Genomic DNA, 57,671 nt, shown 5'->3' with positions numbered 1-57,671 from the left:
TGTAGTCGCTCGAAGCCTCGAAGATCATCCCCTCGTCGCCGGCGGTGTCGTCGGTGGCGAGGCGGTTCCGGCCGCCGCCGCCCGGCGTCGTCAGCGTCCCGAGCGCGCTCACGACCTTCTCCCGCGGCAGCGCGGCGGGCGGCGGGGCCGCGCGGTTGTAGAGCCGCCCGAGCACGACGGGGGCGTCGCCGTCTTTGCCGGAGAACCCCACGAGGACCTCCCAGCCGGAGCGGGGGAGGAAGAGGGCGCCGGAGGTGGCCGGCTGGCTCACGCGCGTCCACGCCGAGCTCGTGCCGTCGTCGGGCCCCCGCCGGTCCCACCTGTGCTTCACGCGGACGCGGCCGTGCTCTTCCGTGTGGATCTCGGCGCCGCGCGGCCCGGCGACGACCGCCGTCTGCACGCCGCCGAGCCGCGGCGCGCGGGAGCGCTCGGGGCGATAGGGGATCTCGGCGGGGATGGCCGTGAACCTGGCGGCATAGGGCCGCTCCTCGGCCTCGCGCTCGCGCCCCTCGTGGATCACCTCGACGAGCAGCCAGCGCCCGTCGAGCTCCTCCCGCTCGCCACCCTTCAACGTGAGCACCGCGCCCGCGAAGAGGCCGCGGGCGTTCGTCTCGCCGTGGAGGACCCGCCGCCGGGCGCGCGCCTCTTCCAGCCGCTGCGCCGCGACGCGCTGCCCCGCCGCCGGGTCGAGGTAGCCTCCGGGGTAGTCGTACACCCGCCGCGCGCCCGCGCCCGCCGACACGCCCTGATCGAGCATCGGCTTCTCGAAGTCGTAATCGCGCAACGCGACCTCCTCGAGCGCGACCCGCTCGACGAGCCGCGCGCGGTACACCGACTCGCCCGCTTCCATCCCCGCCTCTTCCCGGACGGGCAGCGGATCGCCCTCGATCTCGGGGTGCGCGGCGATACGATCGGTCAGGATGCAGGTGTTCCCCGCCGGATCCAGGAACCACGTGATCCCCTCCTCGGCGAGGACGCGCGTTATGAACTCGAGATCTCCCTCGAACTGCTGGATTCGCTGGGCGCGCTTCTGCGGCGCGCGGCCGACGCGGACGTCGAGCGCGATCCCGTGCTCCTCGAGCAAGGCCCGGGCGATCTCGATCGCGTCGAGGTCCACGAAGATGCGGTGATCCACGGCGTCCATGCACGCCGCCGCGCGGGGCACGAGCGTGAGCACCCACTGGCCAGGCTGGATCTTCACCGCGTCGACCACCGCGTCGATCGCGCGCTCGCGCCCGGAAGGCCCCTGCCACGTGAGGCGGGCAGCGGCGGTGACGAGCGGGAGCGGATCGGTCTCGCTCGATGGATCCGAGAGAGCGCAGGTGATCTCGAAGGAGAACGGGGCATCGAGGCGCTCCCGCCCGACGAGCCGCGTGACCCGGACCGCCTCGGCGAGGCCGTCGACCGACACGTGGAAGAGCTGCGCGAGCGCCATCTCCGCGGCTCCCTTCACGCGATCTTCGTCCCGTCGAGGTGCTTGACCAGGAGCCCGTCCACCTTCGTCGTGCCGCGCGTCGCGCGCAGCGCTCCGCCGCGGATCTCGAGCGCCCCGGCGCTCAGCGAGGCCGCCTCGATGGTGATGTCCGCCCCGCGGATGGCGAGCTCGCCGCCGGCGCGCAGCGTCGCGCTCCCCGCCGCGATCCTCCCGACCGCGGCGGAGAGCGCGGCCGCGCCGCCGGCCGACTCCACCGCGGCGCCGCCCGCCTGGATCCGCTTGGCCCCGTGCGCGGTGTCCGCGAACCTGCCGCCCGCGACGACGGTATAGGCGCCGCCCACGGACTCGACGCGCGCGCCGGCGACGCTCTCCGTCACGCCGAGCGTCGCCGCGAGCGTCGATGAGCCGCCGGTCGCCTGGACGAACGCGCCGTCGACCTGCATGTTCGCCTGGTTGCACTGGAGCGCGTACGCGGCCCCGACGACCTCCGTGTATTCCCCGCTCGCCGCGACCGTGCGATTCCCGCCCGCGCTCAGGAGCTCGGCCCCGCCGACGGAGAGCGACACCGCGCCTCTCGCGGACGTGGCGAAGGTCGTTCCCACGTTCACCGACTGCGAGCCTCCGACCGCGTGCGCCTGCGCGCCGAGGACGACGTGGGCGAGCGAGAGGCCGACGTCCTGCGTGAGATCCGCGCCGACCTCCGTCCTCGCCGCGCCGCCCACCGACACGCTCTGATCCCGCGCGGCGTGGAGGAACAGCTCCTCCCGGCCGGCGTCGTCGCTCATCCGGATCTCGTTCGTGCCGCCGCCACCGGGCGACGTCGTGGACTGGAGGGTCGTGGTCGCCGCGCGCGCGGGCAGCGCATACGGCACGACGGCTGTCGCATTGTAATGACGGCCGAGGACGAAGGGCACGTCCGGATTGCCATCCAGGTAGACGACCGGCACCTCCCATCCCACGCGCGGCAGGAGCATGGCGCCTCCGAGCGGCCATTGCAGGCACCGCACCCAGGCCGACGACCGATCGTCCGCGATCCCCGACGGATCCCAGAGGAACCGGAGCTTGACGCGGCCGAGCGCGTCCACGTGGATCTCCTCGCCGGGCGGCCCGGTGATCACCGCGCTCTCGATGCCCTCGACCCTCGGCGCCCGGGCGGGGACGGCCGGCCGGAAGGGCGTCTCGCCGGCGGGGACGAGGAGCAGCCGGTTGCGGTAAGGCGCCGCCGCGTCGCGCGGCGCGGGCCGCCGATAGGCGTGCTCCACCCGGACGACGAGGTACTCGCGGTTCATCTCGTCGTCCACGCACCCCTCGACGCGGAGCCGGCGCCCCGGCTGCATGCGCGTGCAGTCGCTCGCCGCGAGCGCGCGCACGGCGAAGCGCCGGAGCTGCTCGAGGCGCACCTCTGCCCGGCGCTGCGCCGCGGCGCTGGTGGGCATGAAGGCGGGATACTCGAAATACGAGAGCGCGCCCCCGCCCGCGGCGCCCTCGATGTAGACGTCCGGGTTCTGAACGTCGAAGTCGCGGACCAGCACCGAAGATGGGGCGACCTCCGCGGTCGACGTGAGCTCGTCGATCGAGCGCCGCCGGACCATGCCGCTCGCGTCCTGGTAGGGGACGGTCACCGGCGCTGCGATCCCGTCGTGCGCCTCCGGCGTGTCCCCGAGGACGAGGACCTCGCGGTCGCCTGCCGTGTCGAACCAGTACGAGATCCCCTCGTCCGCGAGGAGCCGCTCGATGAACGACCACGCTCGCTCGCCGTACTGCGCGCACTGCCGCCTCCGCGCGTAATCGCCCGCGAGCCGCAGGTCGAGCCGCTCGGCGGGGACGCCCGCGTCGCGCAGCACCTCGGCGACGATCTCGTGAGCGGCCTTGTCGAGGAAGACGCGGTATCCGCCCTGGAAGGTGAGCTGCCAGAGCGCCGGCGCGAGCACGAGCGTGTACCGATGAAAGGCGCGCTCGCGCCCCTCATCGCTGATCTCGGAAATGAGCAGCTCGATGCGGCGCGCCGCCCCCTCGAGCTCGTCCCGGAGCGAGAGCAGCGCCCGAGATCCGGCTGCGGCGCCGAGATCGAGCGCCTCGGCCGCGAGGACCTCGACCTCCCAGCGAGGGAGCTCGTTCATCGCCTCCGTGCCGGTGACGCGGAGGACATGGCACGATTGGACGACCTTGTTCGCAATCTCGAGCTCGATCTCGAACACGTTCCTACTCTCGGCCGTTGCGGGGCATAAGCCATCCTGGTATCATGCGCTCATCGTGCAGGCAACAGCCCTTCGCCCTGTCCCTCGTCATGTGGGCTCGTATGCCTCGCCGCACGGCTGCTCGCCTCGCTTGATCGCACGTTTTCGTCGCTCCCCGCAGGTTTTCGGCGCGAGCGCGCGCCTCGTTCAGCGCCGGGCTGGGCAACGTGGGAGTTGATTCGGCCGCCGTCGGCGCGGCGGCGGCGAGCGGGGCTGTCGCCAACGCGACGCCGTTCGCGGTCGTGGCGTGTCCGCTGGTCGAGGCCTCCGGGCGGCCTGTGGTCGCCGTGATCGTCAAGGGCACGTTCGGGGTGGAGCGCAGCAAGGTTGTGCCGGTGGAGCCTCGGCCTGTCCGGATGAGCGATGTCCCGCGCGACGAGGGGGATCCGTGGAGCAGCCTCCGGTACGCGTCGGATCTCTGCCCGCGCAAGCACGGGGCGGATGTCGTGGCCGTGGGCGAGGCGATCTCCCCGCGGCCCGTCGCGGTGATGGACCTGGCGATCCAGGTCCGCGGGGCCGCTGCGCCGCTGCGGGTCCACGGGCCGCGGGTCTACTATGCGTGGCTCGGTCAGGTCGCCATCGGTCCGGCGGCGCCGTTCGAGCGAGTCCCGCTCGTCTATGAGAAGGCCTATGGCGGGCGGACGGACGACCTGAAGCTCATCGAGCCGCGCAACCCGAGCGGCGCGGGCGTCGCGCAGCGCCCTCACGATCTCATCGATCGCCTCGCGCCGCAGATCGAGCACCCGGCTCATCCCATCGACGGGCCGCTCGCTCGCCCGGCGCCCGCGGGATACGGGCCGATCCCCGCCCACTGGTCGCCGAGGCGCGAGCGCGCGGGCACCTTCGATGAGCGCTGGAAGGCAGAGCGAATGCCGCTCATGCCGCTCGACTTCGACGTGAGGCACCACAACGTCGCGCACCCGGCGCTGATCCTGGACGAGCCGCTGCGGGCCTCGGACCCGGTCGCGGTGCTCGGGATGTCGCCCGACGGGCTCTTCCGCTTCGAGCTGCCCGCGCTCCCGGTCGTCATCCATGCTCGGTTCGACAGCGGGCGAAAGGTGAGTGTCCGCCCGGAGATCGACACGCTCGTCCTCGAGCCGGCCGAGCGTCGGTTCGAGATCGCGGGCCGGCATGCGTTCCCGATCGGCCGCGGCGTCGAGGTGCTGCGCGAGCTCCGGGTGGATCTCGACAGCGGGTGACGCGAGGCAGGACGACGATGGCTGTCGACGAGAGGGCTGTTGACGGAGAGGCGGAAGGGGGCGTGAGCCTTGCGTGCTACGCCGCGGTGCACGCGGCCCTCTCGGAGGGGTTTTCGCTGGACGCCGCGCTCCTCCGCGAGCGCGTATCCCCGGCGTCCTGGGGCGACGCGGAGCCCGCGTGGGCCGCGCGGCTCGCGGAGAGCGCCGGAGGGGATCAGGCGCTCCTCGGCCGGTACGACGCGTTGCTCGCCGAGGCGCGCGCCCGGTTTTCCCGGCGGATGCGGCCGATCGACGAGGATCTCCGGGCCTGGCTGGGTTTCCTGCGCGCCTGGTCGTCCTCCGGCGACCACCTCGCCTTTCTCGACGCGCGTGGCGTGCGCTTCAGCGACATCGCGCGCCTGCAGCTCCGCTGGGCGGAGCGCATCGCCTCGGACGCCGGTTTGCGGGAGCAGGTGCTCGCCATCGTGGGGGAGCCGCCGGGGCCCTGTCCGGACATCGCGGTGGATCCCGGCATCGCGCCGCCCGCGGCGGCGCGGCCGTCCGGGAGGCCGGCGAGCGGCCTGGGGGACAGGCCGGCGCCCCGTCCCTCGCTCTGGGCGCCCCTGCCCACGCCGGGCAGCGATTCACCTCCGCCGGCGGCAACGCTGGACGGGCCGCCGGCGCCGCGCGCCGAGGCGGCCGCTGCGGCGCCGAGAGTGCCCGCGGCGGTCGAGACGGCGCAGATGCCAGAGGGCATGAGACACTTCCGGAGCCTCCGTGAGACGGAACTCGGGCCTCCCGGGCCGTCGCGGCCGGCGCTGCCGTTCGCGTCGGCGCTGGCGGTGCCGCCGGAGGTGGCGTTCCAGCGCGCGAAGCAGCACGCGGAGGCGACGCAGGGGCCGCGCGCGGAGCCGCCTGCGCAGCCGCTCGCGGCGACGGCGCCCCTGCGCGGCGAGCCCGGCGGGCCGGCGCTCCCGTTCTCGCGCGAGCGCGCGGCGGGCACGGCCCCGGCCGCGTCCCCGGAGGTCTCGTCCGGCTTCGAGATGCCAAAGGGCATGAGGCATTTCCAGAGCCTCCGTGAGACGGAGCTCGCGTCCTCCAGCCCGCCTGGACCGGCGTTGCCCTTCGCGCCCCCGCCCGCGGCGATGGCGCCGCTCGAGAGCGGCGTGCCGTCGCTCTCGCTCGAGCGATACGCCGCGCTCTGCGTGGATCTCCGCCGGTTCCCGGAGCAGGGGAGCGAGATCCTCCGCCGTCACGGGATCACGGCCGAGCAACGGGCGAACCTCGACGCGCACTGGCGCAAGCGAATGGCCGAGGAGCCCGCCGTGCGGCTCGCGTGGGAGCGGGCCTGCGAGGCGTACGCGGGCCGGTACTCAGGGCCGCGCTGACAGCGCGTGTCTCGGGCGGCTGCCGCGCAGCGGTGCAGCCGCGATGAGCGTCGATGTTGTCCAGAGCCGCGCAGGCAGCTGCGCGCTGGCGCGCGCTATGGACGGTACGACCCCTCCTGACGCGGTCCCTCCGTGCGCCTGATGAAGGCGCTCATCAACGCGGCGCATTCGGCCGGATGGGTCTCGAGCAGAAAATGCGGACCGTCGAGGACGTGCGCCTCCATGCGCGGGAGCGCCTTCATCCAGGAGAGGGTCTCTTCGAGGCCGAAGAAGACATCGTGCCGACCCCATACCATCAGCGCCGGGGGCTGCCAGCGATCGAGATAATCGGCGATCTCCCCGAACCGCGCGAAATGGCTGCGATAGTCGAGCACCAGCGCGCGCTGCGTCTCGAGCCGGCCGGGGAGCGACATGATGCGCCAGTCCTCCTCCCACAGCCGGGCATCGATGCGCTCCGCGATGTCCCGGGGCACGCCGCCCACATATTGGTCGCGCGTCCCTTCGAGGGTCAGGTGCGCGGTCGCCTCAGCTTCCCGCTCCGGCGTGGGATCGTCCCAGTAGGCTCTGGTCGCCGACCATTGCGGCCCCATCCCGCTCTCATGGGCATTGGCGTTCTGGACGATGAGGCTGCGTATCCTGCGCGGCGCGCGCGTGGCGAGATGAAGCCCCACCGGCGCTCCAAAATCGTGGAGGTAAAGGTGGAAGGACTCGGCCCCGAGCCGCGCGAGCAATGCGTCGATGATGTCCGCGAAACGCGAGAATGAGGGCCGCTCGATCGGCTCGGAGCCTCCGAACCCCGGGAGGTCCGGAGCGATCACGAAGCAGTCCCGTGCAAGAGCGCCGATCACGTTCCGAAACGACTCCGAGGAGCTTGGAAAACCGTGGATCAGAAGGAGCGCCGACTTCTCCCGATCGCCTGCCAGGCGGACCGCCACTTCGGCACCTTCAATCTCAAACCTCACCCGTTCCGGTTCTCTCATCGCACCTGACTCCTTCGACGCCTTCAGATGCCTGACGCGCCTCGCCGGCAGATGGTGATACGCCTTCCGTGCACCCGCGCTTTGTGTAGCCGTCGCTGGACGCGACCGCCAGATCGATCATCGCCTCACACACGCTTCATCATGGCTCGCTCGCCCGATTCGCGAGACGGACCCACGTCGATGAATCCGTGGCGGACGTACAACGAGATGGCGCTGAGGTTGTGCTCCTTCACGTCGAGGCGGAGCTCACGTGCGCCCTGCTCGCGTGCCCACCGCAGGATCTCCTCGACCAGCGCGTCTCCGACGCCGCGGCCGCGCACCTCCGGCGCTACCCACATGCTGATCAGCTCGTAGGTGCCTCCGAGAGGCGCGCCTGTGGCCATGCCGACCGGCTCGCCGTCGACGTAGGCCACGAGGTTGTGGGAACCGGGCAGCTCCAGGCGCGCGCGCCAGCGCTCGTCGGATGCGTTTTCCCATTCCTCGAGCGTCGAGCCGAAAGCATGGGGAGCGTCCGCGAGCGCGCGCAGCCGGACGTCGCGCCAGGTAGCCCAATCGTCAGACGTCAAGGCCCGCAAGCTGATCACGTGAATCCCTCAACTGCTGGTGGCGAGCTGCCCAAGCCGAACGACTCGGCGACCTGCATCGGTCTGCTCAACGATTCGTCGATGGGTCAACCGAAGCCGCCGGGCCAGGTCTGTCCAGACCGTCGCATCTGTGACCTCACCCACGGAGAGTCCCACGGATTGGCGCTGCGCCTCAAGGCCCGGATGCTGCGCAGCGCCATGGGCGTCGGGCTGGGCCACCTCGTCGGCGAGCTGGGGTCGCGATCGCAGCAGGACGAGGACCGTCGCCAGGGGCCGGCGTCGCGGGAGGCGAAGGGAGGCGAGCTCGGCGCGGCCGGACCACGATGGGCTATCCTGGGCGGGATGACGGTCCAGGAGCTCCACGTCGCGGGATATCGCTCGATCCGAGAGCTGACCCTCCCCCTCGCGCAGGTCAATATCATCGTCGGACCGAACGGCGTCGGCAAGACCAACCTCTATCGCACCATGGTGCTGCTCGGCGCCGCGGCGAGCGGGAGCTTCGCGCGCACCCTGGCCGAGGAGGGGGGGATGCCGTCTGTGCTCTGGGCCGGCCAGCGCAGCAAAGGCCCGGTGCGGATGACGCTGCGGGTGCGGCTGGATCAGCTCGTCTACGAGCTTCAGTGCGGGCTGACGCCGCCGCCTGCAGGGCCGTTCCAGCTGGACCCGGACATCAAGGAAGAGAACCTCTGGCTGCTCGACAAGCGCCGCCGCCTGCCGATGCTGGAGCGGGCCGCCGGCTCGGCCTTCGCGCGCGACGTCGACGGCCACCGCGTGACCTTTCCCTTCTCGCTCTGGGGCTCGGAGTCGGTGCTGTCGCAGGTGGTGGAGCCGCACCGCTTTCCTTTGCTCTCGGTGGTGCGGCAAAAGCTGATGAACTTCCGGTTCTATCACCACTTCCGCACCGACGCCGGCGCGCCGCTCCGGGTGGAGCAGGTCGGGGTGCGGACGCCGGTGCTCAGCACCGATGGCCACGATCTCGCCGCGGCGCTGGCGACGATCCTCGATATCGGCGACAGGGGCGCCTTGCGGGATGCCGTCTCCAGCGCGTTCCCGGGCGCGTCGCTCGAGGTCTCCTCGACGCAAGGGCGGTTCCGCGTCGAGCTCGGGTTGCCCGGGATGTCGCGGCCGCTCGACGCCCGCGAGTTCTCGGACGGCACGGCGCGGTATCTCTGCCTCCTGGCGGCGCTCTTGAGCCCGAGGCCTCCGCTGCTCCTGGCCCTGAACGAGCCGGAGACGAGCCTGCATCCGGATCTGCTCGGGCCGCTCGGGGATCTGCTCGTGCACGCGGCGTCCCGGAGTCAGCTGTGGATCACGACGCACTCGCGCCCCCTGGCGGAGCGGATCCGGAAGGCGACGCCCTGCCGGGTCATCGAGCTTGGCAAGAGAGGTGGGGAGACGGTGCTGGCGGGCGGCGCGGCGGAGGAGGAATGACGCCCTGCGCCGCGGCGCAGAGCCTGCGGCGCGTCGGCGGAGCCAGCTGCTCGGCAGCCGTCCGGACAGCCCGACGCAGGTCCCGCGGTCGAGGCTTGACATTTTGAATCAGCTTGGATGTTCTTCCCTCGGGTATACTTTGACGTCCAACATTTTCTCCGGACTGCGCCGCGCCTCGCTCGAGCCGACGCGCGTCGGTCTGTAAGCCTGGGAGCATGGATCTATTCCAAGTCTCGGCGGCGTTGCTCTCGCTCACCGCGGTCTTCAGCTTCTTCAACCATCGTTTCCTCAGGCTGCCGACCACGATCGGGTTGATGCTGATCGCAATGACGACGTCCCTCGTCATGGTGGCCATCGGAGAGCTGTTTCCGGAGGTGGAGGCCGAGGCGAAGGAGCACCTCTCGGGCATCGATTTCAACAAGACGTTGATGCAGGGGATGCTCGGTTTCCTGCTGTTTGCCGCCGCGTTGCACGTCAACCTGGCGGATCTGAAGAAGCAGCGGGTCGTCATCGGCGTCCTGGCCACCGGGGGTGTGCTCATGTCCACCGTGCTGGTGGGCGGCATGACCTACGCCCTCATGACGCTGATGGGCGTGCACATCCGGCCGGTGTACTGCTTGCTCTTCGGCGCGCTCATCTCCCCCACCGATCCCATCGCGGTGCTCGGGGTCCTCAAGCACGTGGGGGCGCCGAAGGAGCTCGAGATGAAGATAGCCGGGGAGTCGCTCTTCAACGACGGCGTGGCGGTGGTGGCGTTCATCGGGCTCCTGGAGATCGCGTCGGGGACGTCGGGCCTCGATCTGCAGCGGCTCTCGCTGCTGTTCGTCCAGGAGGCGATCGGCGGCGTGCTGTACGGCCTCGCGCTCGGCTTCGTGACGCTCGCCATGCTGCGCAAGGTCGACGACTACAAGGTCGAGGTCTTGCTCTCGCTGGCGACCGCGGCGGGCGGCTACGCCCTGGCGTACGCGCTCCATGTCTCCGGCCCCATCGCCATGGTGGTGGCCGGGCTCTTCATCGGGAACGAGGCGCGCGCCGGCGCCATGAGCGAGAAGACCCGCGAGCACCTGGACGACTTCTGGGAGCTGATGGACGAGATCCTGAACGCGGTGCTGTTCGTCTTGATCGGCCTCGAGCTGTTGATCGTCGCGTTCGACGCCCAGTCGCTGCTCGCGGGGCTCCTCGCGTTTCCGGTCGTGCTGCTCGCGCGGTTCATCGCGGTCGCGCTGCCGGTGAGCCTCATGAAGAGGCGCAGGGTCTTCACCCCCGGGGCGATCCGCATCCTCACCTGGGGCGGCCTGCGCGGCGGCGTCTCGGTGGCCCTCGCGCTCTCCATCCCCGGGAGGCTCGCGGATGGCACGCTCGTTCCGGAGCGCGAGATGGTGCTGACCATCACCTATGTCGTGGTGGTCGTTTCCATCGTTGTGCAGGGCCTGACCATCGGCCCCTTGCTGCGCCGGACGATCGCCGCCGCCGCCGCCGCCGAGCCGGAGGAGGGGCCGATCGCCGTCGGCGGCGGCTAGCTCGCCGGCGGATCGCGAAGCGCGGAGCGACCCACCGCCAGCGAGTTTACAGGGGCCCACGCACATGGTGTCATGACGGCGATGGGCCGCTCCCCAGGGCGACCCCTGGAAGGAGACCCTCGTGGCCGAGCTCTTCCCGGGCCGCGGGGCGGAGCGCCGTATGCCCCGCTTCGCAGGGATCTGGACGACGACCTTCGGGACGCTGACCATCACGCAGAGCGGCAGCGCTGTCCGCGGCACGTACACGCACAAGGGCGGCCGCGTCGAGGGCGAGCTCGAGGAGGGCGTGGCGCGAGGCCGGTGGTTCGAGCCCGAGCACGGCAAGGAGGGCTGGTTCGAGCTCATCATCGATGACAGCGACAATACGTTCGGTGGCTCGTGGAAATACGTGGGCTCGGCGGGCTGGGACGGGCCATGGAACGGCGTGCGACTCGAGCTCCCCTCCGAGGCGGAGGGCGGCAATCCGGGCGGATGGAACAGCCATCCGGGAGGCCCGCTCCTCGCAGGCCCGATGGTCGGCGAGGTCTCCGAGACGGAGGCGCGCATCTGGATCCAGGCGAGGGACACCTCCCCGCTCTCGATCTCGTTGTCCTCCGACGACGGCGAGGAGATCGGCGCCGCGCTTTCGCCCGAGCGAGCCGAGTGGCTCTGCGCCGCCTTCCACGTCACGGGCCTGCGCCCTGGCCAGCGCTACAGCTACGAGATCTCGAGCGAGAACGGCCGCACCGATCGCCATGAGCTCCGCACCGCGCCCGAGGCGGGCGCGCGCAGGCTCAAGATCGCCTACGGCTCGTGCTTCTGGGACCATTCGAACGCGCGGCTCACGATCTTCGACGCCATCGCGCGCGAGGGCGCCGACGTCTTCTTGATGATCGGCGACACGTCCTACTGCGCCGATCTCGACGCCCGCTCCGAGCACACGCTGATGCTCACGCACCTGCGGAATCGTAACAGCGATGCGATCCGGAGGCTCTTGGCCGAGGTCCCTGTGCTCGGCATCTGGGACGACCACGACTTCGGCGCGAACGACGCGGACGGCCGCTACGAGGGCAAGGGCACCTCGCTGCGCGCGTTTCGGCGCTGCTGGGCGCAGGCCCGCTTCGGGCTGCCCGACGTCCCCGGGGTCTTCTCGTCCGTCCGGATGGGCCCCGCCGAGATCTTCCTCCCGGACTCGCGCTACCACAAGCGCGTCTCCGGCGCGGAGATCCTCGGTCGCGCCCAGCTCGATTGGCTGCTCACAGGCCTCGGCGAGAGCGCCGCGCCCGTGAAGATCATCGCCTCGCCCACGCAGGTGCTCCCCGAGCACCCCGTCAAGAACGGCTGGGACAGCTTCCGCACCGACGCGCCCGGCGAGCTCGAAGAGATCCTCTCTTTCATCGAATCCAACGACATCCAGGGCGTGGTCTTCGTGAGCGGCGACCTCCACATGGCGAACCTCATCCACGTGCCCGGACGCGACGTCGGCGGGCGCGCGGGGCCCGAATTCTGGGAGCTCACGTCGAGCCCCCTCGCGAACGCGCCCTGGAACGAGCCTCAGGTGGGGAGGGGCATCGATCGCTATCTCCTCAGCGAGGTGTTCGACCGCACGAACTACGGCGTCGTGGACATCGATCTCGACCGGACCGGCGAGGAGATCGCGCTTGTCCTGAAGGGCGAGCACGGCGAGACGTTGCTTCGGCAGCCGATTGCGCTCGCGGATCTGCGTGCACGCTGAGCCCGGCCTTGACAGCCGGAGCCGTTCTCCCTCCCAGGGATGGAGCGCAGGGGCGATGAGGGTGAACGACTGGAGGACATCACGCGCCCGCCGCGATCGCATCCTGGAGGCGCGGGAGCTCGGGCTTGAAGGGGTGCGGCGCGGCGGCCGTCTCCTTTAGCTCGGATCCCCTGGATTGGGTGTGGGCCTCCCGTCAGGCCCCTCTCACCGCGTGAGCGGCGGCCAGTGTGCGGGAAGTGGGCAGCTCCGCAGAGCGAGCCTCGAGCTAGAACGCCCGGAGGTCCGGAGAGGCGAGCATGGCGACGATCGTGGCGGTGGCGAGCGCGAGCGACGCGATGACCGAGAAACAGCTCGCCGCCCAGACGCGCCCGGGGAGAGCTGGGTCCCATTCGCCCCGCGCATCCGGCCGCGGGGCGGAGGCGAAGTCGCAGTTCGCCAGGCCGCCGCCCGTCTCGGGATCGACGAGCACGACCCCGCGGAACGATGGCCCCGTACGCACCGTGACGTGCGTGATGCGTCCGCGCGGGGTCTGCACCGCGAGCGTCGCTGCCGAGCCGAGGCCCGAGTACGGGCGCAGCGTGATGTCCCAGCCGTTCGTCCAGAGCACGGGCCAGTTCCTCAGCCGCACGCCCGAGTACGCTTCGCTCTTCTGGAGCACGGTGCCGACCTCGCCGCGCGCGAGGAGCCGCAAGCGCCTCCTCGCGACCACCAACGACACGACCCAGAGCGCGACGAGGAACGCAGCCATCGCTGCGGCGCCCGCGAGCGGCCCAGCGTACCACGGGAGGAGCAGGAACGGCGCGATCAGCATCGTGAAGGGAGGAAACAGGGCGATCTTGAAGAAGGACCATGCCCCGCGGGACAGCTCCGCGAAGACGTACGCGGCAGGCACGGCGCGCGGCCCCGGCCGGAGCGGCGCGACAGCGCGGGCGCGCTCGGCAAGCACCGACTCCATCGCGCGGAGGGCCTCGCCGAGACGAGCGGCTTCTCCGGCGTAGTACGCGCGCTGGCCCTGGAGGAGATCCACGGAGGCCGGCACCCCCACCGCGGCGGGCGGCGGCGTGTACGTGGCGAGCGGAATCGGAGCCACCCCGCCTTCCACGAGGCGCGCATTGAGGGCCGCGACACGCGCCACAACCTGCACGAGCGCGGCGTAGCTCTCGAGCACCTGCGCCTCGGCCGTTCGCACGAGGGCCGCATCGTCGGATCCACGATACATCGTCCAGCTTGAATACCGAGCGAGAGCGCCTGCCGCAAGAGCTCGGTTGGTACCATCGTCCCCGCCGCCGGTGCGCTTCGCGCCGTGTCCGGTGCGGAGCGTGTCGCCAAGGGGCGTCGAGGAGCGCAAGCGCCGCTACCGCGCCGCGTGCGAGGCCCTTCGACGCGAGGTGCCGCGGACCTTGGCCGGCCTGGCGCGCGCGATGGCGACGGGCGACCGGTCCGGCCGGACGCTCCGAAGCACAGGCGGCGGTCGCCGCGCAGGCAGCTGCGCGGATCCCATCGGCGGCGCTGGCCGCTCTCGTGCTTGTTCCGACGCAGGTAGAAGCCTCCGAGCGGAGCGCCGGTGTGAGCCTCGGTTGGGTCCAGGCCGGTACCGTTCCGCGCCTCGCGGTGGGGCCGCACGCGAGCATAGGGTGGCCCATCCAGCGAGACATCCTGTTCGCGGTGCACGACATGTGCACGATCCTACTCCTGACCCAGGAGGACGGGCCCGGGGTCTACAACCAGACCTCGGTTGACATCGGGTACGCGTGGGGAAAGAACTTCGATGCATGCAGCTCGAAGTGTCCGCCGCCTGGAATGGCCCCATGGGTCTATGTAGATTTCGATCCGTCGGACTTCAGGTTTGTCACCATCGTCGATGACCCCGGCACGGATAAAGGCGGAGGGTGGCAAGAGGCCAAGGCCAATCTGAATTTCAGGAGACTCGCTATCCCGCATACAGCCAAGAGCTGGAGCTGCCCTCTCACCATCCAAATGCCGCTCCGGACTTCGGAGATGGGCGAATCGATCCGAAGAGAGCATTGGGGTCGCGCGACGAAATTTCTCGTTTGCGGCCTAAAAACACCGCGACCGGTGAGGGCTCTCGCGGCGGGCCATGGGTCACGATCTCCCGAGCTCCTCAGGCCGGACTGCTGGGCTGAGGAGGCGACAACTTCCCTGACGTAGAGGGCCCTGGGTGTCATCAGGCTAGTTGTCGCTTTCCTAGATCCAGCAAGGGTAGAAGGACCTGGATAGGGCGGATACCGATGCGCCCCGTGGCGCGCTCGGCGCCGCCCGGACCACGCTCTTTCGACCCAGGACCGAGCCATCACGACGCTCGCGGCCCCACCCTTTCGGTTTGCTGCGCTACGCTTCCTCGCCCTGCGCTCCGGCTTGATTGGCCTACGCGCCGAGGGGGTCGTGGCGGAGCTCGATCTCCTCCGGATCGCGCCGGGGCGCACGGCCTGACCGCGCCGCAGGGCGCACCACGGCCTTCTCGCCGACCGGCGCATTCGCTAGACCTCTCCCCACGATGCGCCGCCAGCACACCGCCGCAGCCCTCGCCCTGTGCGCAGTCCTCCAGTCCGCCTGCTCTCCGACCCCGCCGCCGGCCGGGCCGTCCTCGACCGCGCCCCCGCCATCGGCGGCCCCGGCCGCGAGCGCGGCGCCGGCGTCCGCGCCGGGCAGCGCCGTCGCCTCGGCAGCGCCCGCGCCCGCGAGCAACGTCCAGGTGCTCGAGGAGGTCGCCGGCGTGACCGCTGCCTCGTACGAGCCCCGCGGCTTCGACAAGCTCACGGCCAGCCAGCGCGCTGTCGCCTACCACCTCGCGCAGGCGGCGCTCGCGGGCGACCCGCTCTTCACGATGCAGACCTCGCGGTACGGCTGGCCCGCGACGCAGCTCGTGATGCAGCTCCTCGCGCAGAAGAGCGAGCTCGATCCCGCGCTGCGCGGCAAGCTCGTGACCTTCCGCAAGATGCTCTTTTTGCATCACGGCATCCACGACGCGCGCACGGGGCAGAAGCTCGTCCCGCCCTTCTCGCGGCAGGAGCTGGAGGCCGCGGCCAAGGCGCTGAAGATCGCGATTCCGAACGACCTGCTCGCCGGGCTCTTCGACCCGAAGGTGGCGCCCGTCGTCACCAACAAGACACCGGGCAAGGGCAAGGACCCGCTCGTCGAGTCCGCGGCCAACCATTACGAGGGGGTGAGCAGCAAGGATCTCGAGAAGTTCAAGGAGAAGTACGAGCTCAACGGCCGTATCGTGAAGAAGGCCGGCCGGCTCGTCGAGGAGATCTACCGGGCCGGCGGCGACGGCGCGCAGCCCGGCGTGGGCGCGGCGGAGCTCGGCCGCGTGGTGAAGCACCTGGAGGACGCCCGCGCGCTCGCGCCGGCCGCGCAGCAGGGGGCGCTCCGGCACCTCATCAGGTACCTGAAGACGGGCCAGCCGGACGAGTTCACCGACCACGACATCGCCTGGCTCAAGCAGGTGTTCCCGGTCGATTACATCCTTGGCTTCATCGAGACGTACACCGACGTCCGCGCGCGCAAGGGCGGCTTCGAGGGGCTCGTCTTCATCCCCGATCCGGATCGCGATCCGCCGCTCCAGGCGGTCGCCAGGAACGCGCAGTACTTCGAGCAGAAGCTGCCCTGGGAGGCGAAGTGGAAGCGCGACGCCTTCCAGGTGCCCGCGGCCGCGGCCGTGATCGCCCTCGCGGCGACGGGCGACGGCGGTCCGTTCACGTTCGGGGGCGTGAACCTGCCGAACGCGCAGGCGCTGCGCGAGAAGTACGGATCGAAGAACTTCGTCGTCCTCTCCGCGATGGATACCCGCGTGGCGCTCACCTTCGACAAGACCGTCGACGAGTTCGCGCCGGCGGAGGTGCGCGCCGAGATCCACCGGTGCGGCAACGCCATGATGCTCGCGGCGGTCTCCTTCCACGAGGTCACCGGGCACGGCTCGGGCAAGGTGAACCCGGATCTCAAGGGGGATCCGGCGGAGCTGCTCGCCCCCTATTACGCCGCCCTGGAGGAGGGCCGCGCCTCGCGCGTCGCCGACTGGCTGACGGGCGATGCGAAGACGGTGGAGCTCGGCATGCTGCCCGACGCCGGCTGCGCGCGGGTCTTCCCCGCCTACACGGCGATGATGCAGCTCACGATGCTCAAGTCCGTGCCGCACGGCGACGTGGCCGAGGAGGATCACCTCCGCGCGGAGCTCATCGCCTTCGGCTGGGTGAAGGACAAGGGCGCCGTGGCCGCCGAGACGCGCGACGGCAAGACGTTCTTCGTGGTGAAGGACCCCGACGCCTGGCGAAGGGCCTCGGGCGAGCTGCTCGCGGAGCTGCACCGGATCAAGGCCACGGGCGACCGCGAGGCGCTGAAGGCGCTCGTGGAGAAGTACGGGACGCGGATCAACCCGGCGTGGCGCGACGAGGTGCTGGCCCGGCTGAAGGCGCTGAGCCTGCCGCGGAACATCGCGACCATCCCGCCGATGCTCAAGCCCATCCTCGACGACGACGGGAGGGTCGTGGACGCGACGGCCGAGCAGACCACCTCGCTCGACGCCTACATCGCGGCCCTGGAGAAGTCCTGGGCCGACGCCGACTGAGCGCCGGGGGCGCAGCGGGCACGCTTCATCTGCTGAATCTGGCCGGACCCGAGGCGATCGACGCGCTCACGGATCTCAGGGAAATCGCGGGGTCCTTGCTGCTCCTTTCGCCTCCTGGCGATCTCGGGCCTCTGTCCAACCTGAGGCGCATCGAAGGTCGGTTGCTGGTCGTGGGAGCGCCGGAATCCTTGCGCGGCCTGGAGTCGATCCAGTACGTCTCCGGGCTGTGGCTCTACGAGAGCGGCCTTGCCGACTTTTCGTGGCTCCCTGCTCTCGCGGAGATCGGCGCCTCCATGGTCGCTCGGCGCAACGCGAATCTGACCGCTGAAGCGTTGGAGTCTTTCGCGACGTCGCGCGTGCGCAGCGGCGCGCTGGTGTCCCTCACGGACGCCGTTCCCGAAGAGCCGCCGGACCCCGATGCCGAGGCGGTCGTGTGTGGCCAGCCGAGCGATCTGGTGATCGGGCTCTACACGAGCGTGGCCGGATGCACCCGCTTCCGAGGCTCGATCCACCTGAGCGACACGACGGCAGGCGCCTTGGAGCCGCTCTCCTCCCTCGTCCACATCGACGGCTCGCTGACCCTCTTCCGCAACCACACGGACGACTTCACCGCGCTGCGCAACCTGCGCCGCGTCGGCGCAAAGTTTCAGATGCGCCTGCTGCAGGGCCCGGGCCTCGACGGGTTCGACGCCCTCGCGGAGGTGGGTGAGCTCAGACTCCTGAGCTCGGGCGAGCTCACGAGCCTCGACTGGCTCCCAGCCCTCACCAGGGTTCGTGAATCCGCGCTGGTCATGACGGCTCCCCCCCTGTCTATGGAGGCCATCGAATCTTTTCTTTCGCGCCTGGACATCGGGGGCGAGACCGCGGTGATGACCAGCGAGTGAGCGTCCTCGTTGCGTTCAAATCCGAGGGCCTCGACCGTGTCGGCTGGCGGGGGTGCGCCTTGGCCTCACTTCGCCGCCTGCACACGTCTGACGAGCGCCGCTGCGGCGGCGAGCCCGGCAAGGCCGGCCACCCAGGGCCAAGGGGACGTCTTCGTTGCCGAAGGGAGGGTGACCTTGCCCAGGTCCGTCGCTTCGACCACCTCCTTGATGTGGGGGAACACGCGGATGAAGGCGAGCGCTCCCGTGACCGTCCCGAGCAGCCCGAACATCGCGTCGCGCCGGCCTTCGCCGACAGCGACGAGGGTCGTGCCGGTGGACGTCAACGTAGTTGTCGCATCGGCCTGCACTCACGCTGTGAGCGCCTCCTTGCCTCACAGCCCGGACGATCCCGCAGGCCGCACCGCTGCTCGAGGGCGTCGCCGCTGTTGCCCCGGCGGCCTCTCGGGGTCGTCGAGCTGCTGAGCCGCGCCTACGCCGATCACCTCGCGCATGCGTTGCAGATCGTCCGGGAGCGCCATTTCCTCGATCACCGCGTGCGGTGCTCCGGCGAGCGGAGCGGGAGAGCGAACGGATGAAGCGCTCGACCACGCCGCTGACCAGCCGCGCGTCTTCGATCGACGGCACCCGCGCGGTAAGGGCCGCGCCGCGCGGCTCACGACCTTGCCGTGCGACGACCACGAGCGGTTTGCACCCCTGCGATCGCAGCGGGCGACGGCCGGGGCCGACGCACTCGAATGGGGAGCGATGCCTTCGGGTGCCGCAGCGGTGCGCGGCGGAAGCTCCCGGCGTCCGGCTCGGCGTCGCCGTAGCTCCTGCCCCATGCGCAGCGCGTTCCGAAACCGCACCCCCGAGGGTCCACGGGTTGCGCGCTTGTGCTGGAGCGCTGGCGGCCTTCGGGGCGTCGAAGGCGAGGGCGACGCGCCGCGACTGCGCCGCCGTCACCTTGACGAGCGCACGGGCGACCTGCCCCTGCTTGCCCGTCGCCGTGACCTCGTGCTGCCCAGGGGCGACGAAGACGGGGCCGCCCGCGCTCACATCGCGACCGTCCAGCAGGAGCCGCGCGGTGCCCGGCGGGGCGCTCACGTGGAGCTCGGCCACGCGTTGCCGGACGGCCGCGAGGTCGGCGCGTCGGACCTCGTAGCGGCGGCGCTCGATGTCGTTGGTCGGCGCGGGCATCCGCGCGACGCACGTGGTGAGCTCGGCCGCGGCCTCCTCGAGCCGGTCGAGGCGCAGGGCGAAGACGCCGAGCTGACACACGGCCATCGTCGAGGGCTCGAGCTCGTTGATCCGCGCCCAGAGCTCGCGGGCGCGAGCGAGGTCGAGCCGCTTGGCGGCCTTCTCCGCCTCGTCGATGAGCTCCTGGACCTCGCGGGAACGGGGAGGAGGGTCCGCGGTTGCGGCCTGTGCGGGGAACGCGGAGGCAAGGACGAGGGCCAGGACCGAGGCTTGGTGCGGATGGAGCCGTGGAATAGAGGCACGCACGGTTCAGCTCGGGGCGAACGAGGGGGACCACAGCGCGGCGCTGGCCCATCCAGCACGGCGCTGCTTTTCATACCGCCGCGATGACGCGGTCGAGCGTGCGGAAGTGCCGCGTGTTCCGTGGCGATCATTGTGTTCGAGCGACGAAATTTCTCGTTTGCGTCCTAGAAAAGCGCCGCGGCAGGTGACGACTCTCGCGGCGGTCCATGACCGCGAGACGAGTAAGGCGCGCTGCACCGGTCCGATACGCTCGGAGCGTGCGTCCCGCCCGCCATCGCGGAGATGGGTGCCACCGATCTTTTGATCGGGAAACGCATTTGCGGTGGTGAACCGTCGCGACCCGTCGCATCATCCGGGATTTTAGGGGCACCAGACCACCGATCGCACCCGTTCGGAAGGCATCGACCCAACCCGAGCCCAACCGCCGACGCCTGAGTTTGACGAGCTCGCACCGGCCGACCCGCCGCCTCGGGCCGCCGTGGTCGCCTCGCTCGCCGGCACCCTGAGCCGTGCCGTCGCCCTCGGCGATGAGGGCGCGGCCCGTGTCGTCCACGAGGCGATCGGTCGGCTGCTCGGGCTCGGACAGCACCGGAGAAGCGAGCAAGCTCGCGCTGGTAGTCGAACCCGCCATTCGCGTCGAGTCGCCGCTGGAGCCTTGCTGGGGGGAAGCGGCCCTCACGGAGAGCGCGGGTAGAACGTCAGGGCTGGACCAGAGCCGAGCGGGGCAAAGGCGGAACGTAGGCACACTGAGCCACCGTCACGGGCGCGACACCTTGAGGCTCTCGCCGGGCTCGACGATGTCGGCGCGGGGCGGCGTCCGCCACCGGGTGGACCCGGGCGGGCATGAGAGAGGCCCAGCGAGATCCTGTCCACGACGCCGCAGAGCGATGTCCGCGTTGCTCAGCCCGCCCGTGAGCGAACGGCCGGGCGGAACTGCCGCTACAGGGGTGCCAACTCATGCACGGCCACGGTGCAACAATAGCACTAGCGCTGGCCCGTAGCATGCTGTACCGTCGCGGTCAAGGGGGGCTGCGAGGCCGATGGCCGCGATGCCTTGACAAGGCTTCAGTGGCGACAGAAACCATCGGCGAAACGGTCAGAAAGCGGTACGCTGTGCACATGAGTAGCCTTGCCAAAGTTCCGGCCGGAAGTGGACGGATGCTCCAGCCCACGCCGGTCTACGAGACATACTGGCGGTTCGCGCACGCGAGACAGGCTGTCTTCCACCGGCGCGTCCGGGCCGAACCCCCGCCGTGGACTGATGATCCGATCCTGGCGAGCCATCGCTTCACGAATGCTTATCGGGCAGCCGATCGCGTGAGTCAGTTCCTGATCCGCAACGTTCTATATGCAGGCGATCAGGCTGAAGAGGAGGTCTTTTTCCGATGCTTGCTCTTTAAGATCTTCAACCGGATCGACACCTGGGAGCACCTGGAAGCTAACCTCGGAGAGGTGAGTTGGCGGGGGTACTCGTTTGAGAAATACACGAACGTACTCGATCATCTCTTGGGACGAGGCCACAGCATTTACTCTGGCGCATATATTATGCCGTCTCCACCATTCGGAAGCCAACGAAAGCACCGCAACCATCTCCGATTGCTCGAGCGGATGATGGCGGATCGGGTACCTAGCAAAATTGCCAAATCGGATTCTCTCGAAAGTGTCTTCAGCCTGCTTCTTTCCTACCCCTCGCTGGGCCGATTCTTGGCCTTCCAGTTTGCGATTGATATTAACTACAGCGACGTCTGTTCGTTTTCGGAGATGGACTTCGTGGTCGCCGGCCCCGGGGCACGCGATGGAATCCGAAAGTGCTTCGTGGATTCTGCTGGACTGACTGACGAAGACATTGTACGAGTTGTGACGGAGCGTGCCGCTCTAGAATTTGAGCAACGAGGGCTTGCTTTTGAAGACCTTTGGGGCCGCCCTCTTCAACTCATCGATTGCCAGAATCTATTTTGCGAGGTTGACAAATATGCGCGCGTCGCCCACCCCGAATGCTCGGGCGCCTCAGGACGCACCCGCATCAAGCAGCGATTCGTCGCCGCAAGTCGCCCGCTGCAGCAATGGTACCCGCCGAAATGGCACATTGTTCTCCCGCCATCTGTGACTGGTGCTCGCGCGGCATCTCGACACCACGTGCAGTTGACGCTCATGTCCTAGCTAGTCGGTGAGTGCTTCTTTTTTTTTGAAACGGCTGTTGTTCACGAGCATTGGGTCGCTATGCTGGATCCCTGCGCCATAGCGGTCGACGGAGCTTCCTTACTGTCGCCAGCCGTCGAGGCACGTTGTTCAATAACCGTGTGCGCTCATAGGAGTGAACAGTAGTTCGACCCGGAGACCCGCGAACTTCAGGCACACGGCTCACGAAGCGCTGCCGCGAGGACCCAGTCGCCATCCAGTAAGATGCCCGTCCTTACGACGGATTGCCTGGTGAGCAGTTTGACTGCCGGACTGAGCCACACCTGTTGAGTCAGCGTGACTAGTTGTATGTCGATATCGTCGAACTCGAGGTCCATTTGCTCCTTGGGTTCGAGCGCCTTGTAAATCGCCTCCTTCAGAGAAAAGTGAGCAGTCACGTACTGTGCGGCTGAAATGTCGGTGCGCTCGCGCAGGCGTGCGCGCTCGGCCGCCGTAAGTACTTTCCGCTCGAGGGAAGCATCGCGTTCGCTGATGCACTCCACGTCGACTCCGAGGCCGCCCCTTACCTGCGCCGCCAGGGCTACAGCCACCGCGCCCTTGTGGCTCACCGAACCCGCCAAGCCTTCCGGTAGTACAGCCGCGCCCGAGGTTGTGGACAGCATCGGCGACCGCACCGTAGAGCAACGAGCGATCGCCTTCGCGAGACAGAGGCGCCCCCCGAGCCATTCGCTACGACGCGAAGACGAGGGGAGAGCGTTCGCGTACGCCTGCTCCTCTACGTCGAGCGACGCCACGACCTCATCCGGTGCCCTCCCTGGGCAGAGCGCAGCGACGAGTACCCCGAATGGGCATCCAGCGACCTCAGCCGTGGTCCAGTGCGGACGGAGAGCGCCGACGATCAAGGGTGACGGGGCACGGACCACGCACCAGATTGTGCCATCTTTCCCGGTACTTGTGCGAAAAATGAGCATCGCGCCTTGACGATGTTCGATTTTCGAACAAAGCTCTCATGCAGCTCGGGGAACCGGAAGTTCGCTGAGTCGAGGTCGCAATGAGCGTTCGTCTGCCGAACAAGGCCTATTTTGACGGTCTGCTGCCGGCGTTGCAGGAGTTGACGCGCGACTGGGCCGAGCGCGAGTGCACCTCGTTCGACGATGCCGTTCGCCGCGCGGCCGGTGAAGACACGGACGACGGCTCGATCTGGGACATGCCCGCCATCGATTCGAAACGTTGTGTTTCACTGCTCACCGAGCTTGAGGGACTTCTCGGATCGGGCTGCAGTATTCCCGTTTCAGTAATCAAAGCGGGCGGATACGCGTCCGTGGATGACCTGATCGCGAAGTTGCTCCCGAAAATCCGCGAAAGATGTACCGATGTCGCCAAACCTGGGCTGGCGAGTGCTGGTATCCCATCAGCTCCGTCCACGCCCACTTCACGGGTACTGCCATGAGCGAAGACAGGAAGCGCCTGGGCGTCAAGCTTCGGGACGCCCGCGAATACCTCGGACTGTCTCAGGACGAAGTCGCGAAATCGATTGGGGTGACGCGCTCGGCTGTTTCATTGATCGAGAGCGGGCAGAGAAGGGTCGATGCGTTTGAGCTGAAAAGACTTGCAGATCTGTACCAGCGTCCCGTCGCCGAGTTCACTGGCGACACTGATGTGATCGACGCACCTGTCCCTGAGACTGTACAGCATCTTGCACGTGCTGCTGCCAAGCTTACGGAGGCGGACCGTGCGGAATTGCTTCGATTCGCCGAGTTCCTCAGCGTGAAAGCGCCGGTCAAGAGGGAGGGCTGATAATGGCGAGACGTGAAGCGATTCTGGAGGGCACGCAGGCAGCGCAGCGGCTTCATGCCAAGCTCGGGACGCGGACTGCCTTCCAGGGTAGCGCGCTCTCTCGCATCGACATTTTCCGGGCTGCAACTGAGCTCGGTGCACTGCTCCTTTTTCGCCCTCTCAGTGGCTTGCTGGGCGCATATCTGGGTCCGCCCAACTTCCCGATGCCAGGTATCCTCGTGTCGACGCAACGCGACCTCCATGTGCAGCGTTTCACGGCTGCTCATGAACTCGGTCACCTGTTCTTGGGCCACACTGCTTCCAGTCTCGACGAGCAGATCGGGCTCTGGCGCGGCGAGTCTAAGGACCTTCAGGAGATTGCTGCAGACGCGTTTGCATCGGAATTCATGCTGCCCCGGTGGTTGTACATTCACCACGCCGGGCGCCATGGTTGGGGAACTCAGGCGCTCGCGAACCCTCAGAACGTGTATCAGCTCTCTCTTCGCATGGGCGCGAGCTTCGACGCAACTTGCTGGGGGCTCTCCGGGCATAAAATCCTGGACCAAGCGATCGTGGACAAGCTTCGAGAGACGGAGCCCAAAAAGATCAAGCTCGCTGCGCTCGGAGGACGTGCCGAACTGACGAACCCGTGGGCGGACGTTTGGATCATCAATGAAGCTGATGACGGGCTCACGTTCGAGGGCGGCCCAGACGACATCGTTGTCTTTCGGTGCAAGGAACACCCGTCAGCGGGGTACCTCTGGGACGAGGCTTGTCTTCAACAGCACGGACTAGAGATCATCAAGGACTATCGCGAGGAAAGCGATGGTGACGAAATTGGAGGCGAGCTGACTCGTGTGCTCATTACACGGGTACACACCGCGGGTGAATATCGGGTGTCGTTCTGCGAGCGACGGCCGTGGCGCCCGGAGAACTCCGCAGCAAGGCTCTCCGTCATTTTCGATCTGCAGGGGAAGGAGCAAGGGCTTCCTCGCATCGCCCGAAAGGCAGCGGCGGCGGCATGACCATCACTATTGACGCTGACCTTCGTGATCGCCTCGCCGAGGCGCGTGATCAGGGGCAGAGACCTACATGTTTGGTCTTCGCTGTGTCCGCGGCGCATGAAGCCAAGCGAAATTCGCACGACTATCTTTCGCCGGAGTTCCTGTTCTATAGCGGTGCTCAGCGATCTCACAAGGATCTAAAGAAGGGCTTGACGCGCAACGCGGTTCGCGATGCTCTAATGTATGATGGTCAGCCACTGGATGCGGTGTGGCCGTACGCCGTAAAGGCGCCTGATGCTTCGGATTGGAGACCTCCAGCCGATGCGGCGCTCACTCACAAGGCAACAATAGATTTCTCCCAGCGAAGCGTCGCGCAGGTTCGCGAACTCATTCATTCCGGAACACCCGTTCTGCTCATCGTGACGCTCACAGTCGCGATGTATACGCCGGACAAGGAAGCCATTGTCCGGGGCCACGCTGGCGACACGGTGACGACGAGCCGTCACGCGCTGCTGGCGGTCGGCTCTGGCCACTCCGACGACGGTCAGTACATGCTAGTCCGCAACAGTTGGGGCACAACATGGGGCCAAGCCGGTCACGGCTGGCTACACGATCTGTATCTCACGCCGCAACTTCAGATGACCGGCGTCATCGCCTAGCAGAAACAAGGAACCGATAAATGAAACTGATTGAGGGTATGACGCTCGCGCATAGCTGGCTCATGGCATGCGAGCATCTACTCGCCAAGCCCGGCTGGGTCGATACGACCGTCGTTCTTCATATCAAAGAACCGACGCGCGTGCGGCAGCAGGATAAAGCCGTGGCCGACACTCTCGACGGATTCCTGATTGCGCATGAACAGTACAATAGTCATACCGTTGCTGAGACGATTTTTCCTGGTTATGAATACGTGCGCCGAGGGCTAGATGGGGTGTACAAGGACTACCCCGACGAGATCTTTCCGCGGATCAAGGGGCATCCTCAATTCCGCCATTGGGGTACATATGCGCATCGCCTGCTTCGTCGCACCGACGGTGATGGGCGAGAGTACAACCCGCTCGCGGAACTAATCAAGAAGATGCGTCAGAAGAATCCTGTTCGTGCGTCATACGAAATTGGACTCGGCTTCGGCTTCGAACTCGCCACCTACGATGATGACGAGGATCGCGGCTCACGCCTGGGCGGCCCCTGCCTAAGTCACCTCAGCTTCAAGCTGATCGACAAAAAGGTGCACCTTACCGCGATGTACCGGTCGCACTATTACATTCAACGCGCGTACGGCAATCTGCTTGGCCTCGCGCGTCTCCAAGCGTTCGTGGCCGATCAAGTTGGCGTGACGGCTGGACCTCTCGTTTGCCACTCGACGATGGCCGTGCTTGAGCACGGAAAGGAGTGGGGGTGGAAAAAGGGGGAAGTCGAGCCTCTGGTGGCGGCGTGCCGCGATAAGACGCGCGAGACTACGCCGAGCGTGGATACTCATAGGTAGCAAGAGATCGAGGTGCCAATGTCGCGACAAAAGCCTCACGTAGTTCTGCCGCCAGAAATCACAAGCCGCGCGACGGTCACGATCCAGGGATATCAGGATGCAGCTCACCGGACGGACAGGATTGACCGAGACGATCTTGGTACGCCGATCCTTGGCCTGTTTGGCGAGATCGGGAGCCTACTGGCGGCGCTTAAGAAGAAGCGTCGCGAAGGCGAGGCGTATGCGACATACGACGCAACGATTTTAGAGGAGCTTGGCGACGCACTCTGGTACCTGAGTGCCGTCGCCTCGCACGCGCACATTCGCCTGGCGTCACTGGCTCAGCGCGTACTTCGCAGCAATTTTCACACTTGGGACGAAGAGGCCGACAATGCCGAGCTTACATTCGGCAACGTGCAGAAGCACCTCACGAAGGGCACCGAGAAGGAGGTGACAATGGCGGCAGCGGAACTCGCCGCCTGCGCCGGCGACCTTGTCGAGGCGCATCGAACCGGCAAGCTGAACGGTAATCGTGACGCGATCTCGGGCCGCCTTCTCGGAATCCTGCGAGCCCTCGTTACAACGGCTGATGCCGCGGGTGTCGATCTTGATGCGGCGGCACGCGGCAACCTGGAAAAGACGTTTAGCCGCTGGCCGCTCGCTGACACGCCATATCCGGAACCGATTCCACCCGATCGCGATTTGCCGCTGAACGAGCGACTTCCTCGCCAGTTCCGGATGCTGATCAAGGAGCACACGGTCGGCGGAAAAACATACGTCCTTCAGAAGCGAAACGATGTGATTATCGGCGACCGACTCACGGACAACAAATCCCAGAAGGACGACTACCGATTTCATGACGTGTTTCATATCGCTAACGCTGTTCACCTGGAATGGTCGCCTGTTTTACGAGCTCTGTTTCGTGTGAAGCGAAAGAGTCGTCCGGAACTCGATGAGAATGAGGATGGCGCACGGGCGATTCTCGTCGAGGAGGGTATCGCGACATTTGTATTTGGACGCGCTTTGGAGCGCAAGCTGTTCGAGGGTCTTAAGAATCTTGACTACGACCTTCTGAAGCTCGTTCAGGACCTCGTTCGTGGCTTCGAAGCTGATCGCTGTGCTGCCTGGCAATGGGAGCGCGCGATCCTAGATGGCTTTAAAATATTCAGAGAAATCATCAAGCCCGAGAACCGTGGAGGCTGGGTCATCGCCGACCTCGACAAGCACACACTCGACTTCGAGCCCGGCCAGGACAACGAGCCGTCGTAGTGCGTCGGCCCGAGTACTTTGCGCCGCCGTGGCGGCGGCTGCGCTCTGGCGACGCGATGCGGATGGGCCCGGGTTCGAGGCTTCGGTAGCCGTTCGGCCGAGCCAGCATGACGCCACGCAGGCCAGGGCCATAAGCTTGCCGTGCGATGCGAGAGCGACGGCAGAGCGCCGGCAAGCACGGTGAGGTCGGACAGAGGGATCCCGAGGTGACGACCGAGGAACGCACGCGCCGTCGCCCTCGGGGATGAGGACGGGGCTCGTCTCGTGCACGAAGCGATCGGCCGGCTGCTCGATGAGACGCCTCGTGGAGCACGTCGTCGCGGTTGCGCACGGGCACGCCGCAGTTCACTAGGACGGCGCGCAGCAGTTTGCTCTGGCGAGGACCACCCCAAGCGTTACCTCGGTACGAGGTGTTGGTTATCAGCGCGTCGGGGGGCGTTTGGCTCCCTCTGCGTAAGCTGCTCATCCAGCCCCTCCGCGAGCTGCCGGCCGACGCAGGTAGAAGAGCTGCCGGCCGCAGCGGACGATCTGGGGAGGCGTCGGGCTAGACTATTGGCCGGAGCTTGCTAGCCCGTCCGGTGCTGGGCGCAGAACGAGAAGCTTGCCGATCGCCTCGTGAACGATCCGGGCCGCCACGTCGTCCCCGAGCGCGACAGCACGGGTGAGCGTCTCGGTGGGCGAGGCGACCAGCGTGGTCCGAGCCGACAGGGTGGCCAGGGCGAAGTCCCCGACCTCTGGGCTCGCCGGTTGAGCCCGGGCTGGGCCCACGTCTTCCGAGGGGGTGCGATCGGTGGTTTGGTGCCTCCAGAATCGCGGTACAAGCAACGGATCGCGCGCATTTGCCCTCGTAAAATCGTTGCCCAAGGACTTCCTGGTTCTGTGACGGGAAGGAGTGAGTGCTCGCGCGAGTTCGCCCCACACCGCGCGACACACCGGGTCTCCTCTTGCCGGGCAGCTCGGCAATACCCTCGCATCTCAGGACGAACCCGGCGACGGGGTCGCAGCCCCCACGGCCGCCCCGCCCGCCACCGCGCCCCCCGCCTCCGCCCCCTACTCGTACTGCACCGACTCCGCCGCGTTGCTCCGCCCCGCGCTCCGCGCCGGATACAGCGACGCGAACAGCGCCACCGCCGTCGCCCCCAGCGCCGTCAGCACGCCGTACTCCGGCGGTATATGGAACTCGACCTCGAAGCTCGACACCGTCCGCAGCGCCCCCAGCGCCGCCGACCCGAGCGGCACCCCAAGCAGCACCGCCAGCGCCCCGCCCAGCGCGCCCACGAGCGCCCCCTCCATCAGCACCATCCGCCGGACCTGCCCCGCCGTCATCCCGAGCACGCGGTGCAGCGCGAGCTCCCGGCGCCGCGCGTGTAGCGCCAGCACCATCTGGTTCGCCACGCCGATCGCCGCGAGCACCGTCGTGAACCCCAGGATCATGTCGAAGATCACGAAGTCCCGCCCGGTCGCCTTCCGGCGCACCGCCTCGATCTCGACCCCCGTCTGCATCCGCACGTCTCTCGCGCGCGGCACGTCGGCCAGGAGCTCGTCCCAGGGCGGCGTCGCGGCGCCGCCCCGCGCCGCCTCGGCCCCGGTCACCGGATCCGCCAGCGCCACCGTGTGCCCGATCGCGAGCGCGTACGGCGAGATCACCGTGAAGTCCGCCGCATCGATCACCGCGTACGTCCGCAGGTTCCGGTACGCGCCGGGCGCAGGCACATAACCCAGATCGTCCGTGACCCCGACGACCTCGAACCGCCGCCCGCCCGCGCTGCCGCTCACCTCGAGCAGATCTCCGGCGCCCACGCCGAACCGCCGGGCCATCATCGTGGACACGATCGCCTTGCCCGGCCCGAAGCTTCGGGCGACCGCGATCGACTCGGCCCGCCCGGTGGCCTCCGCGAGCGCGAGGAGCTCGTCCCCCGGGACCGCGTACACCACGTTGGGCCACGGCGTGCGGCTCGAGAACCGCGCCGCGACCAGCCGCGGCGGCAGGCTCGGCAACAGGCGCTGCGCATGCCCGAGCGGCTCGTCCGGGTAAAGGAACGCGTACGGCGCGAGCGCCCGCCCGGCCCAGGCCGAGACCTCCTGCTTGAGCGCCGCCGTGGCGATGTGCAGCGCGAGCAGCAGGGCGAAGACCATCATCACGCCGCCGACGCTCCAGGCGAGCTCGTGCCCGCTGTGCTCGACCCGGCGCCGGAGCAGCAGGCGCTCCGCGGCCCAGCGGCGCGGCGCGAGGCGCACGGCGAGCGCGCCGAGCCGCGCGACCAGGTCCGGGACGAACACGATGGCCGCGAGGAACGCCGCGCACACGAGCCCCGCCTCGACGACGAAGAAGGCCAGCATCGGCACCGAGTCCCGGAAGAACGGGCGGAGCAGGCCGTAGACGAGCACCATGAACGGCAGCGCCAGCAGCGTGATCCCGCGCAGGCGGCGCCGCTGCTCGGCCCCGCCCTCGAGGAAGCGCGGGCGCAGCGCGCGCGCGATGTCGACGCGGAGCGCGTCGCGCACCGGGCGGAGCACGCCGAGCAGCGCCGTGAGGGCGCCGGTGCCGCTGACGAGCAGCATCGCGCTCCAGGGCAGGCGGATCGCGTAGAGCGGGATGCGCGCGCGGCCGGTCGTCGTGATGCCCGCCTTCGCCGCGAGGTACGCGAGCGGGATCGACCCGAGCAGGCCGAGCGCCGCGCCGCCCACGCCGAGCAGCAACGCCTCGAGGACGAACACCGCCGCGACCTGCGGGGGCAGCGCCCCGGCGCTGCGCAACAAGGCGATCTCGCGGCGGCGGCGCTCGACGGCGACGTTGAACGTGAAGAACACGATGAGGGCGCCGACGAGGAACGCGGAGAGCGAGCCGAGGCGGATCGCGGACCGCATGATCTCGTAGTCCTCGTGCGTCTCCTCCTGGGCGTCGGCCGCGGCGATGACCTCGCCGTTCGGGCGGAGGCCGCGCAGAGCGACGGTCTGCTCGGTGAAGACGGGGAGATCGGGGTTGGTGACGAAGCTCCGCGCCTCGACGGCGCGCGTGCCCACGTCGAGGATGAGCACGACGTTGACCGTGGCCGTGCCGAGGGCGACGCCGAGCAGGGCGGCCATCGCGCCGAAGCGGTCGGCGCGCAGGTTGCGCAGCGCGAGGATGCGGACGAGCGGCTGGAAGAGGGCGCGGAGGAGGAGCATTCAGATGCCCAGCTCTTTCAGCCGATCGTGGACCGCGGCCGAGGTGACGGCGGGGCCCGCGAGGGCGGCGTCGTGCAAGAGGAGGCCGTCGCGCATGAACACGACCCGGTGCGCGCGGGCGGCGTCCTCGGCGTTGTGCGTGACGAGGAGCATGGCGCTGCCGGCCTCGCGCAGGGCGTCGGCGAGCAGCGCCATGATGCGCCGGCCGGTCGCGACGTTGACGTTGCCGGTCGGCTCGTCGGCGAGCACGAGCGCGGGGCGGCGGACCAGCGCGCGCGCGATCGAGATGAGCTGCATCTCGCCGCCCGACATCTGCGAGGGCAGGTGCTCGGCGCGGGCGCGCATGCCGACGCGGTCGAGCATGCGCGCGGCGGCGTCGTGGTCCGGCGCGGCGCCGTCGATGAGGTAAGGCAGGACGATGTTCTCGTAGCCGGTGAGCGTCGGGACGAGGTTGAAGAACTGGTAGACGATGCCGACGCGGCGGCGGCGCAGGAGGGTCCGCCCGTGCTCGTCGAGCGCCGCCATGTCCTCGCCGAGGACGTGGACCTCGCCGCGATCCGGAGACTCGAGGCCCGCGACGCACGAGAGCAAGGTGCTCTTGCCGACGCCGGACGGGCCCATGATCGCGCACATCTCGCCGGCGTGGATGTCGAGGTCGACGCCCCGGAGCACCTCGATCGGCGTCGCGCCGAGCGCGTGGGACTTGTGGAGGTTGCGGACGCGGAGGACGGGTTGATCGGAGCTCACGGGAGTATCGCTACCTGTCTACCGCATCTGCGCGCGGCGTTCACCTTACATCCTGCCACTGGCCGCATTCGAGCCAGCGGGTGACCGTCTTCGGCCATCGGCGTCCGGCGCGGATCGATAGTGTCGTTCCCGGAGGAGCAAAGCCGATGGGACGAGACGCTTCACACGCGCTCATGCGCGCGGGATCGATCGCGGCGGTGGCCCTTGGGGCCGCGGCGTGCGCGGGCGCCGGCGGAGACGAGGAGACGGGCGCGACGCCGGTGTCGCCGATGTACGAGGATCCGCCCGAGCTCCAGCCCGGGAAGGACGGGGCCTACGAGCTCCGCTACGGCCCGAGCGCGGTGGAGATCGGCGGACGGCGGTTCTGTCTCCGCGCGTACAACGGGATGACGAGCGGGCCCACGATCCGCGTCCCGAAGGGCGAGGACCGCAGGATCCACGTGAACCTGCGCAACGACTTCACGAGGAGCGATTTCCGCGAGATCGCGAGCATGATGGGTCACGGGTCGAGGTCGTGTCACGACTTCAACCTGACGAACCTGCACGCGCACGGCCTGCACGTGCAGCCCAACTTTGCGACGGACGACGCCGAGGACCCGTGCGAGGGCGACGGCTGCGCCCCGGACGCACGGTATTTCGGCGACCACGTGCTGCACCACGTGGGGCCGGGGGAGAGCGCCCGATACCGCTGGGACATCGACGAGGACGGGATCCATCACGAGGGGACCAACTGGTATCACCCGCACATCCACGGCTCGACGGCCATCCAGGTCATGGACGGCGCCGCCGGGGCGCTGCTCATCGAGGGGGAGCTCGACGAGCTACCGGGCGTCGCGAAGGCGCGAGAGCGGGTCATGGTGATGACGCAGGTGCCCATCGATCACGAGAACACGGTGCCCCTGAAAGAGGGGGAGGACTGCACCGAGGACAACCTGTCGGTGCTCGACTTCCTCGCGGTCGAGACGCTCCGGGCCACGCTGATCAACGGCAAGCTGAGGCCGCGGATCGTGACGCCGCCCGGGCAGGTGGAGCGCTGGCGCATGGTGTACGCGGGCAGCCCGGACGAGATGGGGATGAAGCTCCACGTCGCGAAGGACGCGGCGTGCTCCGATTTCGACAAGGCGCCCATCGAGACGACGCAGATCGCGCGCGACGGGCTGACGCTCCCGCAGTTGTATCGGAGCGACACGGTGTGGGTGTCGCCGGGCTACCGCGCCGACGTGATGGTGAAGATGCCGGAGCAGGAGCAGACGCTCTGCCTGGTCGGCCGGCGGCCGAACGACCTCCTGGGCAGCGTGATCGCGGTCATCGACGTGAGCCGGAGCGCGGGTGAGCCGACCGAGGTCAACCTGCCCAGCGAGGCGGACGTGGCCGCGCTCGCCCAGCCCACCTCGTGGACCGGCATGGTCGACGGGCAGATGACCGAGGTGAGCTGCGACTCGGTCGAGACCGTGCACCAGAAGGTGGTGCTGCTGGTGCCCACGCCGGGGTCACAGCCGCCCGACCTCAGCTCGGACGTGGCCCTCATGTCGTGCGATCCGGAGGACCACCCGCACCAGATCGATCCCGACGCGCCGGTGTGCCTCTGCCCGGATCCGAACATCAGCTGCCGCAAGTTCGACGATCGGCGGCTGCGGGGCTACCGGAGCGACCGCATCATGACGGTCGGCAGCCCGGAGCGGTGGGAGATCCGCGCGTTCGACGGCCACCCGTTCCACATCCACATCAACCCTTTCCTTGTGTGCCCCAACAAGTCGAACAAGGAGCCCAACTTCCCCCACTGGCGGGACACGATGTGGGTCCAGGTCGAGGACGGGCCGCGCGACGTGATCATGAACCCCCGGAAGTTCACGGGTCAGTTCGTGCTGCACTGCCACAAGCTGAACCACGAGGACGAGGGGATGATGGAGCTCGTGGAGATCTGCGAGCCCGGCGATCAGGACTGCCTGTGTCTCGGGACGGACGAGGACGGCGCGTGCATCCCGCAGGGCGGGTGCCTGCCGGACGACCTGCAGTGCCAGTTCGCGAAGCGCGCCACGGACGCGTACCCGGCGCCGCCGAAGCCGGATCTCGAGCTGTGCGGGCCGTGACCGCGCGGCGATCGGCCTCGATCAGAACACGACCTTGAGGTGTCCGCCCACGGTCGTGAGCACCAGCGTGTACTCCCCGTTGCCGAGGTCGTAGTCCGACTCGGTCACCGTGCGCGGCAAGATGCCTTGCACGCGGACGTCGCCCGAGAGCGATACGCTGTCGCTCACCTTCAAGATGCCGCCCACGTCGCCGATCAGCCGGTGATTGTCCGGCGACGCCACGTCGATCGTGCTGTCCGGCGAGGCCGGCGACTGATAGCCGACCGACGCCGTCCCGACGAACGCCTCGCTGAAACGGTACTTGGCGCCGGCCTCCACCCACACCGTGTCGTTCCACCGGCGCGGCAGGGTCACGGCCACGCGATCGGTGATCCCGAGCTTCGGCTGGGCGAGGTCCGGCGAGGAGGCCGTGACAACGAACGCCTCGATGTCCGAATAGAGCACGTACGAAAGGAGGCCATCGATGCTGAGCTTGTCGTTGACCCGGTAGCCGACCCCGGCCGTGAGCCGCTTGGGGAGCGTGAACGAGAGCTCCGCGTCGCCCTCCACGAGCGGCTTGTAGCGCAGGCCCTGCTCCGCCAGATCCTGCGTGAAGAACGGGTGGTTCATGTCGATCGCGAACTTGCCCTTGTACCGCATCGCGGTGCTGTGCTGGTACGTCAGGCCGAAGCGCAGGTCCTTGTTCGGATTGAACGCGAGCCCGAGGTGGAACGAGGCGCCGTGCGAGAGCGCCTGCTTGAGCGCGATGGGGCGCGCGAGGACGTCGAGCTCGCGCAGCTCGGACGGCGTGCTCGGGCCGAAGTCGTTGTCCTGCTTGAGGTAGTCGAGGCCGTCGTGGAACTCCTTGAGGCTGGCGAAGTCCTGCACCTTCGAGAGCTCGGCCAGGCCGCCGACGTACGACAGGCCGGCGCCGACCGAGAGCTGATCGGTCACCTGGAGCCCGGCGGCCGCCGTCAGCGAGCTCGCCACGATGAACGCCTGCTGGAGCTGCCAGCGCTGCGCGCCGTCCGGGAAGCTGAGCGCCGCGGCATACGGCACGTACAGGCCGACGCCCACGGTGAGGCGCTTCGGGATGGCCGGGATCGCCAGGAACGCGTTGCCCGTCGGCGCGATCGGCGTGGTCGAGACCTGCTCGGCCGGGCCGGTCTTGCCGGGGGCGGCGTTCGCCGGATCGAGCGGGAGCTTGAACTGCAGGGTGTCCGGCGTTTGATAGGTGCCGCGCCGCTCGCGCTCATAGGTGGCGTGGCCGACGATGAGGCCCGCGCCGAGGATGAGCTCCGGCCGCTCGACGCCCGCGAGCGCGGCCGGGTTCCAGTAGACGGCGGCGGCGTCCGCGGTCGTGGGGCCCGAGGCGCCGCTCGTCACCCACGGCGCGTCGATGCCCGAGGCGCGCGCGTCGCCCGCCGTCCGGCAGACGAGGCCTGTCGCGAGCGCCAGCGCGGCGAGCTCACGTCTTTTCAGTCCACTGGCACGCGCGCGGCCGCGGGGCCGCGGGGTCGGCAGAGCTCCTGTCATGACACGGGTCCTCACGGTGGGGGGGCCGATCACTGGATCCGGGTGAGGGTGAGCGAGAGGCGATGGGCGCTCGGCTTGTCGCCGATCCTGATCTCGTAGCGGCGCCCCTCGTCGTCCGCGAAATACAGCGTATCTCCTGGCTGGACCTCCACCTTCTCGTGGAGCGCGTCGCCGTCGATCTCCTCGATCGTCGACACCTTCTTCGTGAGCGCGGTGTCGGCGAAGAAGCCCGGGTTCTCGTAAGCATAGTCGCGCACGCGCTCGCCCTCGTCGTCCTTGCGGATGTCGTCGGGCGCGACGAAGTAGAGGTAATCGCGCTGGCCGGCGACGCCGCTCTCGGTGCTCGGCTGGTAGAGATAGAAGTCCGCATCGCCGGCGGCGTTGTTGTTGAGCTCGATCGCCATGTCCTTGAGGACCGCCGGATCCTTCGCGAGGTTCTCCTTGATGCTCGCGACGAGATCCTCGGTCTTCACGCCGACCGGGACGTCGCGGAGGGTCACCTCGAGGTCGGCCTCCCCCTCGGCGAGGCCGCCGTCGTGGAGCCGCGCCTGGGCCACCTCGAGGAGGATGTCCCAGAAGTACGACGGCGGGGGCGGCGGGTCTTCGAGGACGATGCTGCTATCGACGCTGATCTCGGTCCATCCGGTGCCGTCGATGCAGACCTTCACCGGCTGGAACTCGCTCGTGGAGGTGCCCTGGGGCCCGTAGCTCGAGCAATGCTCCTCGATCTGCGCTGCCTTGAGCTCGCCGGCGCGGGCGAGGATGTGCTCGAACTCCCAGAGCGGCTGCTCCCACACGGGCGAGTCGCCGCGCGGCGCGGGCTCCCGGCTCGTGCCGCCCGGCAGGTGCATCGCGCTCTCGGGGATGGCCAGGGTCAGCTCGCCGATGCTGAGGTTCTTGGCGAGGTTGGCGAGCTCGAGCCAGTCCGGCTCGCTGAAGTCGAACAGGGTGTCGATCTGGCCGGGCGTGCTGTTGATGCTCGCGACGTCGGCCATCGTCGCGTCGACCCCCTTGTACGGGAGGGCGTTGACGTTGACCCGGACCGTCATCGTGAAGTCGTCGAGGGCCGCCTTCACCCCGGCGGCGGCCTTGATGAAGCCGGGGTGCTTCGCCCCTTCGGGGTCGTCCGGATCGAGCGGTGTCGGGCCGAACTGCTCGGCGAGGCCGGCGAAGTCGGTGACCACGTCGTAGAGCGTGACGGGGATGGAGTGGGGCGCGACGGGGTAGATGCCGTCCGGGTGCTCGTCGTCCGTCGGTCCTTTCCGGCGCTGGGTGTTCGGGTGGGTGCTGACGAGGTTCTCCAGGACGGCCTGCGACGTGATCTGGACGGGGATGAGCCGCTCGTTGCCGGCCACGCCCACGAGGTCCGAGAGGATCTTCGACGTCGGCAGCCCGACGGCGTTGCCGACGCCGAGCAGGCCCTCGAGGCTCGTGCCGCGGAGATCGGCGTTCTCCGGCGTCATGTTCAGGAGCCCGACGAGGTTCTTCGACGCGGGCGAGAGCGCGTCGATCTCGGCGGGGGGCATGTACATGACCTTGAGCAGCGCGTTCTCGATGAGGGCCGCGATGTCGAGATCGAGCAGCCAGATCCCCTCGAGCGTGGGCCGCGGGATGGCCTTGAGCTCGTCGAGCGTCAGCGTCTTGGCGAAGCGCTTCGCGTCGAACCGCAGGAACTCGAGGGTGAGGGTGCGGCTCTCGTTGACGCCGAGCGCCGGCGGGGGCGGCGGCTGGTCGACGGTGACGGCGTCGACGCAGCCGGGCAGCGCGGCGGAGAGCGCGGCGGCGGCCAGGGGGCCGAGCCGGGAGGGCCGGCGGGGGGAGGGGGCGGCGGGGCGGGTGCTGTCTCGCGCTATCATGATCAGAGCCTCACCATGATCAGAGCTTCTCCACGTCGGCGGTGATCTGCACGGGATCGTCGCCGTCGGGCACGTGGAAGCGCACCTCGTAGACGGCGCCCTCGTCGTCCTGCATGTACAGCGTGGTATCGCCCGGCGGCAGCCGGTATTTCTCGTGCGCGGTGTCGGCGACGCCCTCGAGCTCCTTCTTCGAGACCTTGCTCGCCTCGTCGAGATCCCGGCTCGTGAAGAAGCCGGGCTTTTCGTAAGTGTAGGCGCGGGGGGCGTCCGAGCTTTGATCCGAAGGGCGGAGGTCGTCCTCGGCCACGAAGAACAAGGTCGGCGCGCCGTCGGGCGCGGCGCGGCCGTAGTAGAAGTCGAGCGCGTCGTTGTTGACCCAGTACCGGCCGAGGATGATCTCGGCGATCTCCTTGGCCTGGCTCTGCAGCGTCTCGCGGAGCTCGGCGAGCACCTCCTCGCCTGTCATGCCGATGCCGACGCCATGGAGCGCGTAGACCGGCTCGGCGCTGCCTTCCACGATATCGGGATTGCCGTCGCCGGTCGGGTCGTGGATGGCGATCTGGCCGACCTCGGTGAGCAGTTCCCAGAGGAACTGGGGATCCGGCGATTTGGGCGGCGGCCGGCCCATGAAGGTGAGCGTGTTGGTGAACACCGCCCAGCCCTTCGGATGGCTGCCCTGGCCAATATCGACACCGATCTGGCAGCCATCGAACTCAAAGTAGCACTTCGTGAACTGACGTTCTCCGTAAGTGATGTACGCCGCCTTGCCGACCACGCTCTCGAGCAAGAATGGGTCGATCGTCCAGACGGTGTCCGTGCCGACAGGGGAGTCCGGGTAGTTGCCTTCGCACTCCGGAACCGGTGTGGTGAGCGGGCTGACGCATGACGGAACCGCGCCGGGGAGCTCGCGCAACGAGATACGCATGTCGACCGTCGGCTCCTGGGCGATGCCACTGATCCGAAGCTTCTCGGGGTCTCTGAAGTCGAAGCGGAGCGGTGCGTCGCCGTCTCGAAGGAACATATCGCCGCCGCCGCGCGAGAGATCGATGCCCGAGACGCGGCGCAGCCCGGACTCCGCGACGACGCGCATCTGGAATTCGGGCGAGAGGACATTGCTCTGCGTCGTGAACGTCTCGTCATCAGGGACAAGCACGCCCGGGTGATCGCCCGAGGGGCCGAGTCTCTCGTCGAGCGGTCGGAGATCGTGCAGGGCCTCGTAGAGGGAGACAGCCATTCTAGCGCCGTCCTCCCCGGAGATGGCAGGATGCGTGCCGAGCAGTTGCTGCTGGAGCGCGGGGATGAGCTTCGGTATCGGCACGAACGGGTCGGTTCGAGCAATTCCGAGGCTTTCAGCGAGAATGTCAGCGAAGGAGACCTCGAACAATGTCGGGTTGCCGTCTATCATCCGCTGCAAGTCGGCGAGCGTTGTCCCCGTTACATCGGCGTTGGCGGGCGTCATGGTCAGCAAGCGCACGAGCGCGAACTCCGACGATGTCTGCCACGGCGCCCCAAAGGTCTGGCCGAGCGCGGTGACCGAGCAGTCGTGGCCGGGGTCCACGCTGTCGTTCTGCCACGACATCCCGCACGCCTCCCGGATCTGCTCGAGCGCGCTCTGCAGAAGGCCGGTCGTGTCGACGTTGAGGACTGTGATCTGCTTTGCGCCGTCCTCCCCGAAGACCTGGAGCGCCTTCTCCTTGTCGAGCTCCAGCACGACCGACGGGACCTCCGCGTCGTCGATGCGCAGCCGGAACCGGTTCGGCTCCTCGATCACGGGCCCGCCACCCCCGCCGCCTTCGCCGCCGCCTCCGCCGCCGGCGGCCCCGCTGCCGCCGCCGCCTCCGCCGTCGCCGCACGCGGCGAGCGCGGCGAGCAGCAAGAGGGGAACGCGGCCGAAGGGCGCGGCGCCGCGCCGGGAGGGGAGAGCGAACGGGGAGTGCGTCATGAGGGCTCCTCGTCGAGGGACCTGCTCGAGATCCACAGGAAGAGACGCCCGATGCTACCGAACTTCGACGCGCCGGCGCGACAAAGAGATCGCGCCGCGACGACGCGGAGCGCGCGATCCGCGACGATGCGGAGGCCGGGACACGTCGCCGTGTCCCTCGGCGTGCTTTCGTCTTTTTCGCCGCCGGCGGCCGCCGCGCGCCCCGCGCTACGCGCCCTCGCGATCGCCCGGGGCGTCCGTCGCCGCCACGGACGGCTCGTCCGGCGCGGCCGCGGGGGCGCTCCCTCCCGTCGTGGACGGCTCGTCCGACGCGGCCGCCTGGGCGTTCGCCGCCGCCGCGGACGGCTCGCCCGTCGCGGTCGCGGGCGGCGGCCGGTTCGACGAGGGCGCACCCACGAGCTCGCGCGTCCGGTCGAACAGCGCGCGCAGCGCGGTGAGGCTCGGCTTGCGCTTGCGCGCGGCGATCGCGAGCACCTCCTCGCGGACCGCGGCGTTGATCGGCGTCGGGATGTCGAACGCCGCGCCGCGCTCGACGACCTCGCCGTTCAGGAAGTCGACCGCCGGCGGGCGGCCGCGCTCGATGGCCGCGAGCATCGAGGAGCGCATGCGGCGGTAGCGCGCGCCGACCGCGAGGAGCAGCGCGTGCTTCGCGAACAGGCCCGGCGAGCCCACCGCGGCGCGCTCGGCGTCGGTGAGCGCGATCCAGTCGAGGTCGAGCGTCCCGGCCACCTTCTCGAGGCGCACGCTGGACGCGCGCGAGACCTGCACGGTCTCGGTCATGATCTCCAGCGCGAGGCGGCGGACGAAGCGGTGGCGGAGGAGCGCGCCGAGGCGGTCGCCGCCGATGGTGCCGAGCGACGAGATGGCGCAGTTGATGGCGAGCTTCGACCAGCGCGCGCCGGCGAGGTTGTCGGTGACGGTGGTCGGGCCGATCGCCTCGAGGATGCGCGCGAGCTCGTCGAGGCGCCCGTCGCGGGCGCCGTCGAGCCGGCCGAGGACGAAGCCGCCGCTCGAGGTGCGGTCGTACACGCCGGGCTCGACCATCGAGGCGCCCCACGCGACGATCGCGCCGAAGGTGCGCTCCGGGCCGGCGATGCGGGCGACGCGCTCCTCGCAGAGGCCGTTCTGGAGGCAGACCATCGCGCCCGTCGGGGCGAGGTGCGCGACCACGCTGCGCGCGGCCTCCTCGACCTGCGGCGGCTGCGTCGCGAGGAGGACGTAGTCGAAGGGGCGGGTGTCCGGGCCGAGCTCGCGCACGGCGCGGCCGCGGACGGTGCCCGGGCTCGCCTCGCCGCGCACGCGGAAGCCGGCGGCGTTGATGGCGTCGGCGATGAGGGGGTTCGTGGTGAAGGCGGTGACGTCGTGGCTCTGCTCGAACAGGTGCGCGGCGATGATGCCGCCGATGCCGCCGCAGCCGACGACCAGCAGGCGGGGAGCAGAGGAAGCGCGGGCAGCGGACGAGCTCGGGGCAAGCTCGCCGGGTGAATCGGTGAAGCTCATGCGAGATCCCTTACCACCACTGGGGCGCGGGCTCGACGGGCTCGAGGGGAGCGGGACGGGGGGACGGGAGGGTCGGAAACGTTGCCGCGAGGGCGACCTCCCAGGAGGTGGCTCGGCAGGGGAGCGATGACGGGGTGCGTCGATCCGGGCCACCGTTGCCGGTGCTCGCGCTGGTGATATCCCGCCGAGCGGCGTACAAAGACGCCATGTCGACCGAGCTACCAGCGTCCGGCTTGCGGCTCACGAGGCTGGACGTCCGCGATTTCCGCGGCATCGACGAGATCAGCCTCGATCTGCGCGACGCGCAAGGGGCGGCGCTCGATCTCGTCGTGCTCGCGGGGGCCAACGGCTCTGGTAAGACGGCGCTGCTGGAGGCCATCCTCCTGCTGCTGCACCGGCCCGACAAGCTGCCTCGCGATGCGGCGCCCCTTCGGGAGCAGATCCGCTTCGGGGCTGAGGCCCTGGAGCTCCGGGGCGAGTTTCGTTTCCCGGACCGCAACGGGGTCGTGGAATTTCATACCCAGCTGCGTTTCGCGCACGACATGCCGGCGTCCTCGAGGACGTTTTTCAGCCCTCGTGGCGATGAGCCCCAACAAGAGGCCCTCCCGGGCTTCGACTGGAGCACGCATGCTCGGCTCGACGCGAACGTGGAGTACTTCTCCGCCCGGCGTGAGCCCGAGGCGCTCGGCGAGATCGTCAATCCGGGCGGCGCGCGATCCGATGTCGAGGGGCACCGGCTGCGCGAGCTGAAACGGCGCTTGATCAGCGCATACTACCGCGATCTGCGCGCCCAGGCGCGGCGCGGTACGCCTGTCGCTGGCGCGCCTGCCAATGGAGAGGCCCGGACCGCCCTGGGCGACGGACCCTTCGCCCGCCTGCAGCGCCTGTGGGAGCGCTTCAACGGCGCCGGGCAGACGCTCGACGTGATCCCGGTGAGCAATGATCCAGGCTCCGGCGACGAGGTAGTCCTGCGAGACGACCGCCCCATCCCAGAGGACGTGACCAGCCTCGAGATGGCGCGCCGGCTCGCTCCTGCCCGGCCCGATATCCCGCGCATGGTGCCGCTGGATCGCCTGAGCTCCGGCCAAGTGTCTCTGTTCGCGTTCGCCGGTCCACTCATCTTCCGGGACGCGCCGACCGACGTGATGCTGATCGACGAGCCCGAGCAGCACATGCACGTTCAATGGCAGCGTCTCCTCGTCCCTGCCTTGCGGGAGCTCTCCCCGACGACGCAGCTCATCGTCGCGACACACTCGGAGGCCATCCTGGACTCGGCCTTGAGCTATGAGCGCTTCATCCTCGTCGAGGACGAGGATCCGCGTGCACACCTGGAAGAGCGCGGCGGTGATGAGGACGCCGAGCAGCCCACCGCGAACCCGCCCGCATGAAGACGACCCTGCGCGACCTGTACCGGGGGCCGCTCACCGTCTGGGTGGAAGATCCCGTGACCCACGCGGTCCTCACCGACGTGTGGAGCGACCCGCAGATCAACGTGCTGATCAGCGAAGGCAAACCGGGCGTCACGCACATGGTCAACGCGAGCCCGCGCGGGCCGCATGTCTACGGCGTGGTAGACCGCGACTTCGACGATGACAACAGGGACAGCTGGACATCGCCCGGCTGCCGAGTGCTCCGCTTGCCGGCGCACGAGATGGAGAACCTGCTCCTCGACTTCGAGGTCCTGGCGTCGCTGTCCGGCAGCGAACCAGCCGCGCGCATCCAGGAGCGCGCTCACGACCATGCACGGAAGATGCGGTTCTGGATGGGCTGCTGCTGCGTGCTCTGGGACATGCAACGGGACCTGGGCAAAGGTTTTCCCGAGCGCCCCGCCAATCCCGCGGGGCTGCAGCCCCTCGATGAGGTGAAGCGAACCCTGGACAAGAGCGCCTACTGGCCCGAACACGGCGCCGCCTGGCAGCGCTGGAGCCAGAGCAGCGCGCGCGTCCAGCGGATCGAGGCCGCTTGCGAGGTGTTCGAGAAGGAGCTGGAGGGCGACGGCTGGATCAGCTCGTTCTCGGGCAAGGAGATCTTCCGTTTCCTTCGATCGAACGTCACTGGCCTCGATCGCACGCCAGCGCGGCCTCCCCGGCCGAGCTCGTCGGACCGCGACCTCAACCTGGCCAAAGAGATCGCCCGCAAGATGCGGGAGCTTGGCCGAATCCCGCCGGTGCTCGTCGAGCTCCGGCGCGTGCTGCGGGGAAAGGCCGGCCTCGCCTGAGGGGACGTGGGCTCCCGTGCCCGATCAACGGGCCTCCGCCCCCTCAATCCGCCGGCGCCAGCACCTCGATCGCCTTCGGCTCCAGCGTGACCGTGATCGGCAGCCGACCGAGCGGCTCGCCGTCCACGTCGAGCAGGAACGCGTGCTCCACGTCGCGGTTCAGGAGCGTGAGCTCGATGCGATCGCACTGGAAGTGGCGGACGTCCGGGTGGCGGATGTGCGCGCCCGTGTACATGCCGGTCGACACGGCCGCGAAGCGGAGGTGGGGCGCGCCGCCCAGGTCGATGACGTCGAACACGCCGTCGTCGGCCCGCGCCATCGGCGCGACCTGCATCCCCGCGCCGAAGAAGCGGCCGTTGCAGATGGCCACGGTGCGCGTCGCGAGCTCCAGCTCGCGCCGCTCCCCGCGCAGCGTCGCCACGCAGCGCACCCGGCCGACGCGGCTGCGGACGAGGCCCCGGAACGACGCCATCGTGTACGCGAGCGTGTTGCCGAGCGCCCGCGTCGTCTCGCTGACGATCCGATCCACGAGCCCGCTCATCCCCGCGGACAGGACGTTGACGAAGAACGCCTCGGCCTGCTTTCCGTCGTGCGTCTCGTACGAGAAGCGGCCCACGTCCATGGGGCGCGCCTTGCCGCTCGCGATCGCCGTGCAGTAGTGGTCGAGCCGGTGGTTCAGCTTCAGCGTCCTGCAGAGATCGCCGCCCGTGCCCGCGCCGATGATCCCGAGCCGGGTGCCCGAAGCGCCCCGGTCCTTGGCCTGCATGAGGCCGTTCACCACCTCGTTGACGCTGCCGTCCCCGCCGACCGCCACGACCGTCTCGCGCCCGCCGAGCGCGGCCTCGCGCGCGAGGTCGACGGCGTGGCGCGGGCGCTCCGTGCGCACGATGTCCACCTCGCCGAGGATGCGCTGGATGGGCTCCTGCATCCCGTCGAAGAGCTTGGCCGTCTTTCCGCCGCTGGACCGGGGATTCACGATGAGAAGGGGGCGCATGCGGGCCCCGATGCTAGATGCCGGAGGCCGCCCAGCGCGAGGTGTTTTTGTCGAGGGCCGGCCCGGCCGGCTCAGGGCTGCTTCCCGCGGCTCAGGGCTGCTTCGTGCAGCCGCAGCCGCAATCGTCGCTGAAATAGGTCCAGCCGGGGTCGCAGACGAAGCGCATCCGGGCGCACTGGTCCGGGCTCTGCCCGACGTACTTGAGGAGCGGGCCGCCGGTGCAGCCCTGCTGGTCGCCCGTGCCCGGCGCGCCGCCGGCGCCGACCGGAGCGTCCACCTCCTGGTCCGCCGCGCCGCCGGGTTCCGCGCTCCTCGTGCCGTCGGCGGGCACGGGGGTCATGGCCGCACCGCCCTGGGCGCCCTGGCAGCCCGCGGCGAGCGCGCCGATCAACATGAGCAGCGATGTGGAAGCGATGGTTCTGTGCGGCATGAGAGGGCTCCGGTGAACAGGTCAAGCCGATCGGCGCTCTAGGCCCTGCCCCCGTGGAGCTCCGAGCGGTTCGAGCGTGCGGGGTGGGGGAGCGCGATGTCCCCGCCCGCGCTCCTCTCGCGCGGGGGGCGGCCGGCGCTGGCCGGGAGCGCGGACTCCTGACCTTCCTCCTTCGCGGCCTTGGGGACGTCCGCTCCGGTATCTTCCGCGTCCTTGGCGCCTGTGCGCTTCCCGTCCGGCGAGCGGTGCTCGATGATGGCGTTGATCTCGGCCCCGAGGAGCACCGCCATCGAGGAGATCCACATCCAGAGGAGGAGGATGATGACGCCGCCGAGCGCGCCGTAGCTCACCTCGTAGCTGCCGAAGCGGCTGACGTAGAAGGAGAACCCCAGCGAGGCGATCGCCCAGATCACGACCGCCACGACCGATCCCGGGGTGATGAACTTGAACTTCTGCTCGACGTCGGGGAGCACGTAATAGAGGGCCGCCAGGACGGCCATCACGATGAACGCCGAGACCGGCACGCGCAGCCAGAGGATCGGCGTCGCCAGCGGGCCGAGGTGCTCGGTGACCGCCGGCGTGGCCACCGCGAGCGCCGAGGCGAGCGTCAGCAGGACGGCGCCGCCGAGCGTGACCAGGAGGGCGATCCCGCGGCGCTTGAGGAACGATCGGCTGTCCTCGACGCCGTAGGCGGCGTTGAGCGCGTCCATGAGCGCGATCACGCCGCCCGAGGCGGCCCAGACCGCGCCGAGCGCGCCGACCGTCAGGAGCGCCGGGCTCTGCCCCTCGGTGAGCGCCTGGAGGCGCTCGCCCAGGATGTTCGCCACGGCGGGCGGGGCCATCTGGTAGAACTCGCGCATCAGCCGCGCGGACTCGGCCGGATCGATGACCAGTCCGGCGAGGGCGACCGCGAAGAGCAGGAACGGGAAGATCGAGAGGACGCCGAAGAAGGTCAGCGCAGCAGCGACGGTGTCGACCTTGTCTTTGACCCATTCCTGCTTGATGTCGTTCAGAAAATCCTTCCAGGGGATTTCTTTTCCGGGCAGGTACATGACAGACCTTCACTGCAGGGGCGCGCGGCGCGCCGTTGCGTTCTTCCTGGGCGGCCTCCGCCGGGGCGGCCGTCTGGGAGAGAGCAACGCGAGTGCCAGGCCGGGCGCGGCGGCAGCGGGGCGGACAGGGGGGCTGCCGGTCTGCCCGCGTCGGCGCCGGGGGTCCCGCTCGCGCCGGGCGCTTGCTGGCTTCGCCGTCGCGCGTGGCGCGAATTGCCTCACGCGGCACAAAGGCCACATCACGGCGTGTGCGATCGTGGGCCGGCTGCCGCTCGCGCTGCCTCGCTGGAACACGCGGCGGCCGCTGGCGGCGAGCGCATCCGAGCGGTCGGCGGGCGTGGCGCCTCTCCCGTGTCGCCGGAGCGCCGGAGGGCATGGCGTCGAGGGATCAGCTCCCCTGGGGGTCGCGCCGGGCGCGCGCGGCCGAGGTGGGGGCAGCGGACGCGGGCGTCGCGGGGCGCGCGCCTGCTCGGGCGAGGGCGTGGGCGATGCCGCTCTGCAGGGTGCTGCGGGTGGTGATGCCTGTGAGGTCGACCCCCAGCTCCACCAAGGTCTGCGCGGTGTCCGGGTTGATCCCGGTGAGCATGAGCTGGGCGCCCAGGAGGCGCGCGGCGCGCGCGATGCGCAGCAGGGCGTCGGCGGACTCGGCGTCGACGTTCCTGACGCCCGTGACGTCGACGATGGCGGTGTGAAACTGGTGCTGGACGATGCCGTCCAGGAGCTTCTCCATGGCTTGCTGGGCGCGGGCGCTGTCGAGGGTGCCGATGAGGGGCATGGCGACGACGCCCTCGGCCAGCGGGACGAGCGGCGTGGACAGCTCGCGCAGGGCGGCTTGCTGGGCCCGGATCACCTGTTCCTGGGAGTCGCGCAGCTCCGCCTGGGTGTGCGCCAGCTGCCGCTGCGCGGTGATGTCGTGTGCGACCCAGAGGACGGTGTCGTTCGTGAAGGGCTTGCAGGTGGCCTCGCACCACAGCTCGTCCTGGCCCATCATGATGGGGTACTCGACGCGCAGGATCGTCCGGTTCGCGAGCGACTCCCGGATGACCGCGATGCAGCGCTCGAGGTGGTCGTCTCGGACCACCGCGCCCATCCGGGTGTTGCGCCCCTGCCTGGCCATCTCGGCGGTGATGATGAGCGTCGGGACCGCCTCCTGGAGGATCCCGTCGCGATCGATGAAGGCGACGAACATCGGGATCACCGAGCAGAGCGCTTCCAGCTTCGCCCGGGCATCCTCCTGCTCGGCCGCGCGCTGGGGCAGGGCCGCGTTCTCGCCTTCGAGTCCCGTCGAGCTCGGTCGTTCGTTCATCGTCTCAGCATCGTGTCAGCATTCCAATGCTACCGTACTCCAGGAAGTCGGTCCGAGCGAGCGAAATCCAGCATGGGATCGCGGGGATGGGCCGATGCTGGAGGGGCGTAATCGTGGGCGAAGCGGCAGGCGCGAGGGGACGGAGCCCGCCGCGTGGCGCGGGGGCCCCGCCGAACACCTACCGACTACCTGTCTACCTGTCTACCGCGCAGCAACCTAGCTCATCGCCTTGCCGATGAACTCGTGCAGCGCCGGATCCATCCCGTGCTGGTTCCTCATCGACGGCTCCTCCTGGTACATCCGGTTCAGCGATCGCTCGATCCCCGGATTCTTCCCCGTGAACGCGTCGATGAGCTCCCGCATGCGCTTCACGATCTGCTGCACCGGCTCGCTCTTCGGATCGGATCCCTTCTGCATCTCCGCCCGCATGTCCTCGTAGATCTGCTTCCACGCCGACTCGGCCTCGCGCATCTTCTCCGGGCCGATCGCCTCCGCGCGCTGCTGGAGCTCCGCGAGCTGCTCTGGGGTGTAGTACTTCTCGATCATGGTCATCACCTCGATGGTTTGAAGGAGCTGCTCCACAGAGACGCCCTCCCCCGCGCGAAGCACGCTTGCCAGACCCTCGAGCCGCGCGCAGAGCTTCTGCTCCAGCGCGATCTGCTCGCGCAGCCGCGCCAGGTGCAGCTCGATCGTCTCCAGCGGAGAGAAGCCCGGCCTGTCCAGACACCCTGTGATCTGCTCCAGGCTGAAGCCGAGCTCGCGCAACGACTTGATCTGCTGGAGCCGGGCGACGTCGCCTGCCGAGTACATCCGGTGCCCCGACGCCGTGCGGTGCGACGGAGACAGCAGCCCGATCTCCTCGTAATAGTGGAGCGTACGGACGGAGAGGCCGGTCTGCTTGGCGAGATCGCCGACTTTCAACGGTGCTGAACGCATGGTGCTTCCCCTGTTTCCAGGGCGGGGGAGGACGTCCATGCCCCGGAGGCTAGGTCCTCACGTAGCGTGAGGATCAAGGCCCGGCCTCCACTTTTTTTTCGCTGCCGCGCCGCGCTCGCCCAGGGGCCTCTCCGGCGCGCTCAGGGCGTCAGGCGCTGGCCGTTCTCGTCACGAAGGTCCCCCGCCGGGCGCGGGCGCCTCGACGACGCTCGCCCGGAGGAACACGCCAGCGAGCGCCGCGGCCGCGGCCGCCGCCCAGAATGGCGCGCCCATGCCGGCCCGCGCGTAAAGCTGGGTGGCGACGAGCGGGACAGTCGCATAGCCCAGCTCCTGCAGCGCCTGATGGCCGCCTTGCACCTGCCCCTGCGCGGCCGGTCCGGCGGCCCGCGACAGGAGCGCGGAGAAGGAGGCCGTGAGCAGGCCCTCGCCGGCCGCGATCGCCACGATGGCCGCGACGAACGCCGGCGCCGAAGGGTGGCTCGCGACGAGGCCCATGGTCGCGAGGGCGAGGACGACCAGGGAGAGGCCGAGCGCCAGCACGCGCGCGTCCCCGAGCCGCCTGACCAGGCGCTCCAGCAGGACCCCCTGGACGCACACATCGGTGGCGCCGACCGCGATCACGGCGAAGCTCACCGCGTCGGCGCCCCACCCGAGCCGGTCCTTGGCCAGGAGCGCGAACGTCGCCTGGAGCGAGACGAAGGCCGTCGTGAAGAGCGCGCCCACGGTCAGGAGGGGACGGAGGTGCCTCACGCGCAAGAGCCCCGAGAGCTGCGAGAACGGGTTGAGCCTTCGCCACGAAAGCGCGCGGGCCCGGTGCTCGGGGGCGAGGCTCTCCGCGAGGAACAGGTAGCTGCCTGCGGCGTTCAACGCGGTGAGGGCGGCCGCCAGGAAGAAGGGCGCCCTCAGGCCGAGCCTCAGGGCCAGAGCGCCGAGCGCCGGGCCCGCGATGAGCCCCGCCCCGAACATCGCGCCCACCCGCCCGAAGCTCCGGGCGCGCTGCTCGTCGGGCGCCGTGTCGCCCAGATAAGCGAACACCGTGCCCACGTTGCCCGCCGTGAGGCCGTCGATCATGCGCCCGAGGAGCAGGAGCGGGAGGGCGTCGGCGAGGCCGAACAGCGCGTAGCCGGCCGCGGAGCCCACGAGGCTGAGCAGGAGCACCGGGCGGCGGCCGGTCGCGTCGCTCAGCGCCCCGAGCGCCGGCGCGGAGAAGAAGGCGCAGAGCGAATACGAAGCGCTCAGCAGGCCCACGGCCGACGCCGCATGGGCAGGGTCGCCGGTGAAGCGCGCGGCAAGGAAGGGGACCACCGGGGCGGCCAGCCCGTTGCCGGCCGCGCTCAGGAAGGCCGTCGCCTGGAGGAGCAGGAGCGCCCGAGGGCGCAGGCCCGCGCCGGAGCGGCGCTCGACGGTGCTCGTCATGCGGCGACCGTAACGATCCCAGCGCCGCCTCCGATTGAACAAACGCGACATCGGCGCGCGTTCGCCAGCGGCTCAATCGCGCGTGTGTTCGCCTCGATCCGCGTCCCCCGCGTCCCGCGCGCCCCCCGCGCCCTCGCCGTGCGGCGAGCGGCGCCGAACCTCGGCGGCGTACCTCCCGGGGCTCATGCCCGTGAAGGCGCGGAACTCCCGGATGAAGTGCGCTTGATCCGCGTAGCCGAGCTCGAAGGCCAGCGCGGTGAGGCTCGCGTCCGGAACGCGCTCGAGCCGCTCGGTGGCCCGGGAGAAGCGGATGAGCCGCGCGAGCGCCTTGGGGGACAGGCCAGCAGCCCGCTTGAACTGCCGCTCGAGCTGCCGGACCGACAGCCCGAGTCGCCCGGCCAGCGCGCCGACGCGGGCGCTGCCGTGGCTCGCGTGCAGCGCGTGGCCCGCCGCCGTCACCGGGCCGTCGAGAGGGCGTGCCACGCGCTGCCGCTCGAGCAGCCACCCCTCGATGAGCCGCGTCGCCGCGTCGCAGGCGCCCCGCTCGAGGAGCGGTCCCACGCGCTCGGAGAGCGCCCGCAGCCCAGCGCCCACCGTCGTGCAGGTCCCGCGGAGATCGGCCTCGCGCTCGAGCAAGGAGAGCGCGCTCCACGGGTGGAAGCGGACGCCGATCACGCGGGCAAGGCCGCGGGACACCATCCGGGCGGGCTCGTCCCGGACGCCGATCACGAAGACGGGCGGCAAGGGGCGCAGGCGGCCATCGCGCCCCTCGATGCGCGCATCGCCGCAGTGGAACACGAGATCGATGTTGGCTTCCGGCAGGAGACGGTGCTCCTCCGTGCCCACCGTGTGTCGCTCCTCGTAGGAGGAGTAGCTCTGCACCGCACCGCGCAAGAGGGGGTGTGGTGCGCGCTCGCGGAAGCGGACGTCCTCGGGCGCCATCGGATCAGGCGACTCTGCAAGGCGGAGGCGCAGCGCGCAAGCGCCGCGCTGATCCTCGACGCCGCCGCGGGCGCAGCGCGCCCCCGCGCCGTCGCCGCCGACGATGGACACCGGGTCAGCGCATGCGGAGCGTGTACCCCGCGACCGACCGGTACTGAGGCGGCCACTCCAGGTCGAACCCCTGCTCCGCGGCGGCGTGCCGCGTCCAGTACGGGTCGTAGAGGTGCGCCCGCGCGAGCGCGCACAGGTCCGCCCTGCCGGCCGCGATGATGCTGTTCACGTCCGCGTAGCTCTGGATGTTGCCGACCGCGATCGTCGGCACCTTCGCTTCCAGCCGCACGAGCTCCGCGAGCGGCGTCTGGAACAGCCGGCCGTGCTCCGGCTTGCCGGAAGGGTCCGTCTGCCCCGCCGAGACATGCAGGATGTCGGCGCCGTGCTCCCGCAGCATCGTCGCCAGCGCGACGAGATCGTCCGTCGTGAGCCCGCCAGGCGCCCAGTCGGTCGCCGAGATGCGGACGCTCATCGGCTTCTCCGCCGGCCACGCCGCCCGCACCGCGTCGAACACCTCGAGCGGATAGCGCATCCGGCCCTCGATCGGCCCGCCGTACGCGTCGTCGCGCCGGTTCGTGAGCGGCGAGATGAAGCTCGCCAGGAGGTAGCCGTGCGCGCAGTGCAGCTCGATGAGGTCGAACCCGGCCTCGTCCGCCCACCTCGCCGCCCGCACGAAATCCGAGGTCACCTGATCCATGTCCCCGCGATCCATCGCCTTCGGGACCTGGCTCCCCGGGAGGTACGGGATGGCGGAGGCGCTGAGGAGCGGCCACGCGCCGCGCTCGAGCGGAGCATCCATGCCCTCCCAGAGCCGCTTCGTCGCGCCCTTGCGCCCCGCGTGCGCGAGCTGGACGCCGATCCTGGCCCGGGAGCGCGCGTGGACGAAGTCGACGACGCGCCGCCACCCCTCGGCGTGATCGGCGCGGTAGAGCCCGGCGCAGCCCGGCGTGATGCGCGCCTCCGCGCTCACGTCCGTCATCTCGGTGATCACGAGCCCCGCCCCGCCGAGCGCCCGGCTGCCGAGGTGCACGAGGTGCCAGTCGTCGATCCGCCCGTCCTCCGCCGAGTACTGGCACATCGGCGAGACCACGACCCGGTTCTCCAGCACGAGCGACCGCAGCCGGAACGGCGTGAACATCGGCGGCGGCGGGCCGCCGCCCCCGGCGGCGACGCGCGCCCCCGACTGCGCCTCCGCCTTCCGCGCGACGTGCGCGTCCACCTCGCGCACGAACGCCGGATCGCGCGCCTTCAGCCCCTCGTGCGTCACCCGCAGGCTCCGCGTCAGCAGGCTGAACATGAACTCCACCGGGTCGAGCGCCATGTAGCGCTCGGTGTTCTCGAACCACTGGAGGCTCACCTGCGCGGCCCGCTGGAACGCGAGCACCTTGGGCTTGCGCTCGGCCTCGTAGGCGGCGAGCGCCTCCGGCACGCGCGGGCTCCGCCCCAGGCTGTCGACGAGCGCGATCGCGTCCTCGAGCGCGAGCTTCGTCCCCGAGCCGATCGAGAAATGCGCCGTGTGCGCCGCGTCCCCGAGCAGCACCACGTTCTCGAAGCTCCAGCGCTCGTTGTGCACCGTGGGGAAGCTCCGCCAGACGCTCCTGTTCTTGAGCAGCCGGTGCCCCTTCAGCTTGCCCTCGAAGAGCTCCTCGAAGTACGCGATCGTCTCGTCCTCGCTCGCGCGGTCGAGGCCCGCCCGGCGGAAGGTCTCCTCGCGGCACTCGACGATGAACGTGGAGCGGTCCGGCTCGTAGCGGTACGCGTGCACCCGGAAGAGGCCGTGGCGGTTCTCCTCGAAGTAGAACGTGAAGGCGTCGAAGGGGAACGTCGTGCCGAGCCACACGAACCGGTTCGGGCGCACGTCGATGCGCGGCGCGAACCGGTCGGCGAAGCGCTCGCGGATCCGGCTGTTCACCCCGTCGGCCGCGACCACGAGATCGCTGCCGGCGAGCGCCTCGGCCGGGTCCGTCACCTCCTCTTCGAAGCGCAGGACGACGCCGAGCTCGCGCGCCCGGTCCTCCAGGATCGCGAGCAGCCTCCGGCGCGACAGGCCGCTGAAGCCGTGCCCCGTCGAGACGAGGACGCGCCCGCCGAAGTGCGCGTGGAGCTCGTCCCAGTGGGCGAGGCTGCCCCGGATCGCGTCGTAGGTCGGGCGGTCGGCCTCGGCCAGGTTGTCGAGCGTCGCGTCCGAGAACACGACCCCGAAGCCGAAGGTGTCGTCGGGCCGGTTCCGCTCGAGCACGACCACCTCTCGCCGCGGGTCCCGCTGCTTCGCGAGCAGCGCGGCGTAGAGGCCCGCCGGCCCGCCCCCCACGCACGTGATCCTCACCGCCTTGCCCCTCCGCTCCGGCGCCGCTGCATGCGCCGGAGCCTACACGAGAACGTCGGGTGCGGCGCCGCTCCGGGGGGCTATAAAGTTCTGCATGAGCGAGCAGCGAAACTTCCCGGACTGGCAAGAGCTGTATCGAAACACCCCGGCAGAGAGCCTGCCCTGGTACCACGCGGGCCTGGATCCCGATCTCGCGCGGGCGCTCGAGCGCTTGCAGGTCGCGCGAGGGCGGGCGCTCGACCTCGGCACGGGCCCGGCCACGCAGGCGTTCGCGCTGGCCGAGCGCGGGTTCGACGTCACCGGCTCCGACCTGTCGCACGCGGCCATCGATCGGGCGGCGGCGCAGGCGGCGCAGCGGGGCGCCGCCGTGCGCTTCGTGCAGGACGACATCCTGGACAGCCGGCTCGACGACCGGTTCGACGTCGTCTTCGACCGCGGCTGTTTCCACACGCTCCCGCCGGAGCGGAGGGGCGATTACGTCCGCACGCTGAAGCGGCTCGTCGCGCCCGGAGGGTTCTTGTTCCTCAAGTGCTTCAGCGCGGTGGAGTCGTGGGATCAGGGGCCGTATCGGTTCACGCCCGAGGACATCCGCGAGATCTTCGGGGCCGAGTTCGAGCTCCTCTCCAGCGAGGAGACGGTCTATCAGGGGACCCTGGACCCGCTCCCGCGCGCGCTGTTCTCCGTGCTCCGGCCGCGGTGAGCGCGGTTCTCCCGGCGTTCGCGCCATCATCCCTGCCTGACGCGTGACGCTTCCCTGAGCACGACGCCGACGCGCCGGCATCGTTGACGGCACAGTTCGCCCGGCATAGTGACCTGGGCCACAATGGCGGTCGCGCCTGCCGCCAGCGACGCCGGCTCAACGCCAGGGGGAACCATCTTGATGAACATCGCACGCAAGCACGTCTCCGCGCGGGAGGACAGGACCCGCCGATCACGCTGTCACGCGATCGCCGTGCTCTGCCTGGCGCTTTCGCTCCAGGCCATCGTCGTGCTCGGAGCCGGCTGCGCGTTGACGAGCGACGGCGAGATCGGGAGCGCGCAGGGCGCGGGCACGAGCCTCTGTCCGCCTCTCTCCGATGCGCCGATCGACGCGGCTCCCTATGACGACACCGTATTCGGGACGGTACCGGCCTACCGTGCTCCCATCGCAGGAGATGAAGAAGGACCGCACGGCGCCCCCAGCGTCACCCCTCCGGCGACGGCTCACGCCGCCGTGAACTGGCCGTTTCACACGCCGGCGCCCCGCTGTGGACGCACGTATGCGAGGAGAACGCGGCTGGACTGCGAGGCTTCTAATGGCCACGGATGACTACAAACTTGTTCCAGCGGTAGCAATCCACCTTGGCCTGAGCCCAATTCCAGCGCAGTGGAGAGGGATTGACGCGGTCATTCCGCTATTGGAGCGCATGCGCGGCGACGGGGCGATCGTCCTCATAAAATTTGATGGTGGCAGAAGTCTGTCTGATAATGGTCCATACACTGTTCTTGCTTCCGGTGGACCGCTCAAGGGCGATTTTATTCGCGTGGACGTGTCATCGATTGAGCATGGTATCGCGAAGGTGGTAGTGGAATACGCGAGAAGGTGCTGGAGGTTCGTTGACCCATCGTAATCTGCTCAGGGGTTGAGCTGACGGACTTGTTTGCCTTTTGTCGCTCTTCGTAAGGTTCATCAGGAGCTTCAGGACCGGGAGTTCGAGGTGAGGATCGGGGTGACTCGTAGCGAGGTTCAAGAGCTTTTTGAATGTCTGACACCAGAGCTACAGGCCGCCATCGCAGCACTTGGGAACCCTAATGCATTCGCGGGCAGTGAGTCATTCACCCCGCTCGCCGAAAATCACCCCGACATGCCTCTCCGACACACGTCCCTCCTCGACTTCCTGTCCCGTCGACCTTCCGAGCCGGCCGCCGCCCCGCGAACGGCGGCGCGCCGATCGCGCCTACTTTGCCCGCGGCGACCTGTGGCGGCGAGCCGCGCTCACGCCGCTCGGGCCGCGCTCCCGCGGCTCGGGCCGGCCGCCCGGGCCCTTTGCGGTATACTCCCGCCGTGACGCACGACGCCTCCCTCGATCGGGCGCCGGCCGGCGGGATCGTCCTCCGGTGGCTCGTCGGCCTGCGCTGGGCCGTGTTCGCGCTGCTCGCCGCGACCCTGATCGCCGACGAGGCGCTCTTCGGCTACCACGTCCGCTACGGCATCGCCGTGCCCATCCTCGCGCTGGCCGGCGGGCTCAACCTCGCCCTCGCCCGGCGGGTGCGGTCGCAGCAGGGCGCGCAGAGCGCCGTCGTCGCCGGCGTCGTGGCGCTCGACCTCGTCGCGATCGCCGGCGTCCTCGCCGCGTCGGGCGGCGCGGGCAACCCGTTCAGCGCCCTCTTCTTCGTGCACGTCGCGCTCGCCGCCGCGCTCCTGCCGGCGCGGACGACCTTCGCGCTCGCGGCGCTCGCGGCGTGCCTGTTCGCGGCGCTCTTCGCCCTCCCCGCCGGCGCGTGCTGCCCGAGCCACCCGGAGCACGGCGCCTTCTCGACCCACCTCTACGGGATGCTCCTCGCCTTCGTGCTGAGCTCGTCGCTCGTCGCCCACGTGCTCCTGAAGGTCCGCCGCGCCCTCGACGAGAGCGCGGCCGAGAACGCGGCGCTCCGCCGGCGCGCCGAGGAGGCCTCGCGCTTCCAGGCCCTCGGCGCGCTCGCCGCCGGCACCGCGCACGAGCTCGGCACCCCGCTCGGCACGATCGCGGTGCTCGCCGGGGAGAGCCTGAGCGACCCGGCGGCGAGCGACGCCGCGCGGCGCCGCGCCCGGACGATCGCGGAGCAGGTCGAGCGCTGCCGCGTCGTCATCGCGCGCATGCGGGCGGACGTCCGCGCGGACGAGCTGCGCGCCGGGGTCGAGGTCGGCGAGGCGGCCGTGCGCGGCGTGGCGGCGTGGCAGGCGGCGCACCCCGGCGTCGCCGTCGAGGTGCGCGGCGACCTCGCGCCGCGGCGCACGGTGCCGCTCGACGCGGCCGACATCGAGGCGGCGCTGTTCGCGCTGCTCGACAACGCGCTCGCGGCGCTCGGGCCGAGCCCCGCCGCCGCGGGGCCGATCGTCGTCACCGTGGGGGACGAGGGCGGCGCGCCGGTGATCAGCGTGGAGGACGGCGGGGCGGGCGTCCCGGCGGGCCTCACGGGGCGGCTCGGGGAGCCGTTCGTGACGACCAAGGCGCCCGGCGAGGGGATGGGCCTCGGGCTCTACCTCGTGCGGACGCTCATCGAGCAGGTCGGGGGCCGGCTCACGGTGTCGGCGAGGCAGCCGGCCGGCACGCGCGTCGCCCTGCGCCTCGCGCCGGTGGACCCATGAGCGCGGAGCCCACCAGCGAGCCGACGCTGCTCATCGTCGACGACGACGCGACGTTCCGGTCGGCGCTCGGGCAGGCGCTCGGCCAGCGCGGCTTCGCGGTGTTCCTCGCCGGCAGCGCGGAGGAGGCCGCGGCGATGGCGCGCGAGCACGTGTTCGAGTACGCGCTCGTCGACGTGCGGATGCCCGGGCAGAGCGGGATCGAGCTCGTCGGGGCGCTGCGGAGCATGGATGACGGCATCCGCATCGTGGTGTTCACGGGGTACGGCACGATCGCGAACGCGGTGGCGGCGATCCGGGCCGGGGCCGTCGACTACCTGACCAAGCCGGTGGACGCGGCCCGGTGCGCGCGCTCGCTGCTCGGCTTCGCCCCGGCCGCGGGCGGCGACGAGGACCTGCCGTCGCTCGAGCGCGTCGAGTGGGAGTACCTCCAGCGCGTGCTCGCGGACTGCGAGGGCAACATCTCCGAGGCCGCGCGCAAGCTCCGGATGCACCGGCGCTCGCTCCAGCGGAAGCTCTCGCGGCTGCCGCCGAGGTCGTGAGGGCGGGCGCCGGGAAAGATCGGCGGGGGGAGGTACCTCTCGGCCGGGCGGGCGCTATGAAGGGGTGATGCCCTACAAGCCCATCGAGTCCTACGGCGTCATCGGCGACATGCACTCCGTGGCGCTGGTCGGGATGGATGGATCCATCGACTGGTGCTGCCTGCCCCACTTCGACTCGCCGAGCGTGTTCGCGGCGATCCTGGACGACAAGAAGGGCGGCAGCTTCGCGCTCGCGGCGGCGCACGCCGCGTCGCGCAAGCAGATGTACATGCCCGACACCAACGTGCTCCTCACGCGCTTCCTCCACGCGGACGGGGTCGGCGAGGTCTGCGATTTCATGCCGATCCACCGGGACCCGTACGGCGCCTACCGCCGCGGGATGCACCAGATCGTCCGCGTCGCGCGGGCCGTCCGCGGCGAGGTGCGCTTCCAGCTCGCCTGCCGCCCCGCCATCGACTTCGCCCGCCGCCCCCACCGCCTCATCCTCGACGACCCGCGCGGCGCCATCTTCGACTCGGACGGCCTCGACCTCGCGCTGATCAGCCCGGTCCCCCTGTCGAGCGACGGCGCCGGCGGGGTGACCGCCGACTTCGTGCTGCAGCCCGGCGAGTCGGCCACGTTCGCGCTGCGCCAGGTCGAGGACTGGACCGCGAGCGACGGCCTGCTCTCCACGCCGATCAACGGCGACGACGCCCTCCGGCGCACGGTCGAGTTCTGGCGGAGGTGGCTCGGCAAGTCGCGCTACAAGGGTCGCTGGCGCGAGATGGTCGACCGGTCGGCCCTCGTCCTCAAGCTGCTCACGTTCGAGCCGACCGGCGCGATCGTCGCCGCGGCGACAACCAGCCTGCCCGAGGAGATCGGCGGGGTCCGCAACTGGGACTATCGCTACGTCTGGGTGCGCGACGCCGCGTTCACCCTCTACGCCTTCCTCCGGCTCGGTTACACCGAGGAGGCCGCGCGCTTCATGGAATGGCTGAGCGCCCGCGTCTCCGAGCAGGACGGCCCCACCGGGCCGCTCCAGCTCATGTACGGCATCGAGGGCCGCCACGAGCTGCCCGAGGTCGCGCTGACCCACCTCGACGGCTACCGCGGGTCGCGGCCGGTCCGGGTCGGCAACGGGGCGACGGCGCAGCTCCAGCTCGACATCTACGGCGAGCTCATCGACTCGGTGTACCTGTTCGACAAGTACGGATCTCCCATCCATTACGACTTCTGGCGCGAGCTCCGGCGCATGGCGACCTGGGTGTGCCAGAGCTGGGAGCAGCCGGACGAGAGCATCTGGGAGGTGCGCGGCGGCAAGCGGCAGTTCGTGTACTCGAAGCTCCAGTGCTGGGTCGCCCTCGATCGGACGCTGCGGCTCGCCGACAAGCGCTCGCTGCCGCTCGATCGCCCGCGCGTCGCGCGCGCGCGCGACGACATCTACGAGGCGATCATGGCGCACGGCTGGGACGCGGAGCGGAGGACGTTCGTGCAGTCCTTCGGCTCGTCGGCGCTCGACGCGAGCAACCTGCTCATGTCGCTCATGCGCTTCATCTCCCCCACCGACCCTCGCATCGTCGGCACGATCGACCGCACGCTCGCGGAGCTCGCCAGCGACACGCTCGTCCACCGCTACGAGCTCGGCAAGGGCGCCGGCGACGGCCTGACCGGCAAGGAGGGCACCTTCAGCATCTGCACCTTCTGGCTGGTCGAGGCGCTGGCGCGCGCCGGCCGCCTCGAGGACGCGCGCTTCATCTTCGAGAAGATGCTCACCTATGCCAACCACCTCGGGCTGTACTCCGAGCAGATCGGGGCGAGCGGCGAGCTGCTCGGCAACTTCCCCCAGGCGTTCACGCACCTCGGGCTGGTCAGCGCGGCGTTCTACCTGGATCGCGCCCTCGGTCAGGGCGGCTGAGGGGATCGGGGGCTCGCGCTCCCCACCGGCGGGCGGTGGGGCGGGGCTCCTGCGCGAGCGGTGGAGGGAAGAGAGGAGCTACCGGCGGCCTGGGATATCCAACCCCAGGCCGCCGGCGCTCGAGAGCCCGGGAGATTGAGGAGGGCCGGCGCGGCGCCGCGGCATCCGGAGAGGCGGAGCCTCGGGCGCACGCCGGCGAGGTGCGGTCAGATCGAGATCAGAAGCCGAAGCCGCCGAAGCCGCCGAAGCACGGGTTGATGAAGCTCGGGACGAAGCTGGTGACCGACGTCGTGATCGCCGTCAGACCGCAGCCGAAGCCGCCGAAGCCGCCGAAGCCGCCGAAGCCGCCGAAG

Annotated in this window: 45 protein-coding genes (2 of these 45 running past the window's edge); 22 read left to right on the top strand and 23 right to left on the bottom strand. The window is 69.7% G+C overall.

All coding sequences use genetic code 11. The annotated features are described in order from the left end of the window. Nucleotides 1-1,453, bottom strand: the 5' portion of a protein-coding gene (locus WMF33_RS44655) for a type VI secretion system Vgr family protein (protein WP_437334288.1). It extends 722 nt beyond the left edge of the window; only the first 1,453 of its 2,175 coding nucleotides appear in the window; the start codon lies at nucleotides 1,451-1,453; the stop codon falls past the left edge of the window. Then, complete coding sequence (locus WMF33_RS44650; protein ID WP_437334287.1) at nucleotides 1,450-3,633, bottom strand: type VI secretion system Vgr family protein; 2,184 nt, start codon at nucleotides 3,631-3,633, stop codon at nucleotides 1,450-1,452. Before WMF33_RS44650 ends, WMF33_RS44655 begins: the two co-directional genes overlap by 4 nt. A gap of 206 nt (nucleotides 3,634-3,839) precedes the next feature. Here WMF33_RS44650 and WMF33_RS44645 point away from each other — a divergent pair, with 206 nt between their 5' ends. Next, complete coding sequence (locus tag WMF33_RS44645) at nucleotides 3,840-4,871, top strand: DUF2169 family type VI secretion system accessory protein (protein WP_437334286.1); 1,032 nt, start codon at nucleotides 3,840-3,842, stop codon at nucleotides 4,869-4,871. Nucleotides 4,872-4,933: 62 nt separating this feature from the next. Beyond that, the gene (locus WMF33_RS44640; protein WP_437334285.1) at nucleotides 4,934-6,238 is read left to right on the top strand and encodes a hypothetical protein; all 1,305 of its coding nucleotides are present in this window, start codon (nucleotides 4,934-4,936) and stop codon (nucleotides 6,236-6,238) included. A gap of 95 nt (nucleotides 6,239-6,333) precedes the next feature. Here WMF33_RS44640 and WMF33_RS44635 read toward each other — a convergent pair whose 3' ends face one another. Then, entirely contained in the window at nucleotides 6,334-7,218 is an 885-nt protein-coding gene (locus WMF33_RS44635; RefSeq protein ID WP_437334284.1) for an alpha/beta fold hydrolase, read from the bottom strand. 125 nt (nucleotides 7,219-7,343) lie between these two features. Further along, complete coding sequence (locus tag WMF33_RS44630) at nucleotides 7,344-7,802, bottom strand: N-acetyltransferase family protein (RefSeq protein WP_437334283.1); 459 nt, start codon at nucleotides 7,800-7,802, stop codon at nucleotides 7,344-7,346. 342 nt (nucleotides 7,803-8,144) lie between these two features. Between WMF33_RS44630 and WMF33_RS44625 the strand changes: the two genes are divergently transcribed. The 3 genes from WMF33_RS44625 to WMF33_RS44615 all read left to right on the top strand — a co-directional run bounded on the left by WMF33_RS44625 (nucleotide 8,145) and on the right by WMF33_RS44615 (nucleotide 12,467). Continuing rightward, on the top strand, nucleotides 8,145-9,233 hold the full coding sequence (locus tag WMF33_RS44625; RefSeq protein WP_437339576.1) for an AAA family ATPase: 1,089 nt from the start codon (nucleotides 8,145-8,147) through the stop codon (nucleotides 9,231-9,233). Nucleotides 9,234-9,448: 215 nt separating this feature from the next. Continuing rightward, nucleotides 9,449-10,753 carry a cation:proton antiporter gene (locus WMF33_RS44620; RefSeq protein WP_437334282.1) on the top strand — a complete coding sequence of 435 codons (1,305 nt, stop codon included), beginning with the start codon at nucleotides 9,449-9,451 and terminating at the stop codon, nucleotides 10,751-10,753. 121 nt (nucleotides 10,754-10,874) lie between these two features. Continuing rightward, nucleotides 10,875-12,467, top strand: a complete 1,593-nt coding sequence (locus WMF33_RS44615; RefSeq protein WP_437334281.1) for an alkaline phosphatase D family protein — start codon at nucleotides 10,875-10,877, stop codon at nucleotides 12,465-12,467. Between the two features lie 265 nt (nucleotides 12,468-12,732). Here WMF33_RS44615 and WMF33_RS44610 read toward each other — a convergent pair whose 3' ends face one another. Continuing rightward, nucleotides 12,733-13,656, bottom strand: coding sequence for a hypothetical protein (locus WMF33_RS44610; RefSeq protein ID WP_437334280.1), 924 nt, complete (start codon nucleotides 13,654-13,656; stop codon nucleotides 12,733-12,735). 1,196 nt (nucleotides 13,657-14,852) lie between these two features. Beyond that, nucleotides 14,853-15,245 (bottom strand): hypothetical protein, encoded by a 393-nt coding sequence (locus tag WMF33_RS44605; RefSeq protein WP_437334279.1) that lies wholly within the window; start codon nucleotides 15,243-15,245, stop codon nucleotides 14,853-14,855. Here WMF33_RS44605 and WMF33_RS44600 point away from each other — a divergent pair. Together WMF33_RS44600 and WMF33_RS44595 are read left to right on the top strand one after the other, a co-directional pair. Next, nucleotides 15,202-17,052 (top strand): dipeptidyl-peptidase 3 family protein, encoded by a 1,851-nt coding sequence (locus WMF33_RS44600; RefSeq protein WP_437334278.1) that lies wholly within the window; start codon nucleotides 15,202-15,204, stop codon nucleotides 17,050-17,052. The genes WMF33_RS44605 and WMF33_RS44600 overlap by 44 nt on opposite strands. 95 nt (nucleotides 17,053-17,147) lie before the next feature. After that, a complete protein-coding gene (locus WMF33_RS44595; protein ID WP_437334277.1) occupies nucleotides 17,148-17,936 on the top strand; it encodes a hypothetical protein in 789 nt (262 codons plus the stop codon). Nucleotides 17,937-18,001: 65 nt separating this feature from the next. Here WMF33_RS44595 and WMF33_RS44590 read toward each other — a convergent pair whose 3' ends face one another. Beyond that, nucleotides 18,002-18,259: a hypothetical protein gene (locus tag WMF33_RS44590; RefSeq protein WP_437334276.1), complete on the bottom strand. Its 258-nt coding sequence runs from the start codon at nucleotides 18,257-18,259 to the stop codon at nucleotides 18,002-18,004. Between the two features lie 496 nt (nucleotides 18,260-18,755). Between WMF33_RS44590 and WMF33_RS44585 the strand changes: the two genes are divergently transcribed. Beyond that, on the top strand, nucleotides 18,756-19,502 hold the full coding sequence (locus WMF33_RS44585; RefSeq protein WP_437334275.1) for a hypothetical protein: 747 nt from the start codon (nucleotides 18,756-18,758) through the stop codon (nucleotides 19,500-19,502). A 1,032-nt stretch (nucleotides 19,503-20,534) separates the two neighbouring features. Beyond that, nucleotides 20,535-21,575: a nucleotide kinase domain-containing protein gene (locus WMF33_RS44580; protein ID WP_437334274.1), complete on the top strand. Its 1,041-nt coding sequence runs from the start codon at nucleotides 20,535-20,537 to the stop codon at nucleotides 21,573-21,575. Nucleotides 21,576-21,763: 188 nt separating this feature from the next. On the opposite strand, the gene WMF33_RS44575 is transcribed toward WMF33_RS44580, so the two are convergent. Beyond that, on the bottom strand, nucleotides 21,764-22,525 hold the full coding sequence (locus WMF33_RS44575; RefSeq protein ID WP_437334273.1) for a 4'-phosphopantetheinyl transferase family protein: 762 nt from the start codon (nucleotides 22,523-22,525) through the stop codon (nucleotides 21,764-21,766). Nucleotides 22,526-22,605: 80 nt separating this feature from the next. Between WMF33_RS44575 and WMF33_RS44570 the strand changes: the two genes are divergently transcribed. The 6 genes from WMF33_RS44570 to WMF33_RS44545 are packed head-to-tail and all read left to right on the top strand — an operon-like array spanning nucleotide 22,606 to nucleotide 27,068. After that, a complete protein-coding gene (locus WMF33_RS44570; RefSeq protein WP_437334272.1) occupies nucleotides 22,606-23,004 on the top strand; it encodes a hypothetical protein in 399 nt (132 codons plus the stop codon). Next, complete coding sequence (locus WMF33_RS44565) at nucleotides 23,001-23,351, top strand: helix-turn-helix domain-containing protein (RefSeq protein ID WP_437334271.1); 351 nt, start codon at nucleotides 23,001-23,003, stop codon at nucleotides 23,349-23,351. Before WMF33_RS44570 ends, WMF33_RS44565 begins: the two co-directional genes overlap by 4 nt. 2 nt (nucleotides 23,352-23,353) lie before the next feature. Further along, nucleotides 23,354-24,355, top strand: coding sequence for an ImmA/IrrE family metallo-endopeptidase (locus WMF33_RS44560; protein ID WP_437334270.1), 1,002 nt, complete (start codon nucleotides 23,354-23,356; stop codon nucleotides 24,353-24,355). Further along, entirely contained in the window at nucleotides 24,352-24,993 is a 642-nt protein-coding gene (locus tag WMF33_RS44555; RefSeq protein WP_437334269.1) for a C1 family peptidase, read from the top strand. The genes WMF33_RS44560 and WMF33_RS44555 overlap by 4 nt, the downstream gene beginning before the upstream one ends. A 20-nt stretch (nucleotides 24,994-25,013) precedes the next feature. Beyond that, on the top strand, nucleotides 25,014-25,820 hold the full coding sequence (locus WMF33_RS44550; protein ID WP_437334268.1) for a hypothetical protein: 807 nt from the start codon (nucleotides 25,014-25,016) through the stop codon (nucleotides 25,818-25,820). Nucleotides 25,821-25,838: 18 nt separating this feature from the next. Next, nucleotides 25,839-27,068: a nucleoside triphosphate pyrophosphohydrolase family protein gene (locus WMF33_RS44545; protein ID WP_437334267.1), complete on the top strand. Its 1,230-nt coding sequence runs from the start codon at nucleotides 25,839-25,841 to the stop codon at nucleotides 27,066-27,068. 1,050 nt (nucleotides 27,069-28,118) lie between these two features. Here WMF33_RS44545 and WMF33_RS44540 read toward each other — a convergent pair. Both WMF33_RS44540 and WMF33_RS44535 read right to left on the bottom strand, forming a co-directional pair. After that, a complete protein-coding gene (locus WMF33_RS44540; RefSeq protein WP_437334266.1) occupies nucleotides 28,119-30,236 on the bottom strand; it encodes an FtsX-like permease family protein in 2,118 nt (705 codons plus the stop codon). Further along, nucleotides 30,237-30,983, bottom strand: a complete 747-nt coding sequence (locus WMF33_RS44535) for an ABC transporter ATP-binding protein (protein ID WP_437334265.1) — start codon at nucleotides 30,981-30,983, stop codon at nucleotides 30,237-30,239. It abuts the gene before it with no gap. 146 nt (nucleotides 30,984-31,129) lie between these two features. On the opposite strand from WMF33_RS44535, the gene WMF33_RS44530 reads away from it, so the two are divergent. Next, the gene (locus tag WMF33_RS44530) at nucleotides 31,130-33,073 is read left to right on the top strand and encodes a multicopper oxidase family protein (RefSeq protein WP_437334264.1); all 1,944 of its coding nucleotides are present in this window, start codon (nucleotides 31,130-31,132) and stop codon (nucleotides 33,071-33,073) included. 21 nt (nucleotides 33,074-33,094) lie between these two features. Here the strand turns inward: WMF33_RS44530 and WMF33_RS44525 are convergent, their stop codons facing one another. The 4 genes from WMF33_RS44525 to WMF33_RS44510 all read right to left on the bottom strand — a co-directional run bounded on the left by WMF33_RS44525 (nucleotide 33,095) and on the right by WMF33_RS44510 (nucleotide 39,886). Beyond that, nucleotides 33,095-34,588: an outer membrane protein transport protein gene (locus tag WMF33_RS44525; RefSeq protein WP_437334263.1), complete on the bottom strand. Its 1,494-nt coding sequence runs from the start codon at nucleotides 34,586-34,588 to the stop codon at nucleotides 33,095-33,097. 29 nt (nucleotides 34,589-34,617) lie between these two features. Beyond that, nucleotides 34,618-36,444: an acetyltransferase gene (locus WMF33_RS44520; RefSeq protein WP_437334262.1), complete on the bottom strand. Its 1,827-nt coding sequence runs from the start codon at nucleotides 36,442-36,444 to the stop codon at nucleotides 34,618-34,620. Nucleotides 36,445-36,463: 19 nt separating this feature from the next. Next, the gene (locus WMF33_RS44515; protein ID WP_437334261.1) at nucleotides 36,464-38,320 is read right to left on the bottom strand and encodes a hypothetical protein; all 1,857 of its coding nucleotides are present in this window, start codon (nucleotides 38,318-38,320) and stop codon (nucleotides 36,464-36,466) included. A 273-nt stretch (nucleotides 38,321-38,593) separates the two neighbouring features. Further along, entirely contained in the window at nucleotides 38,594-39,886 is a 1,293-nt protein-coding gene (locus tag WMF33_RS44510; RefSeq protein ID WP_437334260.1) for a ketopantoate reductase family protein, read from the bottom strand. A gap of 206 nt (nucleotides 39,887-40,092) precedes the next feature. Between WMF33_RS44510 and WMF33_RS44505 the strand changes: the two genes are divergently transcribed. Together WMF33_RS44505 and WMF33_RS44500 are read left to right on the top strand one after the other, a co-directional pair. Further along, nucleotides 40,093-41,274 carry an AAA family ATPase gene (locus WMF33_RS44505; RefSeq protein WP_437334259.1) on the top strand — a complete coding sequence of 394 codons (1,182 nt, stop codon included), beginning with the start codon at nucleotides 40,093-40,095 and terminating at the stop codon, nucleotides 41,272-41,274. Beyond that, nucleotides 41,271-42,104 carry a hypothetical protein gene (locus tag WMF33_RS44500; protein ID WP_437334258.1) on the top strand — a complete coding sequence of 278 codons (834 nt, stop codon included), beginning with the start codon at nucleotides 41,271-41,273 and terminating at the stop codon, nucleotides 42,102-42,104. Before WMF33_RS44505 ends, WMF33_RS44500 begins: the two co-directional genes overlap by 4 nt. A 43-nt stretch (nucleotides 42,105-42,147) precedes the next feature. Here the strand turns inward: WMF33_RS44500 and WMF33_RS44495 are convergent, their stop codons facing one another. From WMF33_RS44495 to WMF33_RS44460, 8 genes are all read right to left on the bottom strand, one after another. Further along, nucleotides 42,148-43,098: a diacylglycerol/lipid kinase family protein gene (locus WMF33_RS44495; RefSeq protein ID WP_061623843.1), complete on the bottom strand. Its 951-nt coding sequence runs from the start codon at nucleotides 43,096-43,098 to the stop codon at nucleotides 42,148-42,150. A gap of 91 nt (nucleotides 43,099-43,189) precedes the next feature. Further along, nucleotides 43,190-43,528 (bottom strand): hypothetical protein, encoded by a 339-nt coding sequence (locus WMF33_RS44490; RefSeq protein ID WP_437334257.1) that lies wholly within the window; start codon nucleotides 43,526-43,528, stop codon nucleotides 43,190-43,192. 38 nt (nucleotides 43,529-43,566) lie between these two features. Further along, a complete protein-coding gene (locus WMF33_RS44485; RefSeq protein WP_437334256.1) occupies nucleotides 43,567-44,580 on the bottom strand; it encodes a YihY/virulence factor BrkB family protein in 1,014 nt (337 codons plus the stop codon). Nucleotides 44,581-44,968: 388 nt separating this feature from the next. Next, a complete protein-coding gene (locus WMF33_RS44480) occupies nucleotides 44,969-45,886 on the bottom strand; it encodes an STAS domain-containing protein (protein ID WP_437334255.1) in 918 nt (305 codons plus the stop codon). 216 nt (nucleotides 45,887-46,102) lie between these two features. Beyond that, a complete protein-coding gene (locus WMF33_RS44475) occupies nucleotides 46,103-46,822 on the bottom strand; it encodes a MerR family transcriptional regulator (protein ID WP_437334254.1) in 720 nt (239 codons plus the stop codon). 168 nt (nucleotides 46,823-46,990) lie between these two features. After that, nucleotides 46,991-48,238 (bottom strand): MFS transporter, encoded by a 1,248-nt coding sequence (locus WMF33_RS44470; protein WP_437334253.1) that lies wholly within the window; start codon nucleotides 48,236-48,238, stop codon nucleotides 46,991-46,993. Between the two features lie 72 nt (nucleotides 48,239-48,310). Next, nucleotides 48,311-49,291, bottom strand: coding sequence for a helix-turn-helix domain-containing protein (locus tag WMF33_RS44465; protein WP_437334252.1), 981 nt, complete (start codon nucleotides 49,289-49,291; stop codon nucleotides 48,311-48,313). A 4-nt stretch (nucleotides 49,292-49,295) separates the two neighbouring features. Beyond that, nucleotides 49,296-51,557, bottom strand: coding sequence for a bifunctional salicylyl-CoA 5-hydroxylase/oxidoreductase (locus WMF33_RS44460; RefSeq protein WP_437334251.1), 2,262 nt, complete (start codon nucleotides 51,555-51,557; stop codon nucleotides 49,296-49,298). A 94-nt stretch (nucleotides 51,558-51,651) separates the two neighbouring features. Between WMF33_RS44460 and WMF33_RS44455 the strand changes: the two genes are divergently transcribed. The 4 genes from WMF33_RS44455 (at nucleotide 51,652) to WMF33_RS44440 (ending at nucleotide 57,318) form a co-directional block, all read left to right on the top strand. Further along, complete coding sequence (locus WMF33_RS44455; protein ID WP_437334250.1) at nucleotides 51,652-52,257, top strand: class I SAM-dependent methyltransferase; 606 nt, start codon at nucleotides 51,652-51,654, stop codon at nucleotides 52,255-52,257. 1,344 nt (nucleotides 52,258-53,601) lie between these two features. Continuing rightward, entirely contained in the window at nucleotides 53,602-54,885 is a 1,284-nt protein-coding gene (locus WMF33_RS44450) for an ATP-binding protein (protein ID WP_437334249.1), read from the top strand. Then, complete coding sequence (locus WMF33_RS44445; protein ID WP_437334248.1) at nucleotides 54,882-55,424, top strand: response regulator transcription factor; 543 nt, start codon at nucleotides 54,882-54,884, stop codon at nucleotides 55,422-55,424. Before WMF33_RS44450 ends, WMF33_RS44445 begins: the two co-directional genes overlap by 4 nt. A 67-nt stretch (nucleotides 55,425-55,491) precedes the next feature. After that, nucleotides 55,492-57,318, top strand: coding sequence for a glycoside hydrolase family 15 protein (locus tag WMF33_RS44440; protein ID WP_437334247.1), 1,827 nt, complete (start codon nucleotides 55,492-55,494; stop codon nucleotides 57,316-57,318). A gap of 217 nt (nucleotides 57,319-57,535) precedes the next feature. Here WMF33_RS44440 and WMF33_RS44435 read toward each other — a convergent pair whose 3' ends face one another. Beyond that, on the bottom strand, nucleotides 57,536-57,671 hold the 3' portion of the coding sequence (locus WMF33_RS44435; RefSeq protein WP_437334246.1) for a hypothetical protein. It continues 590 nt past the right edge of the window; the window shows 136 of its 726 coding nt (coding positions 591-726); its start codon lies off the right edge, out of view; the stop codon is at nucleotides 57,536-57,538.

The sequence above is a fragment of the Sorangium sp. So ce394 genome (assembly GCF_051474665.1).
Classification (GTDB): domain Bacteria; phylum Myxococcota_A; class Polyangia; order Polyangiales; family Polyangiaceae; genus Sorangium; species Sorangium cellulosum_D.
The sequence above is the reverse complement of the archived record's forward strand: the minus strand, read 5'-3'. Positions and strand labels throughout refer to the sequence as shown.

What these genes read in the sequence shown, in the direction of transcription:
- WMF33_RS44635 (WP_437334284.1), bottom strand. Translation starts at nt 7,218, where the DNA reads ATGAGAGAACCGGAACGGGTGAGGTTTGAGATTGAAGGTGCCGAAGTG.
- WMF33_RS44625 (WP_437339576.1), top strand. Translation starts at nt 8,145, where the DNA reads ATGACGGTCCAGGAGCTCCACGTCGCGGGATATCGCTCGATCCGAGAG.
- WMF33_RS44620 (WP_437334282.1), top strand. Translation starts at nt 9,449, where the DNA reads ATGGATCTATTCCAAGTCTCGGCGGCGTTGCTCTCGCTCACCGCGGTC.
- WMF33_RS44585 (WP_437334275.1), top strand. Translation starts at nt 18,756, where the DNA reads ATGCGCAGCGCGTTCCGAAACCGCACCCCCGAGGGTCCACGGGTTGCG.
- WMF33_RS44580 (WP_437334274.1), top strand. Translation starts at nt 20,535, where the DNA reads ATGAGTAGCCTTGCCAAAGTTCCGGCCGGAAGTGGACGGATGCTCCAG.
- WMF33_RS44575 (WP_437334273.1), bottom strand. Translation starts at nt 22,525, where the DNA reads ATGCTCATTTTTCGCACAAGTACCGGGAAAGATGGCACAATCTGGTGC.
- WMF33_RS44570 (WP_437334272.1), top strand. Translation starts at nt 22,606, where the DNA reads ATGAGCGTTCGTCTGCCGAACAAGGCCTATTTTGACGGTCTGCTGCCG.
- WMF33_RS44565 (WP_437334271.1), top strand. Translation starts at nt 23,001, where the DNA reads ATGAGCGAAGACAGGAAGCGCCTGGGCGTCAAGCTTCGGGACGCCCGC.
- WMF33_RS44560 (WP_437334270.1), top strand. Translation starts at nt 23,354, where the DNA reads ATGGCGAGACGTGAAGCGATTCTGGAGGGCACGCAGGCAGCGCAGCGG.
- WMF33_RS44555 (WP_437334269.1), top strand. Translation starts at nt 24,352, where the DNA reads ATGACCATCACTATTGACGCTGACCTTCGTGATCGCCTCGCCGAGGCG.
- WMF33_RS44550 (WP_437334268.1), top strand. Translation starts at nt 25,014, where the DNA reads ATGAAACTGATTGAGGGTATGACGCTCGCGCATAGCTGGCTCATGGCA.
- WMF33_RS44545 (WP_437334267.1), top strand. Translation starts at nt 25,839, where the DNA reads ATGTCGCGACAAAAGCCTCACGTAGTTCTGCCGCCAGAAATCACAAGC.
- WMF33_RS44540 (WP_437334266.1), bottom strand. Translation starts at nt 30,236, where the DNA reads ATGCTCCTCCTCCGCGCCCTCTTCCAGCCGCTCGTCCGCATCCTCGCG.
- WMF33_RS44530 (WP_437334264.1), top strand. Translation starts at nt 31,130, where the DNA reads ATGGGACGAGACGCTTCACACGCGCTCATGCGCGCGGGATCGATCGCG.
- WMF33_RS44525 (WP_437334263.1), bottom strand. Translation starts at nt 34,588, where the DNA reads ATGACAGGAGCTCTGCCGACCCCGCGGCCCCGCGGCCGCGCGCGTGCC.
- WMF33_RS44520 (WP_437334262.1), bottom strand. Translation starts at nt 36,444, where the DNA reads ATGATAGCGCGAGACAGCACCCGCCCCGCCGCCCCCTCCCCCCGCCGG.
- WMF33_RS44510 (WP_437334260.1), bottom strand. Translation starts at nt 39,886, where the DNA reads ATGAGCTTCACCGATTCACCCGGCGAGCTTGCCCCGAGCTCGTCCGCT.
- WMF33_RS44505 (WP_437334259.1), top strand. Translation starts at nt 40,093, where the DNA reads ATGTCGACCGAGCTACCAGCGTCCGGCTTGCGGCTCACGAGGCTGGAC.
- WMF33_RS44500 (WP_437334258.1), top strand. Translation starts at nt 41,271, where the DNA reads ATGAAGACGACCCTGCGCGACCTGTACCGGGGGCCGCTCACCGTCTGG.
- WMF33_RS44495 (WP_061623843.1), bottom strand. Translation starts at nt 43,098, where the DNA reads ATGCGCCCCCTTCTCATCGTGAATCCCCGGTCCAGCGGCGGAAAGACG.
- WMF33_RS44490 (WP_437334257.1), bottom strand. Translation starts at nt 43,528, where the DNA reads ATGCCGCACAGAACCATCGCTTCCACATCGCTGCTCATGTTGATCGGC.
- WMF33_RS44485 (WP_437334256.1), bottom strand. Translation starts at nt 44,580, where the DNA reads ATGTACCTGCCCGGAAAAGAAATCCCCTGGAAGGATTTTCTGAACGAC.
- WMF33_RS44480 (WP_437334255.1), bottom strand. Translation starts at nt 45,886, where the DNA reads ATGAACGAACGACCGAGCTCGACGGGACTCGAAGGCGAGAACGCGGCC.
- WMF33_RS44475 (WP_437334254.1), bottom strand. Translation starts at nt 46,822, where the DNA reads ATGCGTTCAGCACCGTTGAAAGTCGGCGATCTCGCCAAGCAGACCGGC.
- WMF33_RS44470 (WP_437334253.1), bottom strand. Translation starts at nt 48,238, where the DNA reads ATGACGAGCACCGTCGAGCGCCGCTCCGGCGCGGGCCTGCGCCCTCGG.
- WMF33_RS44455 (WP_437334250.1), top strand. Translation starts at nt 51,652, where the DNA reads ATGAGCGAGCAGCGAAACTTCCCGGACTGGCAAGAGCTGTATCGAAAC.
- WMF33_RS44445 (WP_437334248.1), top strand. Translation starts at nt 54,882, where the DNA reads ATGAGCGCGGAGCCCACCAGCGAGCCGACGCTGCTCATCGTCGACGAC.
- WMF33_RS44440 (WP_437334247.1), top strand. Translation starts at nt 55,492, where the DNA reads ATGCCCTACAAGCCCATCGAGTCCTACGGCGTCATCGGCGACATGCAC.